This is a genomic window from Halomonas sp. KAO, assembly GCF_015595025.1.
Taxonomy (GTDB): domain Bacteria; phylum Pseudomonadota; class Gammaproteobacteria; order Pseudomonadales; family Halomonadaceae; genus Halomonas.
In genome coordinates this window covers 124,290-178,473 of record NZ_JADNRL010000037.1, presented here as the reverse complement: position 1 = coordinate 178,473, position 54,184 = coordinate 124,290, and the positions used below count along the sequence as shown (strand labels likewise).

The window sequence follows — 54,184 nt, the reverse complement described above, 5'->3', positions numbered from 1 at the left end:
GAGGCCCACGGCAAGCTGATGCCCGAAGACAAGGCGCGTCATATCCGCGACTGGCAGGCCGCCGGCAGGGGCCCGATCGGCAAGGTGGGCGACGGCATCAACGATGCGCCGGCCCTGGCCTCGGCTGACGTGGGCATCGCCATGGGCGGTGGCACGGATGTGGCGCTGGAGACCGCCGATGCGGCACTGCTCAAGAACCGCGTGACCGGCATCGCCGAGCTGATCGATCTGTCACGCGCCACTCTCAACAACGTGAAGACCAACGTCGCCCTGGCCCTGGGCCTCAAGGCCATCTTCCTGGCTACCACGGCGCTGGGCTTCACCGGCATGTGGATCGCCGTGATGGCGGATACCGGTGCCACCGTGCTGGTGACCCTGAATGCCATGCGGCTGCTGGGCTATCGCTTCTCGCCGGGGCCCGCCCCGGCGGTGGCCCAACCCGCCGCCGCATCGTGACGTCCGCGTGCTCGAGCAACGGCGGCAAGGGCAGCGCCCTAATCCCCCGCCGTTCAAGGCCTTCGCCCGCTCCCGGCGATAGGCTTCGATGTGCTCGGCCGGGCCCGTCGGCTACGTAGGCAATGTAGGCAATGTAGGCATTGCGGCCGTCGAGCACCGTCTCGAACAGATAGTTCAGCGCCGCGTTCAAGCGGGTGCGGGGCGTGAGCCCGAAGGCGCATCGAGCGAGAGCCCTGGCCAGCGACTGGGCGGACCCGGGCGACGCCCCTGCTCACCTCTCCGCCGAAAACCTCCCTACACTGGAGTGACCCACACCCGCCACCCCTCCACGTGGGCGCTCGACCACCGGTATCTCGCCATGAAAAAGCCCCTGATCACCTTCCCTGCCATCCTCATGTTGTGCCTTCACCCCATGACGGCATTCAGCCAGGACACCGCGCCGGCTTCTGCCGTCACCTACAAGACGGGGGACCCTGCCAACTGGCCAGAAGAGCTGGATGCCGTGGTCGCCGCACCGGACAACCACAAGATCCTCCTGGAGAACGACAGGGTGCGAGTGCTGGAAGTCACCCTGCTGCCGGGCGTGGTGGAGCCCCTACATTCCCATCGATGGCCCAGCGTCCTCTATCTCCAGGCGGCGGGGGAGTTCATCGACCGTGACGCGGACGGCAACATCATCTTCGACACCCGAGAACTGGATGCGCCCCTGACCATCCCGCTGACGATGTGGAAGGCGCCGGAAGCCCCCCACTCGGTGGAGAACCTGAGTGACGAGGTCACGCTGCGCCTGATCCGTGTGGAGATAAAGCCGGAGGCGTCACCAGCCCGAGAATGAATTGAACCGCCCGGCGGCATGCCGGGTGGGCATCGTTCTGGCACAAGGGTCATGACGGCCTGTCGGGGCGTCCATCATGGCCATCGAGCATATCCCGTGGAGTCGTCATCTCTCCACATATCCCGGTTCCACTGGGAACGCAGCCCCGGTCGTGGGCTCTGCTACGCTGAGCGAGTCACTCCACCACTCAAGCGACTCACGAGGCACATCATGAAAAGGACTTACCCCATGAACAGGACCGGCGCGCTGCCACGCATAGGCCTAGCACTTGCCATTGGCATCGTCGTTTCCCTGGCCTCGGCGTCCGCGCTGGCCACCAGCCCACAGAAGATCACCGCCGTGGAAGCGGCCCAGAACATTACCCTGGGACCCCGTCCGCTGTTCCTGATCCAGGACATGGACGAGAGCACCCAGCGCGAACGCCAACTCAAGGAGACCCTGCTGCGCTGTGCCGCCGACACCGATCGTTGGCAGCGCCGGGACTTCTCGATCGGCCATCGAGGGGCGGCCATGCAGTTCCCCGAGCATACCCGGGAATCCTACATCGCCGCGACCCAGATGGGCGCCGGCATCGTGGAGTGTGACGTCACCTTCACCGAGGACAAGGCGCTGGTGTGCCGCCACTCCCAGTGTGACCTGCACGCCACGACCAACATCCTCGAGACCGACCTGGCCGATCAGTGCAGCGTGCCACCGGCCTTCGATCCCGAGACCGGCGCACTGACCAACGCCGAGGCGGTCCAGTGTTGCACCAGCAATATCACCCTGGCCGAGTTCCAGAGCCTCGAGGGGCGCATGGACGGCGTGAACACAGAGGCCGACTCCCTGGCGGCGTATCTCGACGGCACGCCCGGCTGGCGCACCGACCTCTACGCCACCCGCGGCACCCTGATGACCCATGCCGAGAGCATCGAGCTGTTCCAGTCGCTGGGCGTGCGCATGACGCCGGAGCTCAAGGCACCGAGCGTCGCGATGCCCTTCGACGGCATGAGCCAGGCCGACTACGCCCAGAAGATGATCGATGAGTACACGGACGCCGGCGTGCCGGCCGAGGACGTCTTCCCGCAGTCGTTCAACCTGGACGACGTGCGCTACTGGATCGACAACGCCCCCGAGTTCGCCGCTCAGGCGGTCTACCTGGACGACCGTTACGACAACGAGGCCTTCGATCATCGCGACCCGGCGAGCTGGTCGCCGAGCATGGAGGCGCTCGCCGAGCAGGGCGTGAAGATCCTGGCGCCGCCGATGTGGATGCTGCTCGAGGCGCGTCCCGAGGCCGGCGAGAACGAGGAACGCATCGTGCCCTCGGTCTATGCCGAGCGCGCCAAGGCGGCCGGACTCGAGCTGATCGCCTGGAGCTTCGAACGTTCCGGTCCCCTCAGCGAGGACGGCGAGTGGTACCACCAGAGCGTCGATGCGGTGGTCGACAACGAGGGCGACAAGCTGCTGGTGCTGGACGTGCTGGCCAAGGATGTGGGCATCCTGGGCCTGTTCTCGGATTGGCCGGCGACCGTGACCCTCTACGACAACTGCCTCAATCCCGAGCCCGCTTCCTGACGCCGCCACGAGGATCGACATGACGTCACACCGCTCGCCTTCCACCCATCAAGGTCCTCGGGAAGCGCGTCCACCGCTACCTGCTATCTGCCGAGACGCATGTCTTCTTCCGAGTCCTGGGCGTGGTGCTGGTATTGGTCAGCGTGGCCGGGCTTGTCGGCTCACCGGGATGAACCCTATGACGCAGGATGGAAAAGACGTTCCTCAACTTTCGTTGTTCCCACAAGGATTTCCCTCATGACCGACCTGGCTGCCTTCCCCATCACACGCAAGTGGCCTGCCCGGCATCCCGAGCGCCTGCAGCTCTATTCGCTGCCCACGCCCAATGGGGTCAAGGTATCGATCATGCTGGAGGAGACCGGCCTGCCCTACGAGGCGCACCGGGTCAGCTTCGATGGCGATGATCAACGCTCCCCCGAGTTCCTGTCGCTGAATCCCAACGGCAAGATCCCGGCTATCCTCGACCCCGACGGCCCGGAGGGCAAGCCGCTGCCGCTGTTTGAATCGGGGGCGATCCTGGTCTATCTCGCCGACAAGACCGGGCAACTCATGCCCGAGCTCCCCCATGATCGCTATCAGGCCCTGCAGTGGCTGATGTTCCAGATGGGCGGCATTGGCCCGATGTTCGGCCAGGTGGGGTTCTTCCACAAGTTCGCCGGCCGGGAGATCGAGGACAAGCGCCCGCGGGATCGCTATGTAGGCGAATCCCGGCGCCTGCTGGGCGTGCTGGACCGGCAGCTGGCGGGGCGTGACTGGTTGCTGGGCGAGGCCTTCTCGATCGCCGACATCGCGATCTTGCCCTGGGTGCGCAACCTTGGCGGCTTCTACGAGGCGGGGGAGCTGGTGGGTATCGACGACTTCCCGCAGGTCAATCGCGTGCTGGCCGCCTTCCTGGCGCGCCCCGCCGTGCAACGTGGGCTGACGATTCCAGCAGAGTGATGGCGCCCCCTTCGAGGCGCGCTCGCGCTTCAAGTAGCGGCTGCCTTCCTCCTGGCGCCGATATGCGACGCCCTCACCCCCCGCCGCTCAAGGCCTTCGCCCGCTCCCGGCGATAGGCCTCCACGTGCTCGGTCGGGTCGGCGGGAAAGCGGCCGAGCTCGACGGCCAGCTCGAAGAAGCCCGCCCGGGGCAGCTCGCCGCGGCGGCTGACCACCAGGGCGGCGATCAGTGGGCGGCCAGCGGCCACGTCCTCGCGCATCAATGCCTCGAGGGCCAGGGCGACGCGCTGGATGGTGCGCGGCGGTGAAAGACCCAGCGCCTCGGCGGCCTGCTGGTAGGTTATCGGCAGCTGCTCGGCGGGCAGGCGCTCGAGCAGGGCGCGCAGGCGCGGCGGCAGGTCGGGGTCGTGCATCGTCGGGGGCCTGGGTGTCGAGGGCCTGGGTGTCGAGGGCCTGGGTGTCGAGGACATGGCGTCGGCTCAGCGCAGGGCCTCGCCGATCTCCCGCTCGCCGTCGAGCAGCACGAACTCGCGGTCGACCAGCTCTCGTGCCTTGAGCAGGTGCAACAGGGCATGGGCGACGTTGGCGCGTGACACCTGGTTCTCGCCGCCGGTTTCCGCGAGCGAGGTGGCCACCCGCTCGGAGGCTGGCACGTCGGTGAGCCGGCCCGGCTTGAGGATCAGGTGGGGCACGCCGGCAATGCGCAGGTGAGCATCGGCGGCGAACTTGGCCGCCATGTAGGGGCGCAGCTTCTCCGGGGCCTCCATGGGGTTCTCGGCCCGCATGGCACTGACCATCAGGAAACGCTCGATGCCCTGCTCTTGGGCGATATCCACGCTGCGGATGGCCGCGTAGAGGTCGATCAGCAGGGTCTTGTCGGGGCCGGTATGCGGGCCCGACCCGGCGGTGAAGATCACCTGGTCGCAACCGTCGAAGGCATGACGGAAGTCACCCTCCAGGTCGGCGATGACCGTTTCGATGCCGCGCTCTTCGAACCAGGGCTGCTGGGCCGTGTCGCGGATCATCGCCTTGATGGGCTCGCCGGCGGCCTTCGACAGCTCACAGAACTGCCGGCCGATCTGGCCGTTGGCACCGATCACCAGGGTCGTCATGGGCTCTCCTCGGGTAGCGTGAGGTGGACTGAAAAGCGTTCGATGATAAGGGCGTGTCCTCTCCCCTGCATGCGGGCGCGTCCGACGGGAATCAAGGTGGACCCGCCTGCCCGGCATCCGGACCTGTCGCACCGACGACGCCACCGGGCAGAATCTCGGTATGGCATCGCTTCCTTCGCATCCACCTGAGCTGTACCGTAGACGACATAAAATCGCAATCACAGGATGACTCACCCATGCCGACGAGACACCCTCCACTTCCCGACTCTCGCCTCTGGCGTTTCACCCTCGTGCTGGTCATGGCGGTGCTGCTGACGGGCTGCGGCGTCAACAACATCCCCACCTATGACGAACAGGTGAAGTCGGCCTGGGCCCAGGTGGAAAACCAGTACCAGCGGCGCGCGGACCTGGTGCCCAACCTGGTCGAGACGGTCAAGGGCTTTGCCCGACAGGAGCAGGAGACCCTGACCGCCGTGGTGGAGGCTCGTGCCGAGGCGACCTCCATCCAGATCGACGCCGAGTCGCTGGACGACCCCCAGAAGATGCGCCAGTTCGAACAGGCCCAGCAGCAGCTGACCGGTGCGCTGAGCCGGCTGATGGCGGTCTCCGAGCGTTACCCCGAGCTGAAGTCGAATCAGAACTTCCTGAGCCTGCAGTCACAGCTGGAAGGCACCGAGAACCGCATCGCCGTGGCGCGACGCGATTACATCACCGCCGTAGAGCGCTACAACACCGAGATCCGCACCTTCCCCGGCCGCCTCTGGCACAGCGTGCTTTACAGCGACATGGAGATTCGCGAAAGCTTCGAAGCCACGACCGACAATGCGGACCAGGCCCCACAGGTGGAGTTTGAATGAGTCATCTTCTGCGCATTCCGCTACTGGCGCTGCTGCTGACGGCGACCCTTGCTCTTCAGGCACAAGGCCTCCAGGCCCAGGAGATCGACTTCCCTGAACTGACCGGGCGCGTGGTGGACCGAGCCGAGCTGCTGGACCCGGCCACCGAAACACGCCTGAGCGAGCGCCTCGCGGCCCACGAGGAAGCCACCACCGAGCAGCTGGTGGTGGCCACCTTGCCCGACCTGCAGGGCGTCACCATCGAGGAGTATGGCTATCAACTGGGCCGCCACTGGGGCATCGGCCAGGAGGAAAAGGACAACGGCGCCCTGCTGATCGTGGCGCCCAACGAGCGCAAGGTACGCATCGAGGTCGGCTATGGCCTCGAGGGTCGCCTGACCGACGCCCAGTCCTCGGCGATCATCAACCAGACCCTGACGCCGGCCTTTCGCGAGGGTGACTACGCCCGCGGGATCAGCGAAGGCGTGGCGGCGATGATCCGGGTGCTAGGGGGCGAGCCCATGGATACCCGCGCCACTTCCGGCACCACTTCCGGCACCCCAGCCGACGAGCAGGGCCCGCAGGGGCCGGCATCGATCCTCTTCTTCGTGATGTTCGTGATCGTCATGAGCCTGGTACGTGGTGGTCGCGGCGGCTTGCTGGCCGGCCTGCTACTCGGCGGTGCGCTGGGTGGCGGATCCCGCGGAGGCGGCGGCTTCGGCGACGGGGGTGGTTTCGGCGGTGGCGGTGGCGGCTTCGGTGGCGGCGGCGCGTCCGGCGGCTGGTAACTCCCCCTACCGGTGGCGACACCGACAGGACAATCAGGATTCGGAGATCACGATCCCCATGGCTTTATTGAGTGAAGACGAGCAGCGCCGGGTAACCGAGGCAATTCAGCGGGTCGAACGCGACACCGATGCCGAGCTGGTGACGGTACTGGCGCCGAAGGCGGACAACTACGCCTATATCCCGCTGCTCTGGGCGGGCCTGCTGGCCCTGGTAGTGCCCGGGGCGGTCAACTACTTTCCCGGCTGGTTCTCGGCCTGGGAACTGACTCTGGTGCAGTGGGCCACCTTTATCGTGCTGGGCCTGGTATTCCGCCATCCCGCCATCACCACCCGAATGATCCCGCGCGCGGTTCGCCACTGGCGGGCGGCCAACCTCGCCCGGCGGCAGTTCCTGGAACAGAACCTCCACCATACCGAGGTGGGAACGGGGATGCTGATCTTCGTCTCGGAAGCCGAGCGCTATGTGGAGATCCTGGTCGACCGTGGCATCTCGGCGCGTATCTCTGACGAGGCCTGGCAGTCCATCGTGGCGGCATTCACCCGGCGGGTAAAGGAGGGCGAGACGCTGCAGGGCTTCCTCGAGTGCATCGAGGCCTGCGGCGAGCATCTCAAGGAGCAGGTGCCGGCCACCCACGAGCGCAACGAGCTGCCCAACCATCTGATCGTGCTGGAGTGACCGGCTAGCGGGTGCGGACTGGAGGCGGCCGCAGCGCCTAGTTAGTGGCGCAGAGCCCCTTCCAGTCCTCGAGGTCGAGCTCGGGGCGCTCGGCGCGGAAGCGGGCGTAGAGCTCGATGCCTTGCGAATCCTCGAGAATATCGACCCGCACGCCCCGGCTCTGGAGCAGCGCTTCGGTGCCCGAGGCATTGGTGACATCGCCCACCACGACCCGGCTGAAGCCGCGCATGCTGACCAGCGTGGCACAGATCTCGCAGGGGCTCAGCGAGGTGAAGAGCGTGGTGCGGCTGAAGTCGATTCGCCCGGCATCACGGATGGCGGAGGTCTCGCCATGGTGGTAGGGGTGATTCTCCTGCACCAGGGTATTGTGCCCCTTGCCGACGATGCGCCGGGTGGCGTTGTCGATGATCAGCGCCCCGATGGGGCAGCCGCCCTCATCGAAGCTCTTCTGCGCCAGCAGCACGGCGATACGCATGAAGTCGGCATCGGTGAGGCGGCGGGCGAAGCCCTCATCCATCAGCACCGGCAGGCTGGCGGTGGGCATATGGGCGATGGCGGCACGCGCCGCCTGGGTCACTTCCGTGCGGGTGTCGAGCAGCGTTTGCATGACGGTCACCTCATCTCGAAGCCGCGCTTGACCAGGAAGTCACGCATATGGGGGCGCAGCTTGGTATCGAACAGCGGAGTCAGGTTCTGTGACCAGGTGATGTCCTTGGGACCGCCCTTACGGGACTGGTAGTAGGCGTGCATGGCATCGTCGTAGGCCGCTACCAGCTCGCTGTCATCCTGGTAGCCATCCTCCTTGAGGATCGCCTCCACGGGCAGACGCGGCTTCACGTCGGGGTCGTGGGCCGGGTAGCCGAGGCACATGCCGAACACCGGATAGACATGCTCGGGCAGGTCCAGCAGATCGCTGATCTGCTGAGGGTTGTTGCGAATGCCGCCGATATAGCAGATACCCAGCCCTTCCGACTCGGCGGCCACGGCCATGTTCTGGGCCATCAGCGCGGTATCCACGCTGGCCACCAGCAGCTGCTCGGTCATGCCGCGCACCACCCGCGCCCCGGTGCGTTCGGCGGCATCGGTGGGACGCTTCATGTCGGCACAGAACACCAGGAAGGCCCCACAGGTGGCGATATAGCGCTGACCGCCGGCCAGTTCGGCGATCGCCTCGCGATTCTCCGGCTTCTTCACATGGATAATGCTGTAGGCCTGCACATGACTGGAGGTGGCCGCGGCCTGGCCGGCACTCACCAGCTCCTCCAGCAGCTCCCGGGAAACCGGCTGGTCGGTGAACTTGCGGATGGAGCGGTGGGACTTGAGCAGCTCGATGGTTGGGTTCATGAGTCCTCTCTGCTGATGTCACGTATGACGAGTGGCTTAATAAACGCCGAGTGGCTTAATAGACGCATTGTTCCACGATACGAGCTCCCCTTGTACCGCCTTTCCCCGCCTCGCTTTTCAGCGACGGCGGCGCCGGCTAGGGTGAGGCCTCCCAAGGCGACCATCTCGAGGCCCTGCATGCAACGCATTCTACTCGTCGACAATGGCTCCCTTCGCCCCCAGGCCGTGCTCAACCTGCGCCGCCTGGCCAGCGCCCTGGCCGCGGCAACCGGGGAGCCGGTGGAAGCCGCCTCGCTGCTGCACTCCCACAAGGTCCCGGCCGAGCAGCTGGAGGGCGAGCCGGCGGCGACGCTGGGCCCGCTGGCCGAGCGTCTGGCGGCGGAGGGGGTAACCGAGCTGGTGATCGTGCCCTTCTTCTTCGGCCCCAGCCAGGCGCTGACCCGCTATCTGCCGGAGCGCCTGGCACAAGTGCAGGAAAGGTACCCGAACCTCGGCATCAAGGTAACGGCGCCGCTGGTGGACACCCTCTCGGGGCTCGACCTGCGCCTGGCCCGGCTGCTGGCCGATAACGTGCGTGAGGTCATGGCGCGCCGGACGATGAGCGAAAGCCAGCCGCCGAAGGTGGTGCTGGTCGACCATGGCAGCCCGATGCCCGAGGTCACCGCGGTGCGCAACTATGTGGCCGGGCAGCTCGGCGTGCTGCTGGCCGACGAGGCCGACTGCGTCACCTATGCCTCCATGGAGCGCCGGGATGGCGATGCGTATCGCTTCAATGAGCCGCTGCTGGCCGACCTGCTCGCCGCGAAGGCGCTGGCCGGCAGCGAGGTGATTCTTGCCATGCTGTTTCTCTCCCCGGGGCGCCATGCCGGCGAGGGCGGCGATATCGCCGAGATCTGCGACCAGGCCATGGCCGCCTCCCCCGGCCTGCGCGTGGCCACCACACGCCTGGTGGGTGAGCACGCCGGCATCCTCGAGATCCTCGCCAGCCGCGTGGCCCAGGGACTATCGGGAGATGGGCTGCTTGTGGAACTGCCGGCCATGGGCAAGGCGACCCGATCCCGGTAGCATGGCCGCCCCCCACCATCGACGAGGTGACAACGTGAACCCCGAGGACCTGCTGACCCTGGTCAGGCTGCGCATGCCCTTCGGCAAGTACCAGGGGTCGCTGCTCGCCGACCTGCCGGGGCCCTACCTGGCGTGGTTTGCCCGGGAGGGCTTCCCGGACAGCGAGCTTGGGCGCCTGCTCGCGCTGATGCACGAGATCGACCACAACGGCCTGGGCGGCTTGCTCGAGCCGCTGCGCGGCACCTGACCCGTAGAGATCCCTTATGCTGAAAATTTCCAACAGCGTGGAGCTTGGCGACTGGGAGATCGAGTTGAATGCGATTCGCTCCCAGGGCGCCGGCGGTCAGAACGTCAACAAGGTGGCCACGGCGATCCATCTACGCTTCGATATCCAGCGCTCCAGCCTGCCCGCCTTCTACAAGGAGCGGCTGCTGGCGCTCGGCGACCAGCGCATCAATCAGGAGGGTGTGGTGGTCATCAAGGCCCAGCGCTTTCGCACCCAGGAGCAGAACCGCGAGGATGCCCTGGCTCGGCTGCGCGAACTGATCCGTGAGGCGGTGAAACAGCACAAGGTGCGCAAGCCCACCCGGCCGACCCGCGGCTCCCAGCGTCGCCGGGTGGACAACAAGACCCGCAAGGGCAAGACCAAGGCCCTGCGGGGCAAGGTGAAGGTGTAACGTTAGGCCCCGTTCAAGCCTCGTAGGCGGCCTTGAGGCGATAGAACTCGGCGACGATCTCGTCCATGGCCTCGGCGTCGTAGTCACACAGACCACTGACCACCAGCTTCTTGGAGCCTGTCCCCACCTGCTCGCCTTCGGACTGGATGCTGAACTCGAGCAGGGTGTCGCCACGCTTGCCATTGACCTCCAGCGAGGAGTCGAGCAGCTCGAGTAATGGCGTCAGACCCTCGAGGCGCTCCAGACAGAAGCCCATGCTGTCGTAGATCACCAGCGGCCGGCGCGGATTGAACATCACGCCCTTCTCTTCCATCAGCGGCTTGAGGTAGTGCGGAAAGTTCTTGCCCGAGAACGAGACATAGCAGCGGGTGAAGGCCTCCACTATTGCCTCGTCGTGGGTGGTCGCCCCGCTGCGTGAGACCTCCAGATAGGACTTGCCGGCGTCGTCACAAACGCGAATCTGTCCGTCGGCATGCTCCTGGAAAACCAGTGGAACGCCGTCACCCACCATGCTGAGGAAACGAAACTCCATGCGCTGTGAGAGGCCAAAACGCGCCAGCACCAGGGCGAACAGCAGGTCCCCGGGTACACAGAAGCGGCGTGCCTCCGGGTTATGAATCGGGTTGTAATCGCCGGCGACTCCCTTGGCGAATCGACTGGCCTGCTCCGCCGTGATGGTGAGACGGTCCCCTGCCAGCGTATGAAATTCATCGAGAAACATGCGTCACTGCCTGCGTCGTTGGCGATCCGAAAGCGGCCGGCGGCTGCCGGATGGCAGATGATGCCATAAAACGAGCCAGGAGGGAGGCCGAGGTCGTCTGAATGCACCACTACTCCTTTGGTGGTAAGGCTTTGCGCCTATATTGCGCTGCACTACAGGTGTTAGAATATGCGCGCTTTCTCACCCTTCCCACGAACCTCGTTTTCGGAATCCAACGCCATGTCATCCTACGGATACCCCACCCTACGGCCCCGGCAACCCGCCTGGTGGTCGGGATGTCTCGTGCTTGTCTGTCTACTGTTCAGCCCCGCCGCCTTCGCGGTGACCGGCGAGCTGGATCTCACCAGCTCCGTGGTCGGTGTTATCGCCGTGAGCATTTTCGTCCTCGCCTATGCGCTCGTCATGGGCGAGGAGAAGCTGCACATGCGCAAGTCCAAGCCGGTGCTGGTTGCCGCCGGTATCATCTGGGCGCTGATCGGCTGGGTCTATGTGCAGGCCGGCATGCCCACCGAGGCCGAGCACGCCTTCCGCGAGACCCTGCTCGAATTCACCGAGCTGATGCTCTTCCTGCTGGTGGCGATGACCTACATCAATGCCCTGGATGAGCGCCGCGCCTTCGACGTTCTGCGCAGCTGGATGGTGCGCAAGGGCTTCACCTATCGTCAGCTGTTCTGGATCACCGGCAGCCTGGCCTTCGTGATCTCGCCCATCGCCGACAACCTGACCACCGCGCTGCTGATGTGCGCCGTGGTGACCAAGGTAGCCGAGGGCGACAAGCGCTTTATCAACCTGGCCTGCGTCAACATCGTGGTGGCGGCCAACGCCGGCGGTGCCTTCAGCCCCTTCGGCGATATCACCACCCTGATGGTATGGCAGGCCGGCATGATCCAGTTCCAGGAGTTCTTCGTGCTGCTGGCCCCCTCGCTGGTCAATTTCCTGATCCCGGCGGTGGTGATGACCCTGTTCATCAAGAACCGCAAGCCGGACAGCCTCGAGGAAGAGGTCTGGCTCAAGCGAGGTGCACGCCGCATCGTGCTGCTGTTCCTGTTCACCGTGGCCACCGCGGTGGCCTCTCATACCTTCCTGCATCTGCCGCCGGTCCTGGGCATGATGACAGGCCTCGGCTACCTGCAGTTCTTCGGTTACTTCCTGCGTCGCACCCTGCCCCGCTCGCTGGAGAAGAAGCGCACCCGCTACGCCCGCCGCGGCGACGACAAGAAGCTCGCCCAGCTGGGTAGCGTGGTGCCCTTCGATGTCTTCAACCGCGTCGCCCGCGCCGAGTGGGACACCCTGCTGTTCTTCTACGGCGTGGTGATGTGTGTGGGCGGCCTGGGTTACATGGGCTACCTGAGCATGCTCTCCGAGGCGCTCTACACCGGCTGGGATGCCACCTGGGCCAACATCGCCCTGGGCCTGATCTCGGCGGTGGTCGACAATATCCCGGTGATGTTCGCGGTGCTGACCATGGAGCCGGAGATGTCCCACGGCCACTGGCTGCTGATCACCCTCACCGCCGGCGTCGGTGGCAGCCTGCTCTCCATCGGCTCGGCGGCCGGCGTGGCGCTGATGGGCCAGGCCCGCGGCTACTACACCTTCATGGGCCATCTGCGCTGGGCCCCGGTGATCGCGCTGGGCTACATCGCCAGCATTGCCGTTCACCTGTGGATCAATGCCGAAAGCTTCCAGGTCTTCGGCTAAGCCCCCCGCCCGGCGGCACCGCCGCCGGGCAGCCGCGTTGAGGCGATCGCTTTACATCCTCTTCACGTCATGTAGCTTAATACGTTGAAGCCTGCCCCGGACCTCCGCGGCATTCAGCGCCCTACCCGCCCCATGACGTGACAAGAGTTCCCTTGCAGATGACACTCCTCAGCCATCTCGCCTCGCTGCCGTTTCGCGATGCCACTCGATCCGAGGGCGTGACATGGCGTGGCTGAAGGCTGCCCTGCTGTTCTGTCTGATTGCCCTGGCGGGAGGGAGAGCCATTGCCAGCGAGCAGACGATCCTGCTGGTTGCCCACGGCGATGTCACCACCCAGCATCTCACACGGGATACCACGCGAGGCATCTTCGCCATGCGTCAGCGCACCTGGCCTGATGGCCAGGCTGTACGGGTGTTCGTGCTGCCCAACAACCATCCGGTCCATGAGCGCTTCGTCAAGCAGCGCCTGACCGTCTATCCCCATCAACTGCAGCTGGCGTGGGACCGCATGGTCTTCTCCGGTACCGGCCAGGCGCCGGATCGTGTGAGACACCAGGCCGAGATGGTCGAGCGTATCGCCACCACCCCCGGCGCAATAGGCTATCTGGAAAGGGAGTACCTGGATGAACGTGTCCAAGTCATTTCGATGGATTGAAAGACACCTCGCGCCTCTGCTGGTGACGGCCCTGACGAGCCTGTCGGGACAGGCACTGGCCGACAATGGCGTGCTGGACACTCTGCAGATGCATGGTTTTCTGAGTCAGGCTCTGGTGATCACCGATGACAACAACTTCTTCGGCCCCAGCAGCGAAGGCGAGGGGAGTTTTGAATTCACCGAGATCGGCGCCAACGTCTCGCTCCGTCCCCATGAGAATGTATTAATTGCCGCACAGGCACTGAGTCGACGCGCCGGTGGAGACGGGGACGACGCCCGCCCCGTCCTGGACTACGGTATTATCGACTATCAGGTGCTGTCGAACCAGCAGCGCACTTTCGGCGTACAGGTCGGTCGTTTCAAGAACCCCTTCGGCTTCTATAACCAGACGCGTGATGTGGCGTTTACTCGCCCGAGCATTCTGCTTCCTCAGTCCATCTACTTCGACCGAACCCGATCCCTGGGCCTCTCGGCAGATGGCGCCAGCATTTACGCTGAAGAACGCTTCGATAGCGGCGTAGTCCGATTTAAAGGCGGCGTGGGCACACCCACCACTCGAGATTTGGGCACGCAACTCTTCCCGCCCAGCCTTAACAGTGAAGTAAATGGAGACACATCATCGATTGCGCAGATACTTTACGAACATAGCAACGGTCGTTTTAACGCAGCGGTAAGCACTGCAGACGTAAACCTTGATATCAACCTAGGTCCTAGCAGCGGAAAACTTAACTTCCAGCCGTGGATATTATCCTTACAATATGACACGGGGAGCTGGGCAGTAACTAGTGAATATGCGATTCGCAACCTTGAGCTTAAAGGTAGTGGCTCAATGCGCGAATCGGACCTCACTGGTGAAAGTTGGTATGTTCAATATTCAAAGCGCTTCCATGATGACTGGCAGTGGCTACTTCGTTACGACAGGCTGATCCGAGACAAAGACGACCGATCGGGAAAGAAATACGAAGAGCAGGGCCTAGGCCCCGCACACTCACGATTTGCCGAAGACATCACCATAGGCTTGCAATGGAACGTGAATCCACGCGCCCTTCTCGCGGCCGAATATCATCACATTGATGGTACTGGATGGTTACCACTTCAGGACAACCCGGATAGCTCAAAAACAGAGCGCTACTGGAGCATGCTACTGTTTCAATTCTCGTTGCGTTTCTGACGACCCCATACTCCAGACCTGGACTCCATAGAGATGACTGTTCCTTCATCCCTGCAGCTCCGTCATCGACTCAGTCTGACATGGCGCGTCATTGCCCTGAGCAGTCTATTGCTGGTCTGCCTCGTGGTGCTGTTCACCTGGCTTGGACATCAGAACCTGACGAATCAGTTCCAGGAGAGCCGCAACGAGGATCATGAACGCCAGCAGCGCATGATTCGCCTCGCCCTCCAGCGCTCAGCCGAGAATCTTCGCCAGCTGGCAGGGTTGACCGCGGCCACACCGCACCTGGGCCTCTCGCTCGAGGCTGGCAATACAGACGATATCGACAGGGCGTTGGCCTCCCAGTGGCCAACCCTGCAACTCGAAGCTGGCGTAGACGAGATATGGGTCGCGGACACCCAAGGGCGGCTCCTGGGTCACTGGGGCTCCAGTCGAGAAGAGGACAGCCCTCCGATCCATGCCTGGGTACAACAAGTCATAAGCACGGAAATGCCCCTCACACGGCTTAGTTGCACGAGGAACTGCCAACAGGTAGCCGCCGTTCCGATACTGGTGGAGGGTAAAAGCGTCGGCCTGGTCGTGCTCTCCCGCTCGCTGGCCGATGTGACCCGCCAGATCAGGGAGGTCTCCAACGCCGAGGTTGCCTTGCTGGTCACGGGCCCGCGGGAGGATCAGGAGCTGACCGAGGGGCGCAAGCTTGCGCCCTGGGACGGTTACCTGTTGGCGCTGACACGCCAGAAAGAGAGCCTGCCCCTGCTGCAGCGGGCCTCGCACCTCAGCCCCATCAGTGACCTGCTTCAGCACCCTGTGCAGCTGCAGGACCGGGGGCGAGACCTCGGGCTTAGTGCGGTAAGAATGAACGAGGACACCAGCGGTGGCGGTAACGGCTACTTCCTGCTGATCTCCGATATCTCCTCGCAGATCCAAGCCATCAACCAGGACACACATACCCTGATGGGAGCCGGCCTGATCGGCTGGCTGGCCGCCGAACTGATGCTGCTGCTGATCCTGCTGCGCCCCATGGCACGCCTGCGTCGTATCGCCGGCGTACTCCCAACGCTTGCCAACGGCTGCTTCGACGATGTCAGAGCTGCGATTCCCGCGACCCACTATCGGCTACCAGACGAAATCGACGTGCTGGAAGGCACCACCCTGGCACTCTCTCGCCAGCTCGAGATACTTGAAGTGGAGGTTCAGGAGCGCGGCGACCAATTGGCACAACGCGTCGATGAGCTGGCCAAGGAACGAGACTTCGTCAACAGCCTGCTGGACACCGCCCGTGTCTTCATCATTGCCCAGGACAGCCGGGGGCGGATCACCCTGGTCAACGATTACACTCGAACAATGCTCAACCTCGACGACGCCTCTCTCCTGGGTCGCCATTTCGTCGACTTGTTCGAGGCCGGTCGCCCCTCGCCGGTAAACAACGTCGATATTCCGCAGCAGGAAGAGCGGAGCCTACATATCTCCGGGCAGCGTCCGTACACCATCGCCTGGTACCATGCCCCCCTGCCCTCGGGCGGCGACGAGGGCAAGTCACGAATCTCGGTGGGGCTCGATATCACCAAGCGCAAGGCCGCAGAGGCGCGCCTGACCTGGCTGGCCGAACGCGACCCCCTGACCAAGCTCTATAACCGACGCTACTTCCAGGACGCCCTACAGATGGCGCTCTCGCGCGAGTCGCAAGGTGCAGTGCTGCTACTGGATCTCGACCAGTTCAAGGAGGTCAACGAGCTGAGCGGCCACCATGTCGGTGACCGTCTGCTGCGCGAGGTGGCCAACACTCTCTTGCGAAACCTGGGGCATCGCGGGGCTATCGCCCGCCTGGGAGGCGACGAGTTCTCGCTACTGCTGGAGCATGCCGATGCGGACCAGGCGATTCAGGTTGCCCAGCACATCGACCAGCTGCTCGATAACCTGGGATTCACTGCCACAGGACGACGCCATCGGGTGACCGCCAGCATCGGCATTGCCCTGTATCCCACGCACGGCACGACACCAGCCGACATGATGGCCAGCGCCGACGTGGCCATGTACAAGGCCAAGGAGAGTGGCGTCCAGCAGTGGCACCTGCTCTCGCACTCCGAGAATGCCAAGGACGAATTGCAGGAGCGGGTGCACTGGGTCGAGTGTGTGCGTAGTGCCCTGGCAGAGGACAGCTTCGAACTGATGGTACAACCGATCATGCGGCTGGAGGATCACGACGTAAAACACTACGAGGTTCTACTGCGCATGCGCGATGCCGACGGTAGCCTGATCTCCCCTGCGGCGTTCATTCCTATCGCGGAGCGCAGCGGCCAGATCGTGAAGATCGATCGCTGGGTACTGCGCCACAGCCTGCGGGCGCTCAACCAACTGCAGGAACAAGGCATCTCTCTGGCGGTCAATCTGTCCGGACAGTCGTTGCACGATGTTGGGCTGAAGCAGTATCTGGCCGAGGAACTGGCCGCCAGCGGAGCCGACCCTCATTATCTTATCCTGGAGGTCACCGAGACCGCCGCCGTGACCGACTTTTCCACGGCACGTGGTGTCCTTCAGGCACTACGCGACCTCGGGTGTCGAACCGCCCTGGATGACTTCGGGGTAGGGTTCAGCAGCTTCCACTACCTGGGGCAACTGCCGGTGGACTATATCAAGATCGACGGGTCTTTCATTCGCAGCCTCCTGGTCAGCCAGGAGAGCCGAGTCATCGTCCAGGCCATTGCCGATATTGCCGCCGGGTTCGGCAAGCAGGCTATCGCCGAATTCGTCGACCAGGAGGCTCTCCTGCCGATACTGAAGTCCTACGGCATCTCCTACGGACAAGGCTTCCACCTGGGCAGGCCATCACTGCTTAGAGAAACATTCAAGACCACACAGCATGCCTCGCAGGGCGAGCCAAAAGGAGATAGTCGGTGAAAGGTGTCACAACAAAAAACCAGAAAATGGTCATGTCCCACTCCTCTGGTAGCGGTATCGGCATCAACCCCGACCAGCTCTTCGATAACTTTAGCTTAATAATAGCTCATACTGCCTCGCAAAAAGAGCGTGCCTTCTCTCTCCGTCATGCGGTTTTCCATGAGGAACTTCACTATGATATAGGAGAGAAAACAAACAGCCCAATAGAAAAGGACGCGTATGACCATAACTCTATACTATGCCTGCTTCAACACAAGGAAAGCAATATAGATGCAGGCTGCTTGAGGGTGGTCACCATAGACAACAACCCCAACCATCCGGTTAACAACCTGCCACTTGAAGAGTACAGTGGAGACAGCTTAGAAGGCTCCGACTTTCATCCAGCCTTTTATCCAAAAAACCAGCTTTGCGAGGTTTCCAGGCTTGCCGTTCATCCAGGCTTCAGAAAAAAAACCTCCCCCCCCACGGGAACAATAGGCGAGGATATAAGCAATATTGTCTCTAAAAACAACGGAAATCAGACTGCATTAATAAGCTTGAGTCTATTTCTTGCCGCAACCGCCATCGTAGGAATTTCAGGACGCCGACATGTCTTTGCCATGATGGAGCCGAGATTTAACAGATTGCTAAAACTCTCGGGGCTTCGTTTTCAAAAAGCGGGAGAAACCATTGATCACTGCGGATTGAGAGCGGCGTATTATATCGATCAGAAGCAGGCAGAAAGCGACCTCCCAGACAGCATCAAACCTCTGTATACGCGAATAAAAAGCTGCCTGGAGCAGCAGCTTAGCCTTCACGATCGCGACAAGGTCAGGGCCCATGGCCTTTACCAGGAAGTGTAGGGCTTCGCCTGCAAGCCCTGAATTCAAGCAACAGGTGCCCGCCTGGTTGGTCGCTGCCCCAGTGGCCGAGGCGCTGAGGCCGACGCACGGCATGAGTCCGATCACGGCGATGACGATGCTCGCCGAACTGGACATCACCCTCTTCGGCTCGCCCCGTCAACTGATGGCCTACCCGGGCCTGGGAGGCAAACCAGAACCAATCTTTAGAGGGCCGGCCAGGCAGGCCCCGTATACAGTCGCCCTTGCCACCCAAGCACCATGATCGCCAGCACATTGCGGTGCTCGCCCCCCTCCAGGTCGGTGCTGCCGTCCGGCGAGGGAATCATGCCGCTGGCGGGGTCCACCGCCGCGGCCAGGGCATCGCGTACCCGGTCCACAAGAGGGTGCCCCTCGCGGCCCGCGAGCAGGAAGCTCAGCGCCACCTCCGCCTGGATATCCTCGGTGGCATCGCGCATGATCCGCTCGGACTGTTCCGAGAAGGCTTCGAGTATCCAGGCATACGCCTCGGCATCCACCTCCTGCTGGTAGTAACGGCTGGCGCCAATGACGAAATGTGTCAGCCCGTAGAGCCAGTTGCGATACTCGGCGGTCGACAGGAGCGCCAGAGTGTCCGGGGGATAGCGCCGCCGGAAGGCGGCCTCCACCTCCCGGCGCAGATCCATCACGCCGAGCTGGTGAAGGAAGTGCACCTGATTGGCGACCTGGGCGGCATAGACCTCCAGCACTTCAGCGTCCGTCAGGAACGCCTCCCAGGCTAGATCTTCCAGATAGTCCAGCGCCCGCTCATGGCCGGGAACCTCGTCCAGCATGCCGTGGTAGTGCGCCTGCACCAGTCGGAACAGCAGCCCCTTGGCATAGGCGAACTCGCCCCACCGGGTGAACATCTCGGCCCGGGCACGCTGTTTTGCGGTGCGCCGCGGGTACCCCTCGACGCTCTCTCTGGCGAGCCGTTCGATCTGCCCTGGCACTGCGAGCTCGGCAATCTCGGCCTCCAGGCGCCCCGCCAGGTGCAGCATATACTCACGGTTGGCCGGCAGGTAACGCTCCTCGCCGGTCACTCGGTAGAGGCGCTGGGCGTAGTGGCGGCGCTTGCCGCCGGAGAGTTCGGGGAGCACGGCTTCATAGGTCGCCCGGATTCGCTCCGCCGCCAGCCGGTGGCGTTCGGCCGGGCCGGCATCGGGCTGCTGCACGGCACAGGCCGAAAGCTGCAGCGCCAGCACACAGAGGGCAAGCCATGACAGCTGCCGCGCGTGGAGGCTGGGCAGGGGCAGGCTCATGAGCGATTCTTCCTGCGCCGTGACTGCTCGGGACGAATCATGCGGACTCTTACCTTGGGCCGTGGTGGCTCGGCAGGCGGTGCCGGCGGCTCGCCCTTGGCGACCGGCGGAGATGGCTCGGGAGTTCTAGGGATCTCCACCCAGGCGAAGGTCGGCAGTGCCAGATGCCAGTGAATGGCGGCCAGACGGATGCCGAGAGTCGTCAGCAGCGACAGGGCAATGGCCAGGGGGCCGGGAGCCCCGAACGCATCCAGACTCACATAGGCGGTTCCACCGGCGATCGCCGCGGTGGCGTAGATCTCCTCACGCAGCACCATGGGCACACGGCGCGCCAGCACATCGCGCACCATGCCGCCGGCCACCCCGGTCATCATCCCCATCAGTACGGCCACCAGCCCCGACGTCCCCATCTGGAGCGCCTTGTGGGCACCGATCACCACGAACAGCGCCAGCCCGAAGGCATCGGCCACCGGCAGGAAGCCGCGCGAGAGGCGGTGGATATAGTGGAACCCGAGGATGGCGAGGGCCACCGTGGCCAGGATGACCCACAGGTAGGTCGGGTCGGTGACCCAGAATACCGGCCGTACACCGAGCACGAGGTCGCGCAGGGTGCCTCCACCGATACCGGTCACGGCGGCCAGCACCAGCATGCCGAAGGGGTCCATGCTCTTGCGGCAGGCCAGCACCACCCCCGACAACGCAAAGACAATGACTCCCGCCAGGTCCAGCCAGTAGATCAACTCACTCACGGTATGCCCTCTCCCGCTGGTCCGGCCTCAAATGGCCGCACAGCATAGACCATGTCACACGACTCCGAAGGAGTCAGCCTCCTCCTGTGCCGAATCGGGCCAGCTGCATCTCCCGCAATCGGCTGAGGGTGCGCCGGAAGGGAAAGGCCAGGTGCCCCTGGGGATAGAGCCGCTCCATGGCTACCTCCGCCTCCAGATAGAGCGGCGTACGCCTGTCATAGCACTCATCGACCAGGGCGATGAAGCGCCGCACGCCATCGTCCCGGCGCGTCAGTGGTGGCAGCTCACGATCTCCCGCCTCGACACGGCTGACCCCATCCTCGGTTCCCCTGGCGATGCCTCTTATCGGAGGCGCCTCACTCAGGCGGGGCACGTCATCGAGCAGGATATGCGCGAAGCGGTCGACCAGTTCGATGAAGTCCAGCGCCGCCAGGGGTTGCTCGCAGAGCTCCGTATAGCCGCACCAGACGACCGAGTCGCTGCGCCCACGCACCGCGATGGTGCGATGTCCCAGCTCGATGGGGGCCTGGGTCGTCTGCTCGCCGGCCGTCAGCTCGTCGAAGAGAGTGGGCAGCGCCCTGGGACTTCCGCTCTCGACGACCCAGTAGCGCTGATGGCGGCGCCCGGGATGCAGGCGATGGTCCTGGCCCTCGCCGAGATCGACGGTACGCATATGGCGCTCGATGGCGGCAATGGCGGGCAGGAAGCGCTCGCGATTGAAGCCGTCGGCATACAGCTGATAAGGCGCCTGATTGGAGGTGCAGACCAGCACGACACCCTGCTCGAAGAGTGCCGTCAGGAGACCGCCAAGCAGCATGGCATCGGCGATATCGTTGACGAAAAGCTCGTCGAGGCAGAGCACGCGTATCTCGGCCGCCAGCTCCAGGGCCAGGGCGACCAGCGGGTCCGGGGTGCCGCCGAGCTGGAACTGTCGACGATGCACCCAGCGCATGAAGTGGTGGAAGTGCTGCCGTCGAGCGGGCACGCGAAGGCCCTGATGGAAGGCGTCCATCAGCCAGGTCTTGCCGCGCCCCACCGGTCCCCACAGATAGACGCCCGACACCCGGGCCGCCGGTGCCGCGTCATGCACGACATCGAAGCAGGCCTCGAGGGCCTCGGCGGCGAGCCGCTGATACCTGTCCTCGACGAATCCCTGGTGGGCCAGGGCATGCCGATAGGCAGCCAACGGCGTGCTCGTCACGGGCGGCTGGCGGGACGCCTCATCACTCAGCGTCTCATCAGCCAAGGCCTCATTACGCCTCGACTCCGTCACGCCCCCTCCAGCTGGAAGGGGTAGACGCTGCCGATACCCAGCAGCCGGCTGAGTTCGTCGAGTGCGGTCAGTGTCTCCCTGGCCAGGGCAGGATCGGCGAGATCCTCGGGGGTCAGGCGGTCGCGGTAGTGACGCTTCACCCAGCCCACCAGCTCGGCATGCAACCCGTCATCGAGCAGCACAAGGCCGGAGAGCGCGGCACGCTCCTCGGCCGCCAGCACCACCCGCAGGCGCAGGCAGGCGGGGCCACCACCGTTACGCATGCTCTGCTTGACGTCCTTGACCACCACCTCGCCGATGGGGTTGGCCCCCGCCAGCAGATGGTCCTGCAGGGTACGCCAGACACTCTCGTTCTCCCGACACTCGCCGGGCACCACCAGGGTCATGGAGCCATCCGCATTGGAGAGCAGCTGGGAGTTGAAGAGATACGACCCCACCGCATCCTCGAGACTCACCGCTTCCCGGGGGATTCGCAGGGGAATCAGCGGCGTGCTCATGCGCTCGCGCAGCGCCTCCAGGGTGCCCTCCTCGTCCAGGAAGGCCATCTCGTGGTAGAGCAGCACCGGCCCGTTGCCCACCGCGATCACATCGTTGTGGAAGACCCCGGCGTCGATGGCCCCGGGGTGCTGCTGGGCGAATACCGTCTGCGCCGCGGAGAGGCCATGCTGGCGCGCCACCGCCTGGCTCGCCTCCAGGGTCTGACGCGCCGGAAAGCGTCGGGGCGCCGGGTTCTCCTGATGGCCCCAGCCGAAGGCGGTGCGGCCATAGACGTAGAGATGCACTCCCGCCTCGCCATGCTCCCCGGCCAGGCGGGTATGGTTGGCCGCCCCCTCGTCGGAGAAGGCCGGGGTGGCGGGCAGCACCGGATGGTGGGCGAAGCGTGCCGGGTCGCGGAAGATCGCCGCCAGCACGCGCCCGGTGGTGGCGGGCTCGAGATAGCGGTGGAAGCTCGACTGCAGGTTGGCCGGGGTGAAGTGCACGCGGCCATCGGGGGCATCCCGGCTGGGCGTCACGGTGGCGGCGTTGGCGGTCCACATGCTCGCGGCGGAGCATACCGCGCGCAGGAGCTGCGGCGCCTCGCCGGCGGCCCGTGCCAGCACCTGCTCATCACTGCCGCTAAAGCCCAGCGTTCGCAACGCACCCAGGTCCGGGCGCTGCTGGGGCGGCAGCACTCCCTGGGGGTAGCCGGCGTCCATCAACGCCTTCATCTTGGCCAGCCCCTGCAGGGCGCCCTCCCTGGGGTTGGCCTCCAGGCCTCCATGGCGCATCGATGCCACATTGCCCAGCGCCAGGCCGGCATAGTTGTGGGTCGGGCCCACCAGGCCGTCGAAATTGACCTCACGGTAATCCGTGAGACCCTGCTCTGTCTTCAGGTTCTCGTTCACAGGCTCACTCCCGGGGGCAGCTGGTCGGGCAGGTGCAGGTCTTCGCTCTCCATGGAGGCCACCGGATAGGCGCAGTAGTCCGCCGCGTAGTAGGCACTCGGCCGATGGTTGCCGCTATCCCCCACCCCGCCGAAGGGAGCATCGCCGGAGGCGCCGGTGGTCTGGCGGTTCCAGTTGACGATGCCCGCTCGAATGCGCAGCAGGAAGTCATCCCAGTCGGCGGGCGTTCCACCGACCAGTCCGGCGGAGAGCCCGTAGCGAGTGGCATTGGCCAGCTCCAGCGCCTCGTCCCAGCGACGGTAACGGTGCACCCGCAGCAGCGGGCCGAAGTGCTCCTCGTCGGGCACTTCCAGGCCGGTGACATCGATCAGCGCCGGGCTGAGCAGGCTGGTGCCCTCCTCGAGTCGCTCCATGCGCGCCAGCACCGTGCCACCCTGCGCCTCCAGGGCCGCCTGGGCCGCCAGCAGGCCATCGGCGGCGGCCACGCTGACCAGGCCGCCGTAGAAGGGGGCCGGTTCGCTGAAGGGGGCGGCGACCCGCAACCGCGAGATGGCATCCACCAGCGCCTCGACAAGGCGGTCGCCCACCTCCCCCTCGGGCACGATCAGGCGACGCGCGCAGGTGCAACGCTGGCCGCCGGAGAGAAAGGCCGACTGCAGGATGGTCAGCACCGCGGCATCCTGGTCGGGCACGTCCCGGACCACTAGCGGATTGTTGCCACCCAGCTCCAGCGCCAGGATCTTGTCCAGCTGGCCGGCGAACTGACGGTGCAGGATCCCCCCCACCTTGGCGCTGCCGGTGAACAGCAGGCCATCGATACCGGGGTGGGCGGCCAGTGCCTGACCGGTCTCCGCTCCGCCCTGCACCAGGTTGATCACCCCGGCCGGCAGGCCCGCCTCCTGCCAGCACTGCAGGGTCAGGTCGGCGGTCAGCGGCGACTGCTCGCTGGGCTTGAACACGACACTGTTGCCGGCCAGCAGCGCCGGCACCATATGGCCATTAGGCAGATGCCCCGGGAAGTTATAGGGACCGAACACCGCCATCACCCCATGGGGCCGATGACGCAGCACGGCACGCGCCTCTCCCAGGTCACGCTCGCGCTGACCGGTACGTTCCTGACAGGCACGCAGCGAGATCGCCACCTTGCCAATCATGGCACCCACCTCGGTGCGCGCCTCCCACAGCGGCTTGCCGGTCTCGTGGGCGATGGCCGCCGCGAGATCCTCGCGGTGGCTCTCCAGCACCTCCCGGAAACGCTCCACCAGCGCCTGGCGCTCGGCGAAGGAGGTCCTGGCCCAGGCCGGGAAGGCCTCGCGTGCCGCATCCACCGCGGCGGCGACGTCCTCGGCACTGGCACCTCCCCCCTGCCACAGTCGTTCCCCCGTTACCCCGTCCAGCTTGGTAAAGGGCGCAGCGGCGCCCTCGCGCCAGCGTTCACCGATCAGCAGCGACTGGGTCGGCTTCATGATGCATCCTCCTCGGTATCCAGGATTCGCAGAGTCGCGCCTGCCTCCACCTCGAGGCGGGCCGCCTCGGCGGCGGTCAGGTGCAGCGTGCCATCTGCATCGGGGCCGCGCCCCACCCAGGCGGCACGGAAGTGGGCCATCTCGGTCGTCGCGGCCAGCCAGCGCGGACGCTCGCCCGCCTCGCTCAGGCCAGGGTCGATCTCCGCCACACAGCGTCGTGACAGGCGCACTCCCCGCACGTCATCGAGATAGGCCTCAACGGTAGGCCCCCCGTCGAAGATGTCGATATAGCCCTCCCAGCGCAGCCCCTCCTTGTTGAGCATGGCCAGGGCCGGTCGGGTCTGCTCGTGAACCTTGCCGATGCAGTCCCGCGCCTCGTCGGAGAGGAAGGGAGTGTAGATCGGGTACTTGGGCATCAGCTCCCCGATAAAGCTCTTCTGGCCCAGCCCGGTCAGGCGGTCGGCCTCGTCGAAATCCATGGGGAAGAAGTGGCTGCCCAGGCAGTGCCAGAAGGGACTCTTGCCCTGCTCGTCGAAGACGCCGCGCATCTCCGCGAGCACCTTGTCGGGAAAGCGGTCGCGAAACTCCGCCATGAACAGCCAGCGCACCATGGAGAGCAGGGCGCCATTGCGCTCGGCGCGACGGTCGCCGCCGCGATAGGCGGGACGCAGGAACAGCGAGGCCACCTCGGCGTCGCCGGTGTGATCCGAACACAGGAACAGGGTGTCGATGGTGCGATGCAGGTCGAGCTGCACCGATGAGTGGGCCAGGGTGCCCAGACGATAGTGATAGAAGGGCGTCTCGCGGCCCACCTCGCCCTCGATGGCACAGCAGCCGGCGAGTTGACCGCTGACCTCATCCTCGAGCACGAAGAAGTAGTTGCGACGCCCGGGGGGCGTACGCTCCAGGAAGGTGTCGGTGGTGGCGGCAATCTTGGCGGCCAGAAAGTCGCGGTTGTCGGGCAGCGACGTGAAGCCGACGCCGGTCTCCCGGGCCAGCGCCTGGAGCTCTTCCAGGTCACCCTCGGCGATGGGTCGAATACGCATTACAGCTCCCCCTCGTCATAGCCCGGGTCATGAGCCTCGGTAGCCGGGTCCTCGCCGCCGGGCAGGGAAAGCGGCGCGGCCAGCACCGCGCGCCCCTCCTCCACGCCCAGCACCTCGGCATGCTCCGGCGAGAGCATCAGCTGGCCGGTGGGGGATAGCGCATAGCGCGCGACCACACAGCGGAAGTCGGCCAGACGCTGGTTGGCGACCATGGCCGGCTCGGCGTCGGGCAGGGTGTGGGCGGGACGGATTCGCACCGGATGCCAGGCGGCGCGCCGAAAGCTCTGCAGGCGCTCCCGCTCGGCCTTGATCACCGGACCGGCGTCGAAGATATCGACATGTCGGGAGCGCTGGAATCCCTCGCCCAGCATCTCCGCCAGGGCCACCTCGTGGTCGGGATGCTCGCGGCCGATGGCGGCCCGCGCCTGGGGCGTGAGCAGCGACAGATAAAGCGGAAACTGCGGCATCACCTCGGCGATAAAACTCTTCGAGCGAATCCCGGCCAGGGTATTGATCTCCTCATAGTCCCGCACGAAGAAGTGGCGCCCCACGCTGTTCCAGAAGGGCGACTCCCCATCCGCGTCCAGATAACCCGGGAAGGCCATGGCCAGTAGTGTGGCGAAGCGCTCGGGATACTGAGCGATCAGCATCAGGCGTGCTCGGCGCAACAGGCTCTCGGCGCTGGTACCGCGGTAGCGCGGCGCCAGCGAGTAGGCACACAGCAGGCTCGCCTCCGAGACCTCGTGGGATAGCGCCAGGGTCTGCACCTCACGACGCACGTTGAGCTGCTGGGAGGCGTGGATCAGCGTCTCCTGGCGATAGGTGTAGTAGGCATCCTGGGCGCCGGCCTGGGCCCGCACGGTGGCGGTACCCACCACCTCGCCACGAACCAGGTCCTCGAGCACGAAGGTGTAGTGCTCGTCACCGGGGCACTCCACCGACTTGGCAAAGGCCTGACGCGAGCGCGCGATACGCTCCTCGAGACGGTCGCGATGGACCGGGAGGTTGGTAAGCCGCGGCACGGCGCCCCCCGCCAGCCGCTCCAGGGCGGGCAGGTCGGCCGCGGCGATAGGACGCACGACGAGCATGGTGGCGTCTCCTCTCTCGCTCACGAGGCGTCGACCAGGCGTGCCACGGCTCGCTCCAGGCGTGCCATGCCCTCGGCGATATCGGCTTCGGGAATCACCAGCGAGGGCGCCATGCGCAGCACATTGGGCCCGGCGACCAGGGCCATCACGCCCTCCTCGATGGCCAGCGGCAGGATATCCTTGGCCCGGTCACGCCACGCCTCGCTCATCTCGGCACCGACCAGCAGACCCATGCCGCGCACCTCGCGGAACACCCCGTACTTGGCGTTGATCGCCTCCAGGTGCTCACGGAAGAGGTCGTGACGCTGCCTCACGCCCTCCAGCACCTCGGGGGTATCGATATATTCGATGGCCGCAAGTGCCACCGCCGAGGCCAGCGGGTTGCCACCATAGGTGGAGCCATGGGTGCCCATGGTGAAGGCCGAAGCGACGCGATCGGTGGCCAGCATGGCCCCAACCGGGAAGCCACCGCCCAGGGCCTTGGCGCTGGTGAGGATATCCGGGGTCACGCCGAGCTGCTGGTAGGCATAGAGCGAGCCGGTACGGCCTACGCCGGTCTGCACCTCGTCGAAGATCAGCAGGGCGTCGTGGGCATCGCACAGGTCGCGCAGCCCCTGCAGGAAGTCACGCTGACCGGGCAGCACCCCACCCTCGCCCTGCATCGGCTCCACCATCACCGCGCAGGTATCGTCGTTGATCAGGTCACGTACGCTGTCGAGATTGTTGTACTCGCCATGGACGATGCCGCCGGGCACCGGGCCGAACCCCTGGGCGTACTTGGGCTGGCCGCCCACGCTGACGGTGAAGAAGGTGCGCCCGTGAAAGGACTGGGAGAAGGAGACGATACGGTGCTTGTGCTCACCGGCCTGGTCGAAGGCCCAGCGCCGGGCCAGCTTGAGCGCCGCCTCGTTGGCCTCTCCCCCGGAGGAGCACAGGAACACCTTGTCGGCGAAGGTGCGCTCCACAAGGGTACGCGCCAGCTTGAGGGCAGGTTCGTTGGTATAGACATTGGAGAGGTGCCAGAGCCGGTCGGCCTGCTCCTTGAGGGCCTCGACCAGTACCGGGTGGCAGTGCCCAAGCCCGTTGACGGCGATACCGCCGGCGAAGTCGATATACTGACGGCCCTGCTGGTCCCACAGTCGGCTGCCTTCGCCGCGCACCGGAATCACCTGCTGGGGGGAGTAGTTCGGCACCATGTAGTGGTCGAAGTCGGCGCGGGTCGGGGTCTGGCTCATGACATCCTCCTGTGAAGTCGGGAAAGCGCATTCAGGATACGCCAGTCATCGAGTATAGAGAGGCGCGCCATCCACCGCTTTCAGCGTTGGGACGCCAACTTGTGAAAAAGCCCCCCACTCCGGCTGGTTGGGCTAGGCTGGAGACGTTCCCCTGCGAGGAGCCGCGCATGTTCAATACCACTGCCTGGAACCGGCGGCGCTATAGCCTCTATGCCCCCATCTACGACGCCGTGGCCCGGCGCGCCTTCCGCCGTGCACGCCGCATCGCCCTCTCCCAGGTGCACTGGCAGCGCGGCATGCGGGTGCTGGTGGTGGGTGCCGGCACCGGGCTCGATCTCTACTTCCTGCCCCGGGACGTCGAACTCCACGCCAGCGATCTCGCACCGGCCATGGTGCGGCGCCTCGCGCGCCGCGCCGAGTCGCTGGGCATGGACGTCCAGACCACGGTGATGGATGCCGAGCGCCTGGAGTACCCGGACGACCACTTCGATGTGGTGGTGATGCACCTGATACTCGCGGTGATGCCCGACCCGCAGCGGGGACTGGCCGAGGCAAGGCGGGTGATGAAGCCGGACGGCCAGCTCTGCGTGCTGGACAAGTTTCAGGCCGATGATCGCCCCTCCGGCGTGGGTCGCCGGGCCCTCAACGCCCTGACCTCGGCCATCGCCACCGATATTACCCGTCAGGCCCGTCCGCTGCTCAAGGCCGGCGGTTTCGTTATCGAGCAGGATACGCCGGTGATGATGGGCTCGCTGGTTCGCGCCCTGCTGGCCAGGCCGGCCTGATCAGCTCAGGCGCTCCTCTCGCGGCGTCAGGCCGAAGTGATTGCGGTAGGTGGTGGAGAAGTGCGCCGCCGAGGAGAAACCGGTCACCAGGGCGATCTCGCCCGCCGGCCGGTCGCTCTCGCGCAGCAGTCGCCGGGCCCGCTGCAGCCGCAGCCCCATGTAGTAGCGGCTGGGCACCGCCTGCAGGTGCTTCTTGAACAGGCGTTCCAGCTGGCGACGGGAGACCCCCAGATGCTCGGCCAGCTCATGGGTCGTCAGGGGCTCCTCGATATTGGCTTCCATCAGGGTCACGGCATCGACCAGGCTCTGAGGAGCGCCGGCCAGCGGCGCCGATGGCTGGGGCTCGTCGGCCATGCGCACTCGCTCCAGCACGAAGTGCGCCGAGACCCGCTCGGCAAGCTCGCTGCCATGATGCGTCGCTATCAGGGTCATCATCATGTCCATGGCCGCGGTACCACCGCCGCAGGTCAGCCGGTCGCGGTCGATCTCGAACAGCTGACGCGAGAGGCGGATCCTGGGATGAGCGCCCGCCACCGCCTCGAACCGAGGCCAGGGCACCGTGGCACGATAACCGTCGAGCAGGCCGGCGCTGGCCAGCAGCTCGGCACCGCCACCGATGCCCGCCAGGCTGCGTCCCTGGGCGGCCTGCCGGCGTAGCCAGACAAGCAGCGTCGACGCCGGTGCCTCGCCCCAGGGAGCGCAGACCAGCAGCAGGTCGAGGGCGTCATCCTCGGCGATGGCGCGATCGGGAGTCAGCACCTGACGCGAGCCGCTGGGAACCGGACGATCATCCAGCCCCAGGGTGACGAGCGAATAGAGGGGGGTGTCGGCCAGCCGATTGGCCACCGCCAGCGGCTCGGTGGCGCAGGCCTCGGCCAGCAGGGAGAACCCCGGCAGTACCACCACCCCGACCCGACGCTGGGTGGAGGCGATGGGAGTGGCTGGCGTATCGGGCATGCGGGGCTCTCGCAACAACAGGGTCGCCCATTGTAGCCAAAGCCCCGCCTCGCGGCAGCCCTACCGGTCGCGCGCGGCTAGCCGCTCATGCCCACCACCAGTAGATAACCCAGCACGGCAACCGCCAGCACGATGGCCAGCGGCAACAGCCAGGACAGGCCCCGGGCGGGGTCGCGGGCCTCGGGCTGTGTCTCGTCGGGCTCGGGGTGTTCGAAGTCCTCGGGTTCGTTGATTTCCTTGAGACGCTGCAGTTCCTCTTCCGGGGTCTGACTCTCGCGGGTATCCATGGCGCCCTCCGGGTCGGCGAATGTCAGGGCAGGTCGCCGGGGGCGTCCTGCCCTTACAGGGTTACGACATCGAATTCCGCCACGGGATCCACGTCGGCATCGTAGTCGACATCATCCCGCTCGAAGCCGAACAGCTTCAGGAACTCGTGCTTGTACCCAGCATAGTCGGTAATCTCGAAGAGGTTCTCGGTGGTCACGCGCGGCCAGAGCTCCTTGCACGCCTGCTGAACGTCGTCGCGCAGCTCCCAGTCATCCAGGCGCAGACGGCCGGCCTCATCGGTCTCGGCGCTGCCGCCCTGTCCTTCGCCCAGGTAGAGGCGCTCGCCGAACAGCCGGTTGAGCTGATCGATGGTGCCCTCGTGCAGGCCCTTCTCCTTCATTACCTTGTAGACCATGGCGATATAGAGCGGCATGACCGGGATGGCCGCACTGGCCTGGGTCACCACCGACTTGAGCACCGCCACATTGGCGCCGCCGCCGCTGGCCGAAAGACGCTGATTGATCTCGCCGGCGGCGCGATCCAGATCCTCCTTGGCCTTGCCCAGGGCGCCGTGCCAGTAGATCGGCCAGGTGATCTCGGTACCGATATAGCTGAAGGCCACGCTGCGGGCACCGGGGGCCAGCACGCCGGCGCGATCCAGGGCATCGATCCACAGTTCCCAGTCCTCACCGCCCATCACCGCTCGGGTATCCTCGATCTCCTGCTCGGTGGCGGGCTCGACCTCGGCCTCGATGATGGCGTCCTTGTTGGTATCGATGGCGGTGGCGCGATAGGTCTCGCCGATCGGCTTGAGGCTGGAACGCTTGAGCTCGCCCGAGTCGGGCAGCTTGCGCACCGGCGAGGCCAGCGAGTAGACCACCAGGTCGACCTGCCCCAGGTCCTGCTGGATCAGCTCGATCGCCTTCTCGCGGGCCTCATGGGAGAACGCATCGCCGTTGATCGACTTGCTGTAGAGCCCTTCGGCCTTGGCGAACTTGTCGAAGGCGGCGCTGTTGTACCAGCCGGCGGTGCCCGGCTTCTTCTCGCTGCCGGGCTTCTCGAAGAACACACCCAGGGTATCGGCGCCGTAGCCGAAGGCGGCGGTGACGCGGGCCGCCAGGCCGTAGCCGCTGGAGGCGCCGATCACCAGCACCTTCTTGGGTCCGTTCGCCTTGTCGAGGCCGCGGGCCCGGGTCGCCTCGATCTGCTCGAGTACGTTCTTCTCGCAACCGACGGGGTGGGTGGTGGTGCAGATGAAACCGCGTACCTTGGGCTTGATGATCACGTCAGACCTCGCTATTTGTGTGGTGGGCGGCCTTGGCCACCCTGTCATGGAGTGGTAATCGCCCTATTCTAGCCGTTCACGTCCACCGCTGTCCGCCCTTGAGCCCGACCGGTAGCTGGGGCAGGATGCCGTCCTGAAGCTGGTTACCCTTGCCTAGAACCCCGGGAGCAAACGATGGATGCCCAGACCCTGGTCGACGAACGCGGTGAGCTGTGGCTGTCGCTGGCACCGCTATGGCTGGAGCGCGAGCCGGGCGAGCGCGACTATGCGCAGATGCTCGAGGTGATCGAACGCCACGGGCTGACGGTCAACGAACTGGAGTGGGTGTTTCGCATCGAGCTGGCACCGGTCCTGGCGCGCCACCAGGTGTCGGTGGTCGGCGAGTGGCAGCGCTTCGACGAATATGCGCTGATGAAGCAGCTGGTGGCCCACAACCTGCGGCTCAAGGGGTGGCGACGCAAGAGCTGGGCGCTCTTCTCGGGGCTGACGACCATGATGACGCGGCATCGCTGGAACGAGCTGATCGGCCGCCTGATGGTGGAACGCGGCGAGACGCCCCCATGATGACCAGGCCCTCGCAGCGTCAGGCGGGAACGAGCGGATCTCGAGCCCCCTCAGGCCTCATCCAGGGCTAGTTCGATGGCGATGCGTAGCTCAGCCTCACCGTCGCGGGGCGAGAAGCGGCGGATCACCCGACCATCGCGCCCCACCAGAAACTTGGTGAAGTTCCACTTGATCATACCGGTGCCCAGCACTCCGGGTGCCTGGCGCTTGAGCTCGACAAACAGCGGGTCGGCATCACCGCCGTTGACCTTCACCTTCTCCATCAGCGGAAAGCTGACCTGGTAGTCGCGCGCACTCAAGGCGCAGAACTCCTGCGCGGACTCCGGTGATTGGCGGCCAAACTGATTGCAGGGGAAGCCGATCACCATGAAGCCACGCTGGCGATAGCGGCGATAGAGTCGCTCCAGTTCTCGCAGCTGTGGCGTGAAGCCGCAACGACTGGCGACATTGACGATAAGCAGCACCTGGCCACGCAGCGCGCCGAAGTTGAAGGGCTCGCCCTGGGCGGTGAGAGACCGTTGATCGTGGATGGTCATGCGCTGGCCCCGATAGTCGATATCCTTCACGATGCCACGCCGCCCACGGCAGCGCTACCCCGTGATGCCCTGCCTACCCAGCCGGCGGCGGCGCCGCCGCCCCCTCGAGAGCTGCCGTCACGGTGTCCAGATGGGTGAGGTTCACGGGGCGATTCATGCAGTGCCCTCCAGCAGCCCCGCATCACGCAGAATCTCAACGGCCTGTCGGGTATCCGGCGTAATGCCTTCCAGAGCCAGGGCCTCGGCGGGGGGCAGCCAGAACGCCTCGGCCACCTCCTCGGCCTGGAGGGCCAGGGGCCCATCATGCTCGACCAGGTAGAGACTCCCGAAGATATGGTTGCCATCCCGGGCATGCACGAAGTCCCCCGCCGGCACCAGCGTCGCACCGTGGATGCCCAGCTCCTCCTCGAGTTCGCGACGGGCCGCCAGATGAACCGCCTCCCCGGCCCCCACCACGCCACCGGCGGCCAGGTCGAGCCCGCCGGGGAAGACCTCCTTGGTCAGGGTGCGGCGCTGCACGCAGAGCTCGCCGCGAGTGTTGCACACCACCACATAGGTGGCGCGGTGCCAGAAGCGGAACCGACGCATCTCGGCGCGCCAGGCACTGCCGCATGGGCGGTTGCGGGAATCCACCAGCTGGATGCGCTCGCGGGCGATATGCGGCGCCGGCAGACGCGAATCATTGATCATGGCTGTGCTCCCGAAAAAATGCCTTCAGCCTAACCAGTCCCGGACATGACGTCACGTTGACCGCGCGCCCTGCGACTTCCATGCTCAAGCTAGGCCGTCGATGCGGAGACACGTCATGCCCGATCACGCCCCCCGTACTCATCTGGCTACCCACGAGGTCGCCAATCAACCGCCCCCGGTCGGCGACCGCGACCTGCTGGTCGACGATCTTCCTCTGCGTGAGGCCCTGGCCCGGGAGGCGCCGTCCTGGGTCGCCGAGCAGCTGGCCCCGCTGGGTCGCGATATCGGCAGCGAGCGCGTTCGTGACCTGGGTGAGCAGGCCAACCGTCACCCCCCCGAGCTGAGACTCTTCGACCGCCACGGCCGGCGGCTCGATGAGGTGTGCTACCACCCCGCCTATCACCAGCTGATGGGCCTGGCCATCGAGGGCGGCTGGCACGCCGTGGCCTGGCAGCAGGAGGGCCGTGGCGGCCACCAGGCCCATGTCGCCGCCCTCTATCTGATGACTCAGGCCGAGCCGGGGTTCTGCTGCCCGGTGACCATGACCCATGCCGCCATGCCGGTGCTGCGTCACTCGCCCGCCGTGGCGGCCCGCTGGGCACCGGGGCTGCTGGCCAACCACTACGACCCTCGGGCCCTGCCGGCGAGCCGGAAACAGGGTCTGACCTTCGGCATGGCCATGACCGAGAAGCAGGGCGGCAGCGATGTCAGAGCCAATTCCACCCAGGCCCAGCCCAGCGACACCCCTCAGGGAGAACCCGCCGAGGGTGGCTGGCGACTGACTGGTCACAAGTGGTTCTGCAGCGCCCCCATGTCCGACGCCTTCCTGACGCTGGCCCAGACCGGAGCGGGGCTGGGCTGCTTTCTGGTACCGCGCTTCACCCCCGATGGTGAACGCAACGCCATCGAGCTTCAGCGACTCAAGGACAAGTGCGGCAACCGTGCCAATGCCTCGGCTGAGATCGAGTACCACGGCGCCTGGGCCGAGCCCATCGGCGCGCCCGATCGCGGTATCGCCACCCTCCTCGAGATGGTGCAGCAGACCCGCCTGGATGCCGCCACCGCCCCGGTGGGCATGATGCGCCAGGCCCTGGTCGAGGCCTGGCTCCACGCCCAGGGCCGCCACGTCTTCGGCCGGGTACTAGCCGAGCAGCCGCTGATGCGGATGGTGATCGCCGACATGGCGCTGGAGGTGGAGGCCGGTATCGCCCTTGCCCTGCGCACCGCCCGCGCCTTCGACGGCGCGGCCCGGGGCGACGCCAGCGAACGCGCCCTGGCCCGGCTGTTGCCGGCACTGGCCAAGTACTGGCACAACAAGCGGGGCCCGGGGCTCATTGCCGAGGCCATGGAGTGCCTGGGTGGCATCGGCTATGTGGAGGAGGCTCCGCTGGCGCGGCTCTATCGCGAGGCGCCGGTCAACTCGATCTGGGAGGGCTCGGGCAACGTCATCTGCCTGGACGTGCTCCGGGCGCTTGCACGCCACCCCGAGGTGCTGGAGGCGCTATGGCAGGAGCTGGCCTCGGTGCGTGGGCAACAGAGCGAGCTGGACGCCGCCCTGAATGATCTGGAGCGACTGCTCGACGCCCCTCCGCCGGAGCGGGAACCAAGGGTACGCTGGCTCGTCCAGCGCCTGGCCCAGTGCCTGCAGGGGGCATTGCTGCTGCGCCATGCCCCGAATGCGGTCGGCGAGACCTTCTGCCGAACGCGGCTGGGCAGCGAGGTGAGCCCCGCCTATGGCGTGCTGCCCATGGGAGCTCCGGTCGCGGAGATCCTGGCGCGCCTGCCCGGCTAGGCGTTAAGCCGGGTTAGGCATTCAGCCCGGCAGCGCTCCGGCGACGACCCGCGCCGCCAGCGCCAGGAGCATGACGCCGGTGGCGCGATTGATCCAGTGGGCACGCGCCTGAAGCCAGGGCAGTACCCGGGAGTGCGAGAGCCCCAGGGCCACCAGCACGTACCAGCCACCATCGATCAGCATGGCGGTGAGCACGATCACCCCCTGAGCCATCAGGCTCATCCCGGGGCTGATGAACTGGCTGAGCAGGGCGATGAAGAACAGGATCAGCTTGGGGTTGCCCAGCGCCACCAGCACACCATCGCGAGCCGCCTGGCGCCGCGTGGTCGCCACCATCCCCGCCTCCAGCGGGCCGTTGCGCCCGGCTCGCAGCGCTCGTATGCCCAGCCAGGCCAGGTATGCCGCCCCACCCCAGCCAATGATCTGGAACAGCATCGGCTCACGCACGATCAGCGCGCCCAGCCCCCACACGGTGAGCAGCGCATAGAAGCCGACGCCCAGGGCATGCGAGAGCCCTGCCACCACGCCCGGGGCACAGCCACCGCCCAGGGTATGGCGCAGGACCATGGCCAGGCTGGGGCCCGGCGACATGGCTCCCATGGCACACACCGCCGCCAGAGAGAGCCATAGAGAGAAAGGCATCGCGGCGACCTCAGCGGTGGTACTGCTTCTCGCGCTCGGGCTGCCACAGGACGGCATCTATCCGCAGATGCACCTGACCACCGTCGGGCAGCGGCCAGTCGATGATGTCGCCGACTCGCTGGCCGATCAGGCCGGCACCTACCGGCGCCATCACCGAGATGGCATCTTCCACCTCACCCATCGAATGGGGGTAGACCAGGGTGCGCGTCATCTGGCGATCACGCTTCATGTCGGTGAACTGGACGCGGCTGTTCATGCTGACCACATCCTCGGGAATTTCCTCGGGATCCACCACCTCGCCACGCTCGAGCTCTTCCTCGAGAGCATCGGCCACGAAGCGGTCCTTGTCGCTGGCCTCATCGATCAGGCGCTGCAGACGATCGGCATCGAGCCGATTGATGGTAATAGGGGGACGGGACAGCATGACACCTCCTGCACGCTGATAAACGTTCATTGAACGCTTATCCAAGAAACCAACAAAGACAGTCCTTCACCCGCGAGTGGGCGAAGGACTGCAAAGCTCCACCATACGACATCCCGCGACGCCGCAACAGTCCTTGTGTCATCCCGCCCATTCGCGCGCAGTCCATTGTGCATGGCGGGCTGCAGCCTGCCTGGCGAGCGACTAGACTGGAGATCCATTTCAGTATGGAACATATCATGTCGGTTCGACCGTTCGCCTGGCTGATGATCGGCCTGGGCATTCTGCTTCCCATCGTGGGCTGGCAAGTCGCCAGCCCGGCCGGCTTCATCGGCCCGGCACTGATCCTGCTGGGAATCCTGCTGCTGGTGACCCGCCGTGGGCGCTGAGCGTGGGCCCACCAGTCTGAGCGGCCTGCTGGCACGGGTCAGTCAGGCCGGCCAGCATGAAGCCAGCATCAGCCTGGGTGTCATTCTGGAGACGGTCGGGCGTCGCAGTTTCGCCCCCTTCCTGCTGCTCGCCGGCCTGGTAACGCTGGCTCCCCTGGTCGGCGATATCCCGGGTATGCCGACACTGATGGCGAGCCTGGTGTTGCTGGCGGGCAGCCAGCTCCTGCTGGGGCGGCGACGCATCTGGCTACCGCGGTGGCTACTTGAGCGCCGCATCGCGCGCGAGCGCTTTCATCGCCTGCTGGGCTGGCTGGAGCGCCCCGCCGGCTGGACGGATCGGCTACTGCATCAGCGTCTGACCTCGTTGACCCGCCCTCCGGCCCATATTGCCGTGGCCCTGGTCTGCCTGGTGATTGCGCTGGCCATGCCGCCCATGGAGTTCATCCCCTTCAGTGCCAACGGCGCCGGTCTCGCGCTTACCCTGTTCGGCCTGGCGCTGCTCGCCGATGATGGCCTGTTCGCCCTGGCGGGCTACCTGCTCACCGGTGGCACCCTGGCGGTGGTCGTCGTCAGCCTGGCCTGAGCCACACCTGCGATATGGAGACCTCATGACACCTCCCAGCTCCCGCCCCAAGAAGCATCTCAAGCGGGGCCTCTCCGTAGCGGCGCGCATCGGCTATATCGCCAAGGGGGTCGTCTACCTGTTGATCGGGGGCCTGGCCGTGATGGCCGCCACCGGCCTTGGCGGCGGCCATGCGGGCACCAAGGAATCCATCAACCAGCTGATCCAGCGCCCATTCGGAGACATCATGGTGGGACTGCTCGGCGCCGGGTTGTTCGCCTATGCCCTCTGGCGACTGCTGCAGGCCCTGCTCGACACCGAGGACGCAGGCCGCGGTCCCAAGGGAGTCGTCACACGCCTGGGCTTCACGATCAGCAGCCTGACCCACGCCAGCCTCGGGGTCTACTGCATCGACCTGCTGCTCAATGCGGCGATGTCATCGGGTGAAACCGCCGCCCAGGACCGTACGGCCCTGCTGATGAGTCACCAGGGAGGCGTGATTCTGGTCTTCTGTGTCGGCCTGGTATTCCTGGGGGTGGGTCTGCGCCAGCTATGGCGAGCCATCACCCGAAGCTACCTCGACAACTGGCATCATCGCCAGATGTCGACCGGCCAGCGCCGCTTCTTCGAGGGCATTACCCGCTGGGGCCTCCTGGCACGGGGTGTGGTCTTCATGATCATCGGCCTGTTCCTGTGCCTGTCGGCCTGGCAGACCGACCCCAGTCAGGCCCAGGGTCTCGGTGGCGCGCTGACGGTGCTGGCCGCCCGCCCCTTCGGCCCCTGGCTGCTCGGCGTGGTGGCCCTCGGCCTGTTCAGCTACGGCCTCTACTGCCTGATCAACGCCGGCTTTCGGGATACCAGTGTCGACTGATTCATGCACGCCTGGCTCAGGGAGTGGGTGTGAACGCTACTCAGCACCCAATGGCCGAGTCGGCGCAGACCCAATGGCCGTGCCGGCGCAAAAGAGGACGCTGCACGAAGGCGAGGCAAGGTGGAAGAGAAGGGCCAGAAACGCGAACAGCCGCTCGTAAGCGGCTGTTCCATATATGGTACCGGCGGTCGGACTCGAACCGACAAGGGCTTGCACCCGGGGGATTTTGAATCCCCTGCGTCTACCAATTCCGCCACGCCGGCAACGCGCGAAGCATTATACGTGCACCCGGCCGCAGGTCAATCGCGGACCTGACTTCAGGCGACCAAGCCGGTATCCTTGGCGGCTTGCCAGACACCACCGGACCCGAACCGCATGCAGCGCGCCGACTTCCATTTCGAGCTTCCCGACGAGCTTATCGCCCGCTACCCCTCCGAGCAGCGTACCGACTGCCGGCTGCTGTGCGTGGATGGCCCGAGCGGGGAGCTATCCCACCGCCGCTTCCCGGATCTGCTCGAGGTTCTCGAACCGGGCGACCTGCTGGTGTTCAACGACACCCGGGTGATCCCGGCGCGGCTACATGGCCACAAGGCCAGCGGAGGCAGGGTGGAGATGCTGCTCGAGCGCCCCCTGGACGCCCACCGCGGCCTGGCCCATCTGCGCTCCAGCAAGTCACCCAGGCCCGGCACCGAGCTGGTCTTCGAGGGCGACGTCCGGGCCGTGGTGGAGGGCCGCCGCGACGCCCTGTTCGAACTGCGCTTCCTCGGCGAGACGCCGCTGATCGAGCTTCTCGAGCGCCATGGCCATATGCCGCTGCCGCCCTATATCGACCGCGACGACGAGCGCAGCGACCGCGAGCGCTACCAGACCGTCTATGCGCGACGCGATGGCGCAGTCGCCGCACCCACCGCGGGGCTGCACTTCGACGACCCCCTGCTCGAGCGGTTGGCCGAGAAGGGCATCGAGCGCGCCTTCGTCACCCTCCACGTGGGGGCCGGCACCTTCCAGCCGGTACGCGTCGATGATATCCGCGAACACCAGATGCACAGCGAGTGGCTGGAGGTGAGCGAGGAGACCTGCGCCAAGGTAGAGGCCGCCCGCGCGTCCGGCCGCCGCGTCATCGCCGTGGGCACCACTAGCGTACGCTGCCTGGAGAGTGCCTGCGCCAAGAGCACGGATGGCGAGATCGCCGCCTATCGCGGCGAGACCGATATCTTCATCTATCCGGGCTACGAATGGCGCTGCGTCGATGCCCTGATCACCAACTTCCACCTACCGGAGTCCACCCTGCTGATGCTGGTGGCCTCCTTCGCCGGCTACGACACCACCCTCGCCGCCTACCGCGAGGCGGTCGCCGAGCGCTACGCCTTCTTTAGTTATGGCGATGCCATGTTCCTGACCCGCAAGACGCCCTGAGTTCGGCCATGCTGCGTTAAAAGCTGTCTTAAAACACTCATTTACACCAGTAAGCTCCGTGTTCCTCGACAGCGTTTGCCTGCCTGACTTTCCTCCGGACGCCTTGTCCCAGCGTTGAGACTTTCCATGCGAGACGAATGCTTCATGACCTTCGAGCGCCTGGCCAGCGATGGCCGGGCGCGCCGCGGCCGCCTCACCTTTCCCCAAGGCAGCGTCGAGACCCCCGCGTTCATGCCGGTGGGCACCTATGGCACCGTCAAGGGGATGACGCCCCAGTCGGTCGAGGAGATCGGCGCCGAGATCATCCTCGGCAACACCTTCCACCTCTGGCTGCGCCCCGGCATGGAGGTGATCGAGGGCCACGGCGACCTGCACGACTTCGCCCAGTGGCACAAGCCGATCCTCACCGACTCCGGCGGCTTCCAGGTCTTCTCCCTGGGGGCCATGCGCAAGATCACCGAGCAGGGCGTCCACTTCCGCTCGCCGGTGGATGGCGCCAAGGTCTTCATGGGCCCCGAGGAGTCCATGGCGGTGCAGCGCTCGCTGGGCTCCGATGTGGTGATGATCTTCGATGAGTGCACCCCCTACCCGGCTACCGAGAAGGAAGCACGGCTCTCCATGGAGCGCTCGCTGCGCTGGGCAGAACGCTCACGCGATGCCCATGGCACCTCGCCTTCTGCGCTGTTCGGCATCGTCCAGGGCGGCATGTACCCCGAACTCCGCGAACGCTCCCTCGAGGGGCTGATGAAGATCGGCTTCGATGGCCTGGCCATCGGCGGGCTCTCCGTGGGCGAACCCAAGGAGGAGATGATCAGGGTACTCGACTACCTGCCGGGCTGGATGCCCGAGGACAAGCCCCGCTACCTGATGGGGGTGGGCAAGCCCGAGGACCTGGTGGAGGGCGTGCGCCGGGGCGTCGACATGTTCGACTGCGTGATGCCGACCCGCAACGCCCGCAATGGCCATCTGTTCACCGCCACGGGCACCGTGAAGATCCGCAACGCCCGCCACCGCCACGACACCGGCCCGCTGGATGAAGAGTGCGACTGCTATACCTGTCAGCACTTCTCCCGCGCCTATCTGCATCATCTGGATCGCTGCGGTGAAATGCTCGGTTCAATGCTCAATACCATCCATAACCTGCGCCACTACCAGCGACTGATGGCCGGTTTGCGCGGTGCCATTGAAGCGGGTACATTGGCGAACTTCGTGGAAGGCTTCTATGCCCGGCGCGGCCTGCCGGTGCCTCCCGCCCCGAATTGACGGCAACCGGTACCGGTTCTTCAGGGCCCGGTACCGGTTGTCACTGCCTCCCGAGCGAGACAGTCCCCCTTACCTACCCCAATCAGGAGACCCTCATCAATGCTGGATTTCTTCATCGCCCCGGCCTACGCCCAGGATGCCCCCGCCGGTGGCGGCATCGCCCAGATCGTCATGCTGGTCGGCTTCGTTGCGATCTTCTACTTCCTGCTGTGGCGCCCCCAGGCCAAGCGTGCCAAGCAGCACAAGCAGCTTATCGCCGGCCTCGCCAAGGGTGACGAGATCGTCATCGGTGGCGGCATGCTCGGCCGCATCACCAAGGTCAGCGACGACAGCGAGTTCCTGACCATGGAGATCGCCGAGGGCACCCAGGTCAACGTGCAGAAGAGCGCCGTTGCCGCGGTGCTGCCCAAGGGCACCATCAAGTCCATCTGACCCGTCTCCTGCCCGGTGCCGGCATCTCGACACGCCGGCGCCGATCTTCGACCGCCGCCGGCCATACCGGTGGCCGCCGTAGTGTGATCGCGTCAGCTCCCCCTTCGTCAGCAACCTAGGACAGGGCTCGCATGCTCAACCGTTATCCCCTGTGGAAGTATCTGCTGATACTCATCGTCCTGCTCGTCGGCCTGGTCTACTCGTTACCCAACCTCTTCCCCGAGGATCCGGCGATCCAGATCAGCAGCGAGCGCGGTGATGCCACCGTCGATGAGCGCCAGCTCGAGCGCATTCAGTCATCCCTGGCCGATGCCGGCATCGAGATCAAGGACGTCGAAAGCAGTCCGACCAGCACCCTGCTGCGCCTGGGCAATCCCGACGCCCAGCTCGCCGCCCGCGACCGCGTGGCCGCCATGCTCGGCGAAGAGTATGTGGTCGCCCTCAACCTGGCCGAGTCGACCCCGGCATGGCTGCAGTCGCTCTCCGCCTCCCCCATGACCCTGGGCCTCGACCTGCGCGGCGGCGTGCACTTCCTGCTGGAAGTGGACATGGCGGCCGCCGTGAGTCAGCGCCTGGAGGTCAACGCCAGCGCCATGCGCGAGCAGCTGCGCGACGAGCGCATTCGCTACCGTGACACCCGGATCGATGGGCGAACCCTGACGCTGACCTTCACCGATGCCGACGATCGCAACACCGCGCGTAGCCTGATCAGCCGCGAGTTCCCCGACTTCCAGTACGAGAATCTCGGTGATGGGCGCGGCGCCGCCCTGGCCATGACCCTGACCGACCAGGCGGTCAACGCGATTCAGGACTACGCCATCAACCAGAACCTGACCACCCTGCGCAACCGGGTGAACGAGCTGGGGGTGGCAGAGCCGCTGGTACAGCGCCAGGGGCCGGACCGCATCGTGGTCGAGCTGCCCGGGGTCCAGGACACGGCGGAGGCCAAGCGCATCGTCGGTGCCACCGCCAACTTGGAGTTCCGCCTCGAGGCGCGCCCCGATACGTCGGACAGCGAGATCGAGACCCTGACGTTCCGCAATGCGCCGTCACGCAGCGCCGACCTGATGCGCGACGTGATCATCACCGGTGACCAGGTCTCCAACGCCAACCGCAGCTTCGACGAGAACGGTCGCCCCCAGGTCAACATCAACCTGGACGGCACCGGCGGTACCCTGATGAACCGCGCCACCCGCACCAATATCGGCCGCAACATGGCGGTGGTCTACATCGAGCACAAGACCCGCGACAGCGTGGAGGTGGTCGATGGCGAGAAGACGGTGGTCCGCGACCCCTACACCGAGCGCGGCATCATCAGCCTGGCCACCATCCAGAGCGCCCTGGGCAACAGCTTCCGCATCACCGGGCTCGATTCTCCCACCGAGGCGGCGGAGCTCTCCCTGCTGCTGCGTTCGGGCTCGCTGGCCGCACCGATCTACTTCGTGCAGGAGCGCACCATCGGTCCCAGCCTGGGGGCGGAGAACATCAAGCGCGGGGTGATGTCGGTGCAGATCGGCCTGCTGCTGGTGGTGCTGTTCATGCTGATCCGCTACAAGGTGTTCGGCATCTTCGCCAACCTGGCACTGGCACTCAACCTGACCCTGCTGGTGGCGGCGATGTCGATGCTCGGCGCCACCCTTACCCTGCCCGGCATCGCCGGCATCGTGCTGACGCTGGGCATGGCCGTGGACGCCAACGTGCTGATCTTCGAGCGAATACGCGAGGAGCTGCGCACGGGACTCTCGGTACAGCAGGCGATACACGCCGGCTACGAGCGCGCCTTCACCTCCATCGTCGACGCCAACATCACCACCCTGCTGGTGGCGGTGATTCTGTTCTCGATCGGCACCGGACCGGTCAAGGGCTTCGCCGTGACCCTGTCGCTGGGCATTCTCACCTCGCTGTTCACCGCCCTGATGGTGACCCGCGCCATGGTGAATCTCGTCTATGGCGGCAAGCCGGTCAAGAAGCTCTGGATATAAGAGGTGATCATGAAAAGCCTGGCCAATCGACAGATCGACTTCATGAGCAAGCGGAAGATCGCCTTCGGGATCTCCGCCCTGCTGATCCTGGCATCGCTCCTCTCGCTGCTGTTCCAGCAGCTCAGCCTGGGCCTGGACTTCACCGGCGGTACCCTGGTGGAGGTACGCTACGCCGTGGCGCCCTCCCTGGATGCGGTGCGCCAGACCCTGGAGGCCGCCGAGTTCCGTGACGTCTCGGTGCAGACCTTCGGCGCCGCCAACGAGGTGCTGATTCGTCTGCAGCAGGCCTTCGATGCCGACGTCGGCGACCGCGTGGTGGAGCTGCTGCGCCATGGTGGCGAGGAGGTCAACCTGGTACGCGCCGAGTTCGTCGGCGCCCAGGTGGGCGATCAGCTGCGCGACCAGTCCGGCCTCGGGTTGCTGGTGGCGTTGGGCATCGTGATGCTCTACGTGGCCTTCCGCTTCCAGTACAAGTTCGCGATCGGCGCGCTGCTGGCCCTGATGCATGACGTGATCATCGTGGTGGGTGCCTTCTCGCTGTTCCAGCTCGAGTTCGACCTGACCGTGCTGGCCGCCGTGCTGGCGGTGATCGGCTACTCGCTCAACGACACCATCGTGGTCTACGACCGCATCCGCGAGAACATCCGCAAGTCACGCATCGACGACATGCCGGCGATCTTCAACGACTCGCTCAACCAGACCCTGTCGCGCACCCTCGCCACCTCCGGCACCACCCTGCTGGTGCTGGTCGCCCTGCTGCTGCTGGGTGGCGACATGATCGAGGGCTTCGCCATCGCCCTGATCATCGGCGTGGTGATCGGTACCTTCTCCTCCATCTATGTGGCCTCGGCACTGCTGCTCGCGATCAAGCTGAATCGCGAGGATCTGATCCCGGCACAGAAGGAGGACCCGGAGGCCGAAGAGCTGCCATAGGCAACATGCCGACAGGCCGCAACGCAAGCGCCCCGCCGAGCCCTTGAACTTCAGCTCGGCGGGGCGCTTCTCTTTTCCACTTCTCGTTTCCGTTTTCTATAGGCCGGGTCACAGGACCCGGGGCCGCCTCAGTTGGCCTCGCGCCAGCCCCCCAGCACCCGCTGGTCGGGACCGAAGAACACCAGGCGATCGTGATCGATCAGGTAGCGGTAGGCGCTCTCCAGCATGGTGGTGACCCGTGCGGCGTCATCCAGCTGGGGGCAGCCGCGACGGGTGGTGGCAAGCTCGGTGACCTCGATGCGCTGGCTATCCCCGAGACGCACCTGGCCATGCATCTCGTTGCAGCCGTCGCTGCCGACCAGGCGACCGTCACGGCCGATCTCGAACCAGGGTGTCTCGGGCATCGACAGCCGCTCGCTGGTGCCCACCAGCAGCAGGTTCCAGCGCTGTTCCACCATCGGGCCGCTCAGGTCACTGCCGACCGGCTCGCCAGGCGCCGGTGCATGACTGCCACAGCCGGCCAGCAGGGCCAGCGCAGAGAGCGCCGCCAGTGACGCCACCGCACGGGCCATGCGCGCCCGGGGCATACGCGTCAGGGTTACCATGTGCCGGTGTTCTCCATGGATGCCCAGGGCTCGCGGGGCGGCAGTGCCTCGCCCTTCTGCAACAGCTCCACCGAAATGCCGTCGGGGCTTCGCACGAAGGCCATATGGCCATCTCGAGGCGGGCGATTGATGGTCACGCCGGCCTCCTGAAGCTTCTCGCAGAGCGCGTAGATATCATCCACGCGGTAGGCCAGGTGGCCGAAGTTGCGCCCGCCGTCGTACTCCTCGGGGTCCCAGTTGTAGGTCAGTTCCAGCTCCGGCGCCTTGAGCTCCGCCGAGCGGGCCTCATCCTCGGGGGCGGCCAGGAAGACCAGGGTGAAGCGCCCCTTGTCGTTCTCCTTGCGACGCACCTCCTTGAGGCCCAGCAGGTCACAATAGAAACGCAGCGACGCATCGAGGTCGCTGACACGCACCATGGTATGCAGGTACTGCATGTGAGACTCCTTGTCGTGTAGCGTAAGCTCTCAGTGTAAACCCCAACAGGAGGGAGGTGTAATGACTCGATGGATTATCCAGAGAGGGGGGCCCGTCCATGAGCGACTACTGTGATCTGGCCCTAGGGCACCCCTTCCACGGTCCCTACCACGACCACGAGTACGGCTTCCCGGTAGGCGACGATGATGACCTCTTCGAGCGCCTGGCGCTGGAGATCAACCAGGCCGGGCTCTCCTGGCTCACGGTGCTGAAGAAGCGCGAGGCCTTCCAACGAGCCTTCGAGAACTTTTCCATCGACAGGGTGGCGAGCTACGGGGAGACGGAACGCCGGCGGCTGCTCGAGGATGCAGGCATCATCCGCAATCGCCTCAAGATCGAGGCGGTCATCCACAACGCCGGCGTTATCCAGGCCCTACGGGCTCGCCACGGCGGCTTTCGTGGCTGGCTCGACCACCACCATCCGCTGAGCCACGGCGACTGGGTCAGGCTCTTCAAGCGCACCTTCAAGTTCACCGGGCCGGAGATCACCGGCGAGTTCCTGATGAGTACCGGCTACCTGCCCGGCGCCCACCGTGATGACTGCCCGGTGCAGGCGCGCATCCTCGCAGCCGCCCCACCCTGGACCCGCATCTGAGCCGGTGCGCCTTCCCTCGCCGCCGACGCACAACCGACACACAGCGGGGCGGCCCGATGACCGCCCCGCTGTATTGTGTCCGGGTGCTTCAGCTTAAGAGCCGGTAACTGGAGTTACAGGCGCTCCACCAGGCCATCGATGGCCTGCCGCGCCTCATTGAGCATGCTATCTCGATGACTCCCGCCCATGTTGAGCCCCTCGGCAAACACGCTGTCCACCTCGGTAATGCCCATCATGCCCAGCATCAGCTTGAGATGCGGGGTCTGGGTATCCTTCTCGGTGCCGGCATACTGGCCGCCACGCGCCGCCAGGATCACCGCCCGCTTGCCCTCCAACAGGCCCTGGGGGCCGTTCTCGGTATAGCGGAACGTTACCCTGGCGCGCATCACGCGATCGAACCACGCCTTGAGCTGGCTGGGGATGCCAAGGTTGTACATCGGTACCGCCAGGACGATCACATCGTGGTCGTGAAGCTCGGCGATCAGGGCATCGGAGCGGGCGACCAGCTCACGCTGTTCATCGCTGCGCTCCGCCACGGGAACCTGCCAGCTACCCAGCTCGGCCAGCCCCAGATGCGGCAGCTCCTCGGCCACCAGGTCGCGATGGGTGACCTCCACTCCATCACGCGCCTCGGCCCTGGCGATGAAGTGGTCGGCGAGGGCCTTCGACTGACCGTTTTCGCCGAGAATGGAAGCGGTAAGCATAAGGACACGAGTGGTCATGGAGGTCTCCCTGGATCAGGTAAAAGTGAATGACATCCATGATAGATGAACGAAGTGAAATAAAAAGCGCATAAAAACGCGCATTACGTTCGAAATAAGCGAAAAATCAACTCTTGTCGGGGGCCTCCTTATCCAGCCGGCCAGCGATCTGACCGGAACGGACAGGCCTCGCCCCCGTGGTTCGCCTCGCTCAGGGGGCGATACCCTGACCACAGCCTCGATACTGCTCGCCCCCCACGTTCAGGGTCACACGGGCCGGGAAGGGCTCGCCGCTCATGTCATCGAAGCAGGCCCGCGCCTCGATTCGCAGCTCGAAGGGGGTATCACCACGACCGCTGGCCAGGACCACCCTCCCCGCTTCGTTATCCATCTGGGTGACACGATAGGGAAGGCGTTGCTCACGACTGCCGTAATCGAGGCTGAGGAGCACTTCGGGTCGGTCGTGGGCAAGGCTTGCCGTCCAGCCCGGTTCATTGCCGCGGGCATGGAACATCACACCGGGGCGCTGTTCGCGAGTCAGCGCCAGGCGACGCATGCTCGCCTGGCACATCAGCCGCCCACGCGGCGACTCGACGACGGCGCCATCGGCCGTGTTCCAGAAGCTCAGCTCCCCCTGCTCGTAGCGCTTCCCACCGGCGACCACGGCTGGCGTGAGCCGCCAGGCGCCATGGGTCGACCACACTCTCAACTCGTCCTCGGCGCCGGCGGTTACCAGCCCCTGGTCCGGCGAACACCGCCAGGCGATAAAGGCCTCGGCATCGCCGGGAAAGAGGGTCGAGGGCAACAGCGGTGCATGCTCATCGGTGGTGATCGGCGCCGGGGCGGTGGCACAGCCTGCCAGCAGCAGTGACAGGCCCAGGGCGGCGAATGCGTGAAGGCGGGACACGGCATCTCCTCTCGGGAATCAGGATTTCATGATGGAGCCAAGCATAACAGCCCCCACGTTCCCCGGCCTCCAACGGTCATGGCTGGAACGATCTGCATGAAGCATATGGCGGATTCCGGCTGGCCATTAGTGGTGAATCAAACTAAGCTTCCAAGTCTTTTAAATGAAAGTGACTCACCCATGCTCGAGCTGCGACACCTCCGCACATTGATCGCCCTGCGCGACGCCGGCTCCCTGGTGGAGGCGGCCGAACGGGTGCACCTGACCCAGTCGGCCCTCTCCCACCAGATCAAGGATCTGGAGGAGCGTCTGGGCAGCCCGCTGTTCGTGCGCAAGACGCGCCCCGTGGAGTTCACCAGGGCCGGGCAGCGACTGCTGACCCTGGCCGAGCAGGTGCTGCCCCAGGTGCGCATGGCCGAGCGCGACCTGGCACGACTCGCCGGCAACGAGCAGGGGCGCCTGCATATGGCCATCGAGTGCCACAGCTGTTTTCAGTGGTTGATGCCTACCATCGACCACTTCCGGGATCACTGGCCGGAAGTGGAGATCGATATCCCCGGCGGACACCACTTCGACCCACTCCCGGCCCTGGCCCGCGAGCAGCTCGACCTGGTGATCACCGCCGACCCCCAGCCCCTGCCCGGGGTGCATTACGAGCCGCTGTTTCGCTATGAGGGACTGCTGGCAGTGGCCCGTCAACACCCTCTGGCCGGCAAGGGCTTCGTCACCCCCGAGGCCCTCGGCGAAGAGACCCTGATCACCTACCCGGTGGAGCACTCACGGCTGGACGTCTTCACCCAGTTCCTCGACCCGGCAGGCATACAGCCCAGGGAGATACGCACCGCCGAGCTGACCATCATGATGATGCAGCTGGTGGCCAGCGGCCGCGGTGTCTGTGCACTGCCCAACTGGGCCCTGACCGAGTACCTGGAGCGCGACTACGTGAAGGCCGTGGCACTCGGCGAGAAGGGCGTGTGGAGCACACTCTTCGCGGCGATTCGGGAGGAGACACGCCAGGCGACATGGATGGAGGACTTCCTGCGTACCGCTCGGGAGACCTCCTTCGCGGTACTCGACGGCATCAAGCCGGCCTGAGGCTACTCGGCCTCGCGGCGCTGGGGCAGCAGCAGGGTGAAGCGTGCCCCCCCAAGCGCGGGACTGTCGTCCACACCGACGCTGCCACCGTGCCAGCTCATCACCTTGTGCACGATGGAGAGCCCCAGGCCATAGCCGCCGGCGCTGCGCGTGCGGCTGTCGTCGAGACGCGAGAAGGGCTTGAAGATCGACTGGCGCTCGGCCAGCGGCACGCCGGGACCATCATCCTCCACATCGATCCTCACCAGGGCAGGCTCTCGCTGCAACCGGATCACCACCCGGGAGCGTGCGTGACGGCAGGCGTTGGCCACCAGGTTCTGCAGGGCGCGCTGAAGGTAACGCGGCTCGGCCAGCACCTCCATGCTGGGGCCCTCGGCAAGCTCGAGCGTCAGCCCCTCATGCAGAAGGGCCAGCGCCTCGATGACCCGTTCGGCCATCTCGCGACACTCCACCGGCACGGCACTCATCTGGCGCCCATTGATGGCCTCGCTGCCCAGCCGGGCATAGGTGAGGATCTCGTCGATCAGGTCATCGAGTTCCTGGATATCCCCATCGGCTCCCTGAAGCTGCCGACGCACCGCCGGGTCCTCGGTCATGTCCTCGACCATCTGAACGGCGAAGCGAATGCGGGCCACCGGGGTACGCAACTCGTGGGATACCGCACGAATCATGTCCTGCTGGGCGCGCAGCAGCGACTGCACCTGCGCCGCCATGCCATTGAGTGCCATGCCGAGACGCCCGATGAAATCGGCACTCTCCACCTTGACCCGGGTATCCAGTCGTCCGGCCGCGATACGCGACGCGGCCAGCTCCAGCCGCACCATGCGCGCCTCGACACCGCGCACGATCAGATAGATGGTCACGCCCAGCACGGCCAGCATGATCAGCACCAGCAGGAGCTGAAGCGACCCAGGCATCGGTTCGAAGGCCTGGACCGGGCCGACCACCAGCCAGCTGGCATCACCACTGAGATCCTGAAGCGCCAGATAGATCGCGACCGACCAGCGCCCAGGCAGCAGCTCGATCACCACCTCACCGGCGGTAAGTCGACGCAGCTGGTAGTCATCCAGGCCTTGAGGAGGCGCCTCCTCCAGAGACACCGACAGGCTACCGCGGGTCAGGTCCTCGAGACTCGAATGGCGTGCAGAGGGGGGCATCTCCGACAGCCATCGGCCAAGCAGCTCGGTCAGGCCACGCAGCTGATGCTCGCTCAGGTTGACGAGATCGACACGCAGCAGGCGCTCCCCCCCGGGCAGCAGCGAAAACAGCCGCCAGCCCTGATCGTCACGCGGCTGCACCAGCACCTTGCCATCGGCCAGGCGGCGCCGCGAGAAGTAGCCTAGTGAGGCCTCCTCCAGCGGCCCGATACTGGCCTGCATGTCCAGGCGTCTGCCTTGCGCCTCGAGCCAGGCCTGGTGCGCCGCGGGTGGCAGCCTCGAGAGTCGTTCGGTCAGCAGACGCATCGGCGCCTCGGCCAGCTGTTCGCGATGGGCTTCTCGGCGTACCTGGTCAACCAGCGCCACACCCAGCAGGCCGAGACCGAAGGTCAGCAGCAGCGCCAGCGCCAGCAGCAGATAGACACGCAGGAAGGTGCTGTCGGCCAGGACTCGGCGCATGGTTCAGGCATCCTTGACGAACAGGTAGCCCTTGCTGCGCACGGTCTTGATGCGGTGCGGCTGGTTGGGATCATCACCGATCTTGGGGCGAATGCGCGAGACGCGCACATCGATGGAACGGTCCTGGCCGTCATACTTGATGCCGCGCAGCTGAGAGAATATCTCTTCACGGGTCAGCACCTTGCCCGCGTTGCTGGCCAGCAGCCACAGCAGGTCAAACTCGGCGCTGGTCAGCTCGATGCGCTCGCCCGCCAGCCACGCCTCGCGGGTCGCGTTGTCGATATCCAGATCGCCGAAGGCAAGGCGCGTTTCACCGCTCTCCTCGACGGGCTCGGAGCGCCGCAACAGGGCACGCATGCGCGCCAGCAGGACCCGTGGCTGCACCGGCTTGGCGACATAGTCATCGGCCCCCATTTCCAGCCCGAGCACCTGATCCATGTCATCGGTGCGGGCGGTGAGCATCAGGATAGGCCCGGGATAGTCGTCGCGCACACGCCGGCAGATCGACAGGCCGTCCTCACCGGGCAGCATCAGGTCGAGAATCACCAGGTCCGGCTGCAGGGAAAGAATGCTCTCGACTCCGCGGGCACCATCGGCTTCCAGTGTCACGCGAAAGCCGTTGGCCTCCAGATAGTCGCGGGTCAGACTCGCCAGGCGCTCATCATCCTCGACTATCAGCACATGATCCTGCTCCCTAGGCTGCAGGCTATCAACCATTCTCGTGTACGCTCCATTGATTGCTGTGTAGCAGCCTTGCAAAGTGTCCAGCCGCCTTTTGTCAAAGGATACCTGAAATTACAACTCGCGCCTGCATGAATGCAGCAACACGGGCCGTGCGGCGTGATCCCTGAGAGGCATGGTCCCAGAGAGGTATTGCCTGCCATGGTCCTGGAGCACACACTGAAAGGCCTCGACAGCACAAGACGCGACTCAGGGAGTCCAGCATGAGCAAGAGTGTCATCAAGCGGATCTACGTTCCCACCCATGTGCGCACCCTACCGAGCGGCGAGCGCGTCACGGTGCCGGGTCACTACAAGGCGCCACCGAAACCGCACTGACGCCATGCAACAGCCTATCATCGGCTACCATCGCGACACGGAAGGCCACTGGGTGGCCGAGCTGGCCTGTGGCCATAACCAGCATGTGCGCCACCAGCCGCCCTGGGTGGAGCGCCCCTGGGTCATCACCGCGGCGGGGAGACGCTCGCGCCTCGGCCTGCCGCTCGAATGCGTCAAGTGCGACCGCAACGAACCACGTGACAACCCGCCACCCGCCTGAGGCAGAAAAATATCGGGCCGCCCGAGGGCGGCCCGATGTGCCACTTGCTTTCCTGGCACGGCTATCCCTTGGGGCCGAACAGGAACCAGACGATCAACCCCACCAGCGGGAAGACCAGCAGCACGATGATCCAGATCACCTTGGCCAGGCCACTGGCCGCACTCTTGGCCACCTTGACGATGGCCCAGATGACGATGATCAGCCAGATGAGCCCTAAAAGACCGGTTACTTCGATACCCATGCCAGTACCTCCTTGTCACTTCCATTGATCTGAATTGACCACTTAAGAGGTAGCACAGCCCTGGCTGCGGGTACAGTAACTCCTTGTTAAGGTTTTTCCTGCCCCTGCATCAGTCCGGAACACGCCCTGTCGGCCCGGCCGCCCTGACAAGCGGCTCCCCCCACCAGCGAGGCAGGTGCTGGCGTACCTCGTCGCGAGCGAAGCGATCATCCATCAGCACCAGCGTGCCACTATCCTCGGGGTCGCGAATCACCCGGCCCGCCGCCTGCACCACCTTGACCATCCCCGGGACCCGGTAGGCGTACTCGTCGCCGCGCCCGTAGCGAGCCTGCAGCCGCGTTCTGAGTGCCTCATTGAGGGGGTCCGCCGGCGGGAGCCCCAGGGTCGCCACAAAGGCCCCCACCAGTCGCTCACCGGGCAGGTCGATGCCCTCACCGAAGGCGCCTCCCAGCACCGCGAACCCGATGCCACGACCATCGTCGGTGAAGCGTGACAGGAAGGCATCGCGTGCCGTCTCGCTCATGCGTCGCTCCTGGGCCCAGGCGGGGATCCGGGGATGACAGGCGACGAAATGGGCAAAGACCGCCTCCAGATAGGCGAAGCTGCTGAAGAAGGCCAGATAGTGGCCGGGGCGCCTCGCATGCTGCGCGGCGATCTCAGCCACGATGGGATCAAGCGAGGCTTCCCGGTCTTGCAGCCGCGTCGAGATATCGGCGCGAACGGAGACCTCCAGCTGGCTGGCGGCAAACGGGGATGGGACCTCTCGCCAGACGCTGCCCTCGGGCAGCCCCAATAGATCACGCTGGTAATCGGCCGGCCCCAGGGTCGCCGAGAACAGCACCACACAGTGCGCCGCGGCGAAGCGCGGCGCGAGGAAATCCGCCGGAATCAGGTTGTGCAGTGCCAGCCGCGCCCTTCCCCGCCCCTCGCGAGTCAGCTCACACAGCGTGTGATCGCCAAGGCGTTCGGCCAGGCGCAGGAACGCCAGGGACTCGAACAGCAGCTCCTGCCACTCTGCCCCCAGTTCCGGATGCTCTCCCAGGGCCTCGGCGAGCGCGGAGGCCAGCGTCTGGAGGCTGCCCAGCAGGGAGGGCGGCAGGGTCTCCAGATGCCGTACGGCGGGTCGACCAGGCCCACCGCCTTCTCCGAGCCCCGCCTCGCGCACCAGAATCTGCCACTGCCGCTGCAGCCTCCCCAGCGGGGCCTTGAGTCGCTCCGGGGCGCTGCGCTTGAGTCTTCCCAGGTCGCGCTGAGCCAGGGACACGCTGTACATGCCTCGCGCCCGGGCGATCAGGTTGTGGGCCTCGTCCACCAGCACCCCGACGCGCCAGCCCTGCTCCCGCGCCAAACCGTGGAGCAGCGCATGATCATCGAACCAGTGATTGACATCGCCGACGACCACATCGCTCCAGCGCGCCATCTCCTGTCCGAGATAGTAGGGGCAGACCCCATGCTCGACGGCCAGCTCACGCAATGACTCGCGGTCCAGCCAGCGTCGCTCGGCCGCCGCCTCGCGTGCCGCCGGCAGGCGGTCATAGAAGCCGGCAGCCAGCGGGCAGGCCTCGCCATGACAGGCGCGCCCCGGGTACTCACAGGCCTTCTCCCGCGCGGTCAGCTCCAGCACGCGCAGTGCCAGGCTGCCCTGCTTCGGGTGGGCGCCCAGCCGTGTCAGCGCCTCGAGAGCCAGGCGTCGCCCCGGCGTCTTCATGGTCAGGTAGGCGAGTCGGTCCAGTCCGTGTCGCGGCATCGCCGTGAGCAGCGGGAAGAGCGTACCCAGCGTCTTGCCGATACCGGTAGGGGCCTGAGCCATCAGCACCCGACCGGTGGCGGCGGCCTTGTAGCTCTCCTCGGCCAGATGCCGCTGCCCGGGGCGGAAGTCGGCGAAGGGAAAGCCGAGCTCGCACAACGCAGCGTCACGCTGGCGGCGATGCTGCGCTTCCCGTTCGGCCCAGGCACGATAGCGTCGGCAGCGCTCCGCCAGCTCCTGCCACAGTGCGGCGGCGGTGGCATGCTCGCTGAACCGCGTCTCGCGCCCACTGCCCACCTCCAGGTAAACCAGTGCCAGCTCGACCGACTCGAGGTGTCGCTCGGCGCATAGCAGGGCGCCGTAGCTACGCAGCTGGGCACGATGCAGGGCGCGCTGGTTGCTTGCCAGCCGCGCGATATCACCGCGATGGGTCTTGATCTCCTCCAGACGATTGGCTGCCGGGTCGTAACCATCGGCGCGTCCACGCACCACGAGCCCCGCCACCTCGCCGGCCAGCGCCACTTCCGTGAGGTAGTCCGCGCCCCGGCGCCTGGCGATTTCGCGCTGCCCCTCGAGCCCCTCCCGGGCACTGGGCGAGGGAGTGAAGCGATGGTCGAGGTCGCCCTCCCGGGCGGTGACGTCGCACAGGGTGCGCACCCCGACGCGCAGCGGCTGCGGGCCACTCATCTCTCCCTCACCCACTCCAGATGGCAGACCGCTGCCGGTATCTCATGGCGATGGAAGAGAGTCATCCAGCGCCGCTGGTTGTCCTGCAGCCGGTCCCCCGGGCCCTTGACCTCGATCAGCCGGTAGCGCGGCTCACCCGGCGAGGCCTCGAGAAACAGCTGTATCAGATCCGGCAGGCCCGCCCGGTTGGCTCTCAGGTTGCTCAGCAGATGGTCGAAGCAGATACGCAGATGGACGGGGGGAATACAGGCCAGTGCCTGGGTGAGCAGCGCCTCATCGAGCGCTTCCCAGTGCACGAAGGAGTTGGCAAGCCCCTGCTTGTCGCGCCAGGTAGCCAGGATCGTCCGGCGGTATCGACCATTATCCAGCCGTGCCAGACACGCCTCGAAATGGTCACGGCGGCGGGTCACGAAGTCGTCTCGATAGAGGTCCGCGGGGCCGGCCTGGAAGGGGTGAAAGAAGGCACCGGGCAACGGCGTGAAGAGCGCCTCCCAGCAGAGCAGGCCGAACAGGCCGGTCAGCAGGGTGTTCTCCACATAATGGACCGGTGCCGCCTCGCGATGCAGGTGCTCCCGTACCGTCTGCTCGACCCGGCCGGGGCCTGGCAGGCGCAGCGTGAAACGCTCGGGGGCGGGTTCGGGGGCAGGCGTCTCCGGCACCAGG

General features: G+C 65.7%; 59 protein-coding genes and 1 tRNA gene (2 of these 60 only partly in view). 30 read left to right on the top strand and 30 right to left on the bottom strand.

The window, feature by feature from the left end:
- The 4 genes from IOC61_RS16840 to IOC61_RS16825 form a co-directional block, all read left to right on the top strand.
- Positions 1 to 456: the end of a heavy metal translocating P-type ATPase gene (locus IOC61_RS16840; RefSeq protein WP_195689883.1), read on the top strand. 1,728 nt of this gene lie to the left of the window's left edge; 456 of the gene's 2,184 nt are visible here — the last part of the coding sequence; the start codon falls outside the window, past its left edge; the stop codon is at positions 454 to 456.
- A gap of 358 nt (positions 457 to 814) precedes the next feature.
- Positions 815 to 1,291, top strand: a complete 477-nt coding sequence (locus IOC61_RS16835; protein WP_195689882.1) for a hypothetical protein — start codon at positions 815 to 817, stop codon at positions 1,289 to 1,291.
- Positions 1,292 to 1,519: 228 nt separating this feature from the next.
- Positions 1,520 to 2,848 (top strand): glycerophosphodiester phosphodiesterase family protein, encoded by a 1,329-nt coding sequence (locus IOC61_RS16830; RefSeq protein WP_195689881.1) that lies wholly within the window; start codon positions 1,520 to 1,522, stop codon positions 2,846 to 2,848.
- Positions 2,849 to 3,085: 237 nt separating this feature from the next.
- Positions 3,086 to 3,787, top strand: coding sequence for a glutathione S-transferase N-terminal domain-containing protein (locus tag IOC61_RS16825; RefSeq protein ID WP_195689880.1), 702 nt, complete (start codon positions 3,086 to 3,088; stop codon positions 3,785 to 3,787).
- A 73-nt stretch (positions 3,788 to 3,860) separates the two neighbouring features.
- Here the strand turns inward: IOC61_RS16825 and IOC61_RS16820 are convergent, their stop codons facing one another.
- Both IOC61_RS16820 and IOC61_RS16815 read right to left on the bottom strand, forming a co-directional pair.
- Positions 3,861 to 4,199, bottom strand: a complete 339-nt coding sequence (locus IOC61_RS16820) for a hypothetical protein (RefSeq protein WP_195689879.1) — start codon at positions 4,197 to 4,199, stop codon at positions 3,861 to 3,863.
- Between the two features lie 66 nt (positions 4,200 to 4,265).
- On the bottom strand, positions 4,266 to 4,898 hold the full coding sequence (locus IOC61_RS16815) for an SDR family oxidoreductase (protein WP_195689878.1): 633 nt from the start codon (positions 4,896 to 4,898) through the stop codon (positions 4,266 to 4,268).
- A 236-nt stretch (positions 4,899 to 5,134) separates the two neighbouring features.
- On the opposite strand from IOC61_RS16815, the gene IOC61_RS16810 reads away from it, so the two are divergent.
- From IOC61_RS16810 to IOC61_RS16800, 3 genes are read left to right on the top strand one after another with little or no spacing between them, the layout of a single operon-like run.
- Positions 5,135 to 5,755: a LemA family protein gene (locus tag IOC61_RS16810; RefSeq protein ID WP_195689877.1), complete on the top strand. Its 621-nt coding sequence runs from the start codon at positions 5,135 to 5,137 to the stop codon at positions 5,753 to 5,755.
- Positions 5,752 to 6,522 carry a TPM domain-containing protein gene (locus IOC61_RS16805; RefSeq protein WP_195689876.1) on the top strand — a complete coding sequence of 257 codons (771 nt, stop codon included), beginning with the start codon at positions 5,752 to 5,754 and terminating at the stop codon, positions 6,520 to 6,522. The genes IOC61_RS16810 and IOC61_RS16805 overlap by 4 nt, the downstream gene beginning before the upstream one ends.
- Before the next feature lie 58 nt (positions 6,523 to 6,580).
- Complete coding sequence (locus IOC61_RS16800) at positions 6,581 to 7,198, top strand: TPM domain-containing protein (protein ID WP_195689875.1); 618 nt, start codon at positions 6,581 to 6,583, stop codon at positions 7,196 to 7,198.
- Between the two features lie 37 nt (positions 7,199 to 7,235).
- Here IOC61_RS16800 and IOC61_RS16795 read toward each other — a convergent pair whose 3' ends face one another.
- Positions 7,236 to 7,805: a nucleoside deaminase gene (locus IOC61_RS16795; RefSeq protein WP_195689874.1), complete on the bottom strand. Its 570-nt coding sequence runs from the start codon at positions 7,803 to 7,805 to the stop codon at positions 7,236 to 7,238.
- Positions 7,806 to 7,810: 5 nt separating this feature from the next.
- The gene (gene nfsA / locus IOC61_RS16790; RefSeq protein WP_195689873.1) at positions 7,811 to 8,542 is read right to left on the bottom strand and encodes an oxygen-insensitive NADPH nitroreductase; all 732 of its coding nucleotides are present in this window, start codon (positions 8,540 to 8,542) and stop codon (positions 7,811 to 7,813) included.
- A gap of 177 nt (positions 8,543 to 8,719) precedes the next feature.
- On the opposite strand from nfsA, the gene IOC61_RS16785 reads away from it, so the two are divergent.
- From IOC61_RS16785 to arfB, 3 genes are read left to right on the top strand one after another with little or no spacing between them, the layout of a single operon-like run.
- A complete protein-coding gene (locus IOC61_RS16785; RefSeq protein WP_195689872.1) occupies positions 8,720 to 9,607 on the top strand; it encodes a sirohydrochlorin chelatase in 888 nt (295 codons plus the stop codon).
- Positions 9,608 to 9,641: 34 nt separating this feature from the next.
- Positions 9,642 to 9,854, top strand: a complete 213-nt coding sequence (locus tag IOC61_RS16780; protein WP_195689871.1) for a DUF3820 family protein — start codon at positions 9,642 to 9,644, stop codon at positions 9,852 to 9,854.
- 16 nt (positions 9,855 to 9,870) lie between these two features.
- A complete protein-coding gene (gene arfB / locus IOC61_RS16775; protein WP_195689870.1) occupies positions 9,871 to 10,284 on the top strand; it encodes an alternative ribosome rescue aminoacyl-tRNA hydrolase ArfB in 414 nt (137 codons plus the stop codon).
- A 13-nt stretch (positions 10,285 to 10,297) separates the two neighbouring features.
- Here the strand turns inward: arfB and IOC61_RS16770 are convergent, their stop codons facing one another.
- Complete coding sequence (locus tag IOC61_RS16770; protein WP_195689869.1) at positions 10,298 to 11,005, bottom strand: DUF3581 family protein; 708 nt, start codon at positions 11,003 to 11,005, stop codon at positions 10,298 to 10,300.
- Between the two features lie 219 nt (positions 11,006 to 11,224).
- Between IOC61_RS16770 and nhaD the strand changes: the two genes are divergently transcribed.
- The 6 genes from nhaD to IOC61_RS17990 all read left to right on the top strand — a co-directional run bounded on the left by nhaD (position 11,225) and on the right by IOC61_RS17990 (position 18,531).
- Positions 11,225 to 12,703 (top strand): sodium:proton antiporter NhaD, encoded by a 1,479-nt coding sequence (gene nhaD / locus IOC61_RS16765; protein WP_195689868.1) that lies wholly within the window; start codon positions 11,225 to 11,227, stop codon positions 12,701 to 12,703.
- A gap of 223 nt (positions 12,704 to 12,926) precedes the next feature.
- Positions 12,927 to 13,358 (top strand): hypothetical protein, encoded by a 432-nt coding sequence (locus IOC61_RS16760; protein WP_195689867.1) that lies wholly within the window; start codon positions 12,927 to 12,929, stop codon positions 13,356 to 13,358.
- Positions 13,327 to 14,529 (top strand): OprO/OprP family phosphate-selective porin, encoded by a 1,203-nt coding sequence (locus IOC61_RS16755; RefSeq protein WP_229333210.1) that lies wholly within the window; start codon positions 13,327 to 13,329, stop codon positions 14,527 to 14,529. The genes IOC61_RS16760 and IOC61_RS16755 overlap by 32 nt, the downstream gene beginning before the upstream one ends.
- Positions 14,530 to 14,562: 33 nt before the next feature.
- Entirely contained in the window at positions 14,563 to 17,427 is a 2,865-nt protein-coding gene (locus IOC61_RS16750) for an EAL domain-containing protein (RefSeq protein WP_195689866.1), read from the top strand.
- Positions 17,424 to 18,269, top strand: a complete 846-nt coding sequence (locus tag IOC61_RS16745; RefSeq protein ID WP_311430265.1) for a PEP-CTERM/exosortase system-associated acyltransferase — start codon at positions 17,424 to 17,426, stop codon at positions 18,267 to 18,269. The genes IOC61_RS16750 and IOC61_RS16745 overlap by 4 nt, the downstream gene beginning before the upstream one ends.
- On the top strand, positions 18,247 to 18,531 hold the full coding sequence (locus IOC61_RS17990; RefSeq protein ID WP_195689865.1) for a transposase: 285 nt from the start codon (positions 18,247 to 18,249) through the stop codon (positions 18,529 to 18,531). Before IOC61_RS16745 ends, IOC61_RS17990 begins: the two co-directional genes overlap by 23 nt.
- Here IOC61_RS17990 and IOC61_RS16735 read toward each other — a convergent pair.
- From IOC61_RS16735 to IOC61_RS16700, 8 genes are all read right to left on the bottom strand, one after another.
- On the bottom strand, positions 18,473 to 19,546 hold the full coding sequence (locus IOC61_RS16735; protein WP_195689864.1) for a DUF3541 domain-containing protein: 1,074 nt from the start codon (positions 19,544 to 19,546) through the stop codon (positions 18,473 to 18,475). The genes IOC61_RS17990 and IOC61_RS16735 overlap by 59 nt on opposite strands.
- On the bottom strand, positions 19,543 to 20,295 hold the full coding sequence (locus tag IOC61_RS16730; RefSeq protein ID WP_195689863.1) for a trimeric intracellular cation channel family protein: 753 nt from the start codon (positions 20,293 to 20,295) through the stop codon (positions 19,543 to 19,545). Before IOC61_RS16730 ends, IOC61_RS16735 begins: the two co-directional genes overlap by 4 nt.
- Positions 20,296 to 20,368: 73 nt before the next feature.
- Positions 20,369 to 21,568, bottom strand: a complete 1,200-nt coding sequence (gene zapE, locus IOC61_RS16725; protein WP_311430264.1) for a cell division protein ZapE — start codon at positions 21,566 to 21,568, stop codon at positions 20,369 to 20,371.
- Positions 21,565 to 22,953: an N-succinylarginine dihydrolase gene (gene astB / locus IOC61_RS16720; RefSeq protein ID WP_311430263.1), complete on the bottom strand. Its 1,389-nt coding sequence runs from the start codon at positions 22,951 to 22,953 to the stop codon at positions 21,565 to 21,567. Before astB ends, zapE begins: the two co-directional genes overlap by 4 nt.
- Positions 22,950 to 24,419: a succinylglutamate-semialdehyde dehydrogenase gene (gene astD, locus IOC61_RS16715; RefSeq protein WP_195689862.1), complete on the bottom strand. Its 1,470-nt coding sequence runs from the start codon at positions 24,417 to 24,419 to the stop codon at positions 22,950 to 22,952. The genes astB and astD overlap by 4 nt, the downstream gene beginning before the upstream one ends.
- The gene (gene astA, locus IOC61_RS16710; protein WP_195689861.1) at positions 24,416 to 25,465 is read right to left on the bottom strand and encodes an arginine N-succinyltransferase; all 1,050 of its coding nucleotides are present in this window, start codon (positions 25,463 to 25,465) and stop codon (positions 24,416 to 24,418) included. The genes astD and astA overlap by 4 nt, the downstream gene beginning before the upstream one ends.
- A complete protein-coding gene (locus IOC61_RS16705) occupies positions 25,465 to 26,553 on the bottom strand; it encodes an arginine N-succinyltransferase (RefSeq protein WP_195689860.1) in 1,089 nt (362 codons plus the stop codon). The genes astA and IOC61_RS16705 overlap by 1 nt, the downstream gene beginning before the upstream one ends.
- 20 nt (positions 26,554 to 26,573) lie before the next feature.
- Positions 26,574 to 27,788: an aspartate aminotransferase family protein gene (locus IOC61_RS16700; protein WP_195689859.1), complete on the bottom strand. Its 1,215-nt coding sequence runs from the start codon at positions 27,786 to 27,788 to the stop codon at positions 26,574 to 26,576.
- 167 nt (positions 27,789 to 27,955) lie between these two features.
- On the opposite strand from IOC61_RS16700, the gene IOC61_RS16695 reads away from it, so the two are divergent.
- Positions 27,956 to 28,573 carry a class I SAM-dependent methyltransferase gene (locus tag IOC61_RS16695; protein WP_195689858.1) on the top strand — a complete coding sequence of 206 codons (618 nt, stop codon included), beginning with the start codon at positions 27,956 to 27,958 and terminating at the stop codon, positions 28,571 to 28,573.
- On the opposite strand, the gene IOC61_RS16690 is transcribed toward IOC61_RS16695, so the two are convergent.
- The 3 genes from IOC61_RS16690 to fabV all read right to left on the bottom strand — a co-directional run bounded on the left by IOC61_RS16690 (position 28,574) and on the right by fabV (position 31,082).
- On the bottom strand, positions 28,574 to 29,530 hold the full coding sequence (locus IOC61_RS16690) for a GlxA family transcriptional regulator (protein ID WP_195689857.1): 957 nt from the start codon (positions 29,528 to 29,530) through the stop codon (positions 28,574 to 28,576).
- Positions 29,531 to 29,607: 77 nt separating this feature from the next.
- On the bottom strand, positions 29,608 to 29,817 hold the full coding sequence (locus tag IOC61_RS16685) for a hypothetical protein (RefSeq protein ID WP_195689856.1): 210 nt from the start codon (positions 29,815 to 29,817) through the stop codon (positions 29,608 to 29,610).
- A 53-nt stretch (positions 29,818 to 29,870) separates the two neighbouring features.
- Entirely contained in the window at positions 29,871 to 31,082 is a 1,212-nt protein-coding gene (gene fabV, locus IOC61_RS16680; protein ID WP_195689855.1) for an enoyl-ACP reductase FabV, read from the bottom strand.
- A 174-nt stretch (positions 31,083 to 31,256) separates the two neighbouring features.
- On the opposite strand from fabV, the gene IOC61_RS16675 reads away from it, so the two are divergent.
- Entirely contained in the window at positions 31,257 to 31,646 is a 390-nt protein-coding gene (locus tag IOC61_RS16675) for a DUF7079 family protein (RefSeq protein ID WP_195689854.1), read from the top strand.
- Positions 31,647 to 31,696: 50 nt separating this feature from the next.
- Here IOC61_RS16675 and IOC61_RS16670 read toward each other — a convergent pair whose 3' ends face one another.
- Both IOC61_RS16670 and IOC61_RS16665 read right to left on the bottom strand, forming a co-directional pair.
- Positions 31,697 to 32,182 (bottom strand): glutathione peroxidase, encoded by a 486-nt coding sequence (locus IOC61_RS16670; RefSeq protein ID WP_195690001.1) that lies wholly within the window; start codon positions 32,180 to 32,182, stop codon positions 31,697 to 31,699.
- A 153-nt stretch (positions 32,183 to 32,335) separates the two neighbouring features.
- Positions 32,336 to 32,872, bottom strand: coding sequence for an NUDIX hydrolase (locus IOC61_RS16665; RefSeq protein ID WP_195689853.1), 537 nt, complete (start codon positions 32,870 to 32,872; stop codon positions 32,336 to 32,338).
- 115 nt (positions 32,873 to 32,987) lie between these two features.
- Here IOC61_RS16665 and IOC61_RS16660 point away from each other — a divergent pair, with 115 nt between their 5' ends.
- Complete coding sequence (locus IOC61_RS16660) at positions 32,988 to 34,664, top strand: acyl-CoA dehydrogenase family protein (RefSeq protein ID WP_195689852.1); 1,677 nt, start codon at positions 32,988 to 32,990, stop codon at positions 34,662 to 34,664.
- 21 nt (positions 34,665 to 34,685) lie between these two features.
- Here IOC61_RS16660 and IOC61_RS16655 read toward each other — a convergent pair whose 3' ends face one another.
- On the bottom strand, positions 34,686 to 35,306 hold the full coding sequence (locus tag IOC61_RS16655) for a LysE family translocator (protein WP_195689851.1): 621 nt from the start codon (positions 35,304 to 35,306) through the stop codon (positions 34,686 to 34,688).
- Positions 35,307 to 35,316: 10 nt separating this feature from the next.
- Positions 35,317 to 35,730, bottom strand: coding sequence for a nucleoside diphosphate kinase regulator (gene rnk / locus IOC61_RS16650; protein WP_195689850.1), 414 nt, complete (start codon positions 35,728 to 35,730; stop codon positions 35,317 to 35,319).
- 236 nt (positions 35,731 to 35,966) lie between these two features.
- Here rnk and IOC61_RS16645 point away from each other — a divergent pair, with 236 nt between their 5' ends.
- The 3 genes from IOC61_RS16645 to IOC61_RS16635 are packed head-to-tail and all read left to right on the top strand — an operon-like array spanning position 35,967 to position 37,549.
- Positions 35,967 to 36,116 (top strand): hypothetical protein, encoded by a 150-nt coding sequence (locus IOC61_RS16645; protein WP_195689849.1) that lies wholly within the window; start codon positions 35,967 to 35,969, stop codon positions 36,114 to 36,116.
- On the top strand, positions 36,106 to 36,699 hold the full coding sequence (locus tag IOC61_RS16640) for an exopolysaccharide biosynthesis protein (protein WP_195689848.1): 594 nt from the start codon (positions 36,106 to 36,108) through the stop codon (positions 36,697 to 36,699). Before IOC61_RS16645 ends, IOC61_RS16640 begins: the two co-directional genes overlap by 11 nt.
- Positions 36,700 to 36,724: 25 nt before the next feature.
- Positions 36,725 to 37,549, top strand: coding sequence for a DUF1206 domain-containing protein (locus tag IOC61_RS16635; RefSeq protein WP_195689847.1), 825 nt, complete (start codon positions 36,725 to 36,727; stop codon positions 37,547 to 37,549).
- 176 nt (positions 37,550 to 37,725) lie between these two features.
- Here IOC61_RS16635 and IOC61_RS16630 read toward each other — a convergent pair.
- Positions 37,726 to 37,812 (bottom strand) — tRNA-Leu (locus IOC61_RS16630).
- Between the two features lie 112 nt (positions 37,813 to 37,924).
- On the opposite strand from IOC61_RS16630, the gene queA reads away from it, so the two are divergent.
- From queA to secF, 5 genes are all read left to right on the top strand, one after another.
- Entirely contained in the window at positions 37,925 to 38,965 is a 1,041-nt protein-coding gene (queA, locus tag IOC61_RS16625) for a tRNA preQ1(34) S-adenosylmethionine ribosyltransferase-isomerase QueA (protein WP_195689846.1), read from the top strand.
- A 126-nt stretch (positions 38,966 to 39,091) separates the two neighbouring features.
- On the top strand, positions 39,092 to 40,228 hold the full coding sequence (gene tgt, locus IOC61_RS16620; protein ID WP_420706360.1) for a tRNA guanosine(34) transglycosylase Tgt: 1,137 nt from the start codon (positions 39,092 to 39,094) through the stop codon (positions 40,226 to 40,228).
- 99 nt (positions 40,229 to 40,327) lie between these two features.
- On the top strand, positions 40,328 to 40,660 hold the full coding sequence (gene yajC, locus IOC61_RS16615; RefSeq protein WP_195689845.1) for a preprotein translocase subunit YajC: 333 nt from the start codon (positions 40,328 to 40,330) through the stop codon (positions 40,658 to 40,660).
- A 131-nt stretch (positions 40,661 to 40,791) separates the two neighbouring features.
- Positions 40,792 to 42,642, top strand: a complete 1,851-nt coding sequence (gene secD, locus IOC61_RS16610) for a protein translocase subunit SecD (protein WP_195689844.1) — start codon at positions 40,792 to 40,794, stop codon at positions 42,640 to 42,642.
- Between the two features lie 9 nt (positions 42,643 to 42,651).
- Positions 42,652 to 43,575 (top strand): protein translocase subunit SecF, encoded by a 924-nt coding sequence (secF, locus tag IOC61_RS16605; RefSeq protein ID WP_195689843.1) that lies wholly within the window; start codon positions 42,652 to 42,654, stop codon positions 43,573 to 43,575.
- 128 nt (positions 43,576 to 43,703) lie between these two features.
- On the opposite strand, the gene IOC61_RS16600 is transcribed toward secF, so the two are convergent.
- A complete protein-coding gene (locus IOC61_RS16600) occupies positions 43,704 to 44,180 on the bottom strand; it encodes an META domain-containing protein (protein ID WP_229333208.1) in 477 nt (158 codons plus the stop codon).
- Positions 44,174 to 44,614 carry a lactoylglutathione lyase gene (gloA, locus tag IOC61_RS16595; RefSeq protein ID WP_132041997.1) on the bottom strand — a complete coding sequence of 147 codons (441 nt, stop codon included), beginning with the start codon at positions 44,612 to 44,614 and terminating at the stop codon, positions 44,174 to 44,176. Before gloA ends, IOC61_RS16600 begins: the two co-directional genes overlap by 7 nt.
- Positions 44,615 to 44,712: 98 nt before the next feature.
- Between gloA and IOC61_RS16590 the strand changes: the two genes are divergently transcribed.
- A complete protein-coding gene (locus tag IOC61_RS16590; protein WP_195689842.1) occupies positions 44,713 to 45,249 on the top strand; it encodes a DNA-3-methyladenine glycosylase I in 537 nt (178 codons plus the stop codon).
- 113 nt (positions 45,250 to 45,362) lie between these two features.
- On the opposite strand, the gene IOC61_RS16585 is transcribed toward IOC61_RS16590, so the two are convergent.
- Positions 45,363 to 45,971, bottom strand: a complete 609-nt coding sequence (locus IOC61_RS16585; RefSeq protein ID WP_195689841.1) for an FMN-dependent NADH-azoreductase — start codon at positions 45,969 to 45,971, stop codon at positions 45,363 to 45,365.
- Positions 45,972 to 46,161: 190 nt separating this feature from the next.
- Positions 46,162 to 46,857: a COG3650 family protein gene (locus tag IOC61_RS16580; RefSeq protein ID WP_195689840.1), complete on the bottom strand. Its 696-nt coding sequence runs from the start codon at positions 46,855 to 46,857 to the stop codon at positions 46,162 to 46,164.
- A gap of 180 nt (positions 46,858 to 47,037) precedes the next feature.
- Here IOC61_RS16580 and IOC61_RS16575 point away from each other — a divergent pair, with 180 nt between their 5' ends.
- The gene (locus tag IOC61_RS16575; RefSeq protein ID WP_195689839.1) at positions 47,038 to 47,952 is read left to right on the top strand and encodes a LysR family transcriptional regulator; all 915 of its coding nucleotides are present in this window, start codon (positions 47,038 to 47,040) and stop codon (positions 47,950 to 47,952) included.
- Positions 47,953 to 47,954: 2 nt separating this feature from the next.
- On the opposite strand, the gene IOC61_RS16570 is transcribed toward IOC61_RS16575, so the two are convergent.
- Together IOC61_RS16570 and IOC61_RS16565 are read right to left on the bottom strand one after the other, a co-directional pair.
- Complete coding sequence (locus IOC61_RS16570; RefSeq protein WP_195689838.1) at positions 47,955 to 49,568, bottom strand: ATP-binding protein; 1,614 nt, start codon at positions 49,566 to 49,568, stop codon at positions 47,955 to 47,957.
- Positions 49,569 to 49,571: 3 nt separating this feature from the next.
- Positions 49,572 to 50,285, bottom strand: coding sequence for a winged helix-turn-helix domain-containing protein (locus IOC61_RS16565; protein ID WP_195689837.1), 714 nt, complete (start codon positions 50,283 to 50,285; stop codon positions 49,572 to 49,574).
- 345 nt (positions 50,286 to 50,630) lie between these two features.
- Between IOC61_RS16565 and IOC61_RS16560 the strand changes: the two genes are divergently transcribed.
- Positions 50,631 to 50,846: a DUF3565 domain-containing protein gene (locus IOC61_RS16560; protein ID WP_195689836.1), complete on the top strand. Its 216-nt coding sequence runs from the start codon at positions 50,631 to 50,633 to the stop codon at positions 50,844 to 50,846.
- Positions 50,847 to 50,907: 61 nt separating this feature from the next.
- On the opposite strand, the gene IOC61_RS16555 is transcribed toward IOC61_RS16560, so the two are convergent.
- From IOC61_RS16555 to IOC61_RS16545, 3 genes are all read right to left on the bottom strand, one after another.
- Positions 50,908 to 51,087, bottom strand: a complete 180-nt coding sequence (locus tag IOC61_RS16555) for a PLDc N-terminal domain-containing protein (protein ID WP_195689835.1) — start codon at positions 51,085 to 51,087, stop codon at positions 50,908 to 50,910.
- A gap of 109 nt (positions 51,088 to 51,196) precedes the next feature.
- The gene (locus IOC61_RS16550) at positions 51,197 to 53,521 is read right to left on the bottom strand and encodes an ATP-dependent DNA helicase (protein ID WP_195689834.1); all 2,325 of its coding nucleotides are present in this window, start codon (positions 53,519 to 53,521) and stop codon (positions 51,197 to 51,199) included.
- Positions 53,518 to 54,184: the 3' portion of a VRR-NUC domain-containing protein gene (locus IOC61_RS16545; RefSeq protein ID WP_195689833.1), read on the bottom strand. Its footprint extends 1,040 nt past the window's final position; the window shows 667 of its 1,707 coding nt (coding positions 1,041–1,707); its start codon lies off the right edge, out of view; the stop codon is at positions 53,518 to 53,520. Before IOC61_RS16545 ends, IOC61_RS16550 begins: the two co-directional genes overlap by 4 nt.

What these genes read in the sequence shown, in the direction of transcription:
- IOC61_RS16835 (WP_195689882.1), top strand. Translation starts at nt 815, where the DNA reads ATGAAAAAGCCCCTGATCACCTTCCCTGCCATCCTCATGTTGTGCCTT.
- IOC61_RS16830 (WP_195689881.1), top strand. Translation starts at nt 1,520, where the DNA reads ATGAACAGGACCGGCGCGCTGCCACGCATAGGCCTAGCACTTGCCATT.
- IOC61_RS16825 (WP_195689880.1), top strand. Translation starts at nt 3,086, where the DNA reads ATGACCGACCTGGCTGCCTTCCCCATCACACGCAAGTGGCCTGCCCGG.
- IOC61_RS16820 (WP_195689879.1), bottom strand. Translation starts at nt 4,199, where the DNA reads ATGCACGACCCCGACCTGCCGCCGCGCCTGCGCGCCCTGCTCGAGCGC.
- IOC61_RS16815 (WP_195689878.1), bottom strand. Translation starts at nt 4,898, where the DNA reads ATGACGACCCTGGTGATCGGTGCCAACGGCCAGATCGGCCGGCAGTTC.
- IOC61_RS16810 (WP_195689877.1), top strand. Translation starts at nt 5,135, where the DNA reads ATGCCGACGAGACACCCTCCACTTCCCGACTCTCGCCTCTGGCGTTTC.
- IOC61_RS16805 (WP_195689876.1), top strand. Translation starts at nt 5,752, where the DNA reads ATGAGTCATCTTCTGCGCATTCCGCTACTGGCGCTGCTGCTGACGGCG.
- IOC61_RS16800 (WP_195689875.1), top strand. Translation starts at nt 6,581, where the DNA reads ATGGCTTTATTGAGTGAAGACGAGCAGCGCCGGGTAACCGAGGCAATT.
- IOC61_RS16795 (WP_195689874.1), bottom strand. Translation starts at nt 7,805, where the DNA reads ATGCAAACGCTGCTCGACACCCGCACGGAAGTGACCCAGGCGGCGCGT.
- nfsA (WP_195689873.1), bottom strand. Translation starts at nt 8,542, where the DNA reads ATGAACCCAACCATCGAGCTGCTCAAGTCCCACCGCTCCATCCGCAAG.
- IOC61_RS16785 (WP_195689872.1), top strand. Translation starts at nt 8,720, where the DNA reads ATGCAACGCATTCTACTCGTCGACAATGGCTCCCTTCGCCCCCAGGCC.
- arfB (WP_195689870.1), top strand. Translation starts at nt 9,871, where the DNA reads ATGCTGAAAATTTCCAACAGCGTGGAGCTTGGCGACTGGGAGATCGAG.
- IOC61_RS16770 (WP_195689869.1), bottom strand. Translation starts at nt 11,005, where the DNA reads ATGTTTCTCGATGAATTTCATACGCTGGCAGGGGACCGTCTCACCATC.
- nhaD (WP_195689868.1), top strand. Translation starts at nt 11,225, where the DNA reads ATGTCATCCTACGGATACCCCACCCTACGGCCCCGGCAACCCGCCTGG.
- IOC61_RS16760 (WP_195689867.1), top strand. Translation starts at nt 12,927, where the DNA reads ATGGCGTGGCTGAAGGCTGCCCTGCTGTTCTGTCTGATTGCCCTGGCG.
- IOC61_RS16755 (WP_229333210.1), top strand. Translation starts at nt 13,327, where the DNA reads ATGAACGTGTCCAAGTCATTTCGATGGATTGAAAGACACCTCGCGCCT.
- IOC61_RS16750 (WP_195689866.1), top strand. Translation starts at nt 14,563, where the DNA reads ATGACTGTTCCTTCATCCCTGCAGCTCCGTCATCGACTCAGTCTGACA.
- IOC61_RS17990 (WP_195689865.1), top strand. Translation starts at nt 18,247, where the DNA reads ATGGCCTTTACCAGGAAGTGTAGGGCTTCGCCTGCAAGCCCTGAATTC.
- IOC61_RS16735 (WP_195689864.1), bottom strand. Translation starts at nt 19,546, where the DNA reads ATGAGCCTGCCCCTGCCCAGCCTCCACGCGCGGCAGCTGTCATGGCTT.
- astD (WP_195689862.1), bottom strand. Translation starts at nt 24,419, where the DNA reads ATGAAGCCGACCCAGTCGCTGCTGATCGGTGAACGCTGGCGCGAGGGC.
- astA (WP_195689861.1), bottom strand. Translation starts at nt 25,465, where the DNA reads ATGCGTATTCGACCCATCGCCGAGGGTGACCTGGAAGAGCTCCAGGCG.
- IOC61_RS16705 (WP_195689860.1), bottom strand. Translation starts at nt 26,553, where the DNA reads ATGCTCGTCGTGCGTCCTATCGCCGCGGCCGACCTGCCCGCCCTGGAG.
- IOC61_RS16700 (WP_195689859.1), bottom strand. Translation starts at nt 27,788, where the DNA reads ATGAGCCAGACCCCGACCCGCGCCGACTTCGACCACTACATGGTGCCG.
- IOC61_RS16695 (WP_195689858.1), top strand. Translation starts at nt 27,956, where the DNA reads ATGTTCAATACCACTGCCTGGAACCGGCGGCGCTATAGCCTCTATGCC.
- IOC61_RS16690 (WP_195689857.1), bottom strand. Translation starts at nt 29,530, where the DNA reads ATGCCCGATACGCCAGCCACTCCCATCGCCTCCACCCAGCGTCGGGTC.
- IOC61_RS16685 (WP_195689856.1), bottom strand. Translation starts at nt 29,817, where the DNA reads ATGGATACCCGCGAGAGTCAGACCCCGGAAGAGGAACTGCAGCGTCTC.
- IOC61_RS16675 (WP_195689854.1), top strand. Translation starts at nt 31,257, where the DNA reads ATGGATGCCCAGACCCTGGTCGACGAACGCGGTGAGCTGTGGCTGTCG.
- IOC61_RS16670 (WP_195690001.1), bottom strand. Translation starts at nt 32,182, where the DNA reads ATGACCATCCACGATCAACGGTCTCTCACCGCCCAGGGCGAGCCCTTC.
- IOC61_RS16665 (WP_195689853.1), bottom strand. Translation starts at nt 32,872, where the DNA reads ATGATCAATGATTCGCGTCTGCCGGCGCCGCATATCGCCCGCGAGCGC.
- IOC61_RS16660 (WP_195689852.1), top strand. Translation starts at nt 32,988, where the DNA reads ATGCCCGATCACGCCCCCCGTACTCATCTGGCTACCCACGAGGTCGCC.
- IOC61_RS16655 (WP_195689851.1), bottom strand. Translation starts at nt 35,306, where the DNA reads ATGCCTTTCTCTCTATGGCTCTCTCTGGCGGCGGTGTGTGCCATGGGA.
- rnk (WP_195689850.1), bottom strand. Translation starts at nt 35,730, where the DNA reads ATGCTGTCCCGTCCCCCTATTACCATCAATCGGCTCGATGCCGATCGT.
- IOC61_RS16645 (WP_195689849.1), top strand. Translation starts at nt 35,967, where the DNA reads ATGTCGGTTCGACCGTTCGCCTGGCTGATGATCGGCCTGGGCATTCTG.
- IOC61_RS16635 (WP_195689847.1), top strand. Translation starts at nt 36,725, where the DNA reads ATGACACCTCCCAGCTCCCGCCCCAAGAAGCATCTCAAGCGGGGCCTC.
- queA (WP_195689846.1), top strand. Translation starts at nt 37,925, where the DNA reads ATGCAGCGCGCCGACTTCCATTTCGAGCTTCCCGACGAGCTTATCGCC.
- tgt (WP_420706360.1), top strand. Translation starts at nt 39,092, where the DNA reads ATGCGAGACGAATGCTTCATGACCTTCGAGCGCCTGGCCAGCGATGGC.
- yajC (WP_195689845.1), top strand. Translation starts at nt 40,328, where the DNA reads ATGCTGGATTTCTTCATCGCCCCGGCCTACGCCCAGGATGCCCCCGCC.
- secD (WP_195689844.1), top strand. Translation starts at nt 40,792, where the DNA reads ATGCTCAACCGTTATCCCCTGTGGAAGTATCTGCTGATACTCATCGTC.
- secF (WP_195689843.1), top strand. Translation starts at nt 42,652, where the DNA reads ATGAAAAGCCTGGCCAATCGACAGATCGACTTCATGAGCAAGCGGAAG.
- IOC61_RS16600 (WP_229333208.1), bottom strand. Translation starts at nt 44,180, where the DNA reads ATGGTAACCCTGACGCGTATGCCCCGGGCGCGCATGGCCCGTGCGGTG.
- gloA (WP_132041997.1), bottom strand. Translation starts at nt 44,614, where the DNA reads ATGCAGTACCTGCATACCATGGTGCGTGTCAGCGACCTCGATGCGTCG.
- IOC61_RS16590 (WP_195689842.1), top strand. Translation starts at nt 44,713, where the DNA reads ATGAGCGACTACTGTGATCTGGCCCTAGGGCACCCCTTCCACGGTCCC.
- IOC61_RS16585 (WP_195689841.1), bottom strand. Translation starts at nt 45,971, where the DNA reads ATGACCACTCGTGTCCTTATGCTTACCGCTTCCATTCTCGGCGAAAAC.
- IOC61_RS16575 (WP_195689839.1), top strand. Translation starts at nt 47,038, where the DNA reads ATGCTCGAGCTGCGACACCTCCGCACATTGATCGCCCTGCGCGACGCC.
- IOC61_RS16570 (WP_195689838.1), bottom strand. Translation starts at nt 49,568, where the DNA reads ATGCGCCGAGTCCTGGCCGACAGCACCTTCCTGCGTGTCTATCTGCTG.
- IOC61_RS16565 (WP_195689837.1), bottom strand. Translation starts at nt 50,285, where the DNA reads ATGGTTGATAGCCTGCAGCCTAGGGAGCAGGATCATGTGCTGATAGTC.
- IOC61_RS16560 (WP_195689836.1), top strand. Translation starts at nt 50,631, where the DNA reads ATGCAACAGCCTATCATCGGCTACCATCGCGACACGGAAGGCCACTGG.
- IOC61_RS16555 (WP_195689835.1), bottom strand. Translation starts at nt 51,087, where the DNA reads ATGGGTATCGAAGTAACCGGTCTTTTAGGGCTCATCTGGCTGATCATC.
- IOC61_RS16550 (WP_195689834.1), bottom strand. Translation starts at nt 53,521, where the DNA reads ATGAGTGGCCCGCAGCCGCTGCGCGTCGGGGTGCGCACCCTGTGCGAC.